Source organism: Croceicoccus hydrothermalis, from assembly GCF_022378335.1.
Classification (GTDB): Bacteria; Pseudomonadota; Alphaproteobacteria; order Sphingomonadales; family Sphingomonadaceae; genus Croceicoccus; species Croceicoccus hydrothermalis.
The window spans coordinates 1-55,774 of record NZ_JAIQCI010000004.1 but is presented as its reverse complement, the minus strand read 5'-3'; the positions used below and the strand labels follow the sequence as shown (position 1 = coordinate 55,774).

58 protein-coding genes (1 of these 58 cut by a window edge) are annotated in these 55,774 nt (G+C 65.1%); 36 read left to right on the top strand and 22 right to left on the bottom strand.

Going from position 1 to position 55,774, the window contains the following annotated elements; translation table 11 throughout:
• From K4G67_RS04285 to K4G67_RS04265, 5 genes are all read left to right on the top strand, one after another.
• Positions 1 to 225 carry the 3' end of a hypothetical protein gene (locus tag K4G67_RS04285; protein ID WP_239805149.1) on the top strand. Its footprint begins 420 nt before the window's first position, so the window shows 225 of its 645 coding nt (coding positions 421-645); its start codon lies beyond the left edge, outside the window; its stop codon occupies positions 223 to 225.
• 56 nt (positions 226 to 281) lie between these two features.
• Complete coding sequence (locus K4G67_RS04280; protein ID WP_239805148.1) at positions 282 to 1,298, top strand: SPFH domain-containing protein; 1,017 nt, start codon at positions 282 to 284, stop codon at positions 1,296 to 1,298.
• Entirely contained in the window at positions 1,298 to 1,780 is a 483-nt protein-coding gene (locus tag K4G67_RS04275; protein WP_239805147.1) for an NfeD family protein, read from the top strand. The genes K4G67_RS04280 and K4G67_RS04275 overlap by 1 nt, the downstream gene beginning before the upstream one ends.
• Positions 1,781 to 1,790: 10 nt before the next feature.
• Complete coding sequence (msrB, locus tag K4G67_RS04270) at positions 1,791 to 2,192, top strand: peptide-methionine (R)-S-oxide reductase MsrB (protein ID WP_239805146.1); 402 nt, start codon at positions 1,791 to 1,793, stop codon at positions 2,190 to 2,192.
• Between the two features lie 134 nt (positions 2,193 to 2,326).
• On the top strand, positions 2,327 to 4,609 hold the full coding sequence (locus K4G67_RS04265; RefSeq protein WP_239805145.1) for a transglycosylase domain-containing protein: 2,283 nt from the start codon (positions 2,327 to 2,329) through the stop codon (positions 4,607 to 4,609).
• Between the two features lie 103 nt (positions 4,610 to 4,712).
• Here K4G67_RS04265 and K4G67_RS04260 read toward each other — a convergent pair whose 3' ends face one another.
• From K4G67_RS04260 to hflK, 3 genes are all read right to left on the bottom strand, one after another.
• Positions 4,713 to 6,251: a Do family serine endopeptidase gene (locus K4G67_RS04260; protein ID WP_239805144.1), complete on the bottom strand. Its 1,539-nt coding sequence runs from the start codon at positions 6,249 to 6,251 to the stop codon at positions 4,713 to 4,715.
• Between the two features lie 121 nt (positions 6,252 to 6,372).
• Positions 6,373 to 7,218: a protease modulator HflC gene (gene hflC / locus K4G67_RS04255; RefSeq protein ID WP_239805143.1), complete on the bottom strand. Its 846-nt coding sequence runs from the start codon at positions 7,216 to 7,218 to the stop codon at positions 6,373 to 6,375.
• Positions 7,218 to 8,393: a protease modulator HflK gene (gene hflK, locus K4G67_RS04250; RefSeq protein WP_239805142.1), complete on the bottom strand. Its 1,176-nt coding sequence runs from the start codon at positions 8,391 to 8,393 to the stop codon at positions 7,218 to 7,220. Before hflK ends, hflC begins: the two co-directional genes overlap by 1 nt.
• Positions 8,394 to 8,535: 142 nt before the next feature.
• Between hflK and K4G67_RS04245 the strand changes: the two genes are divergently transcribed.
• Genes K4G67_RS04245 through hemH form a run of 3 tightly spaced genes read left to right on the top strand, consistent with a single transcriptional unit; the run spans position 8,536 to position 13,044 of the window.
• Positions 8,536 to 9,561, top strand: coding sequence for an Mrp/NBP35 family ATP-binding protein (locus K4G67_RS04245; RefSeq protein WP_275588742.1), 1,026 nt, complete (start codon positions 8,536 to 8,538; stop codon positions 9,559 to 9,561).
• Entirely contained in the window at positions 9,539 to 11,998 is a 2,460-nt protein-coding gene (locus K4G67_RS04240; RefSeq protein WP_239805141.1) for a molybdopterin cofactor-binding domain-containing protein, read from the top strand. Before K4G67_RS04245 ends, K4G67_RS04240 begins: the two co-directional genes overlap by 23 nt.
• A gap of 32 nt (positions 11,999 to 12,030) precedes the next feature.
• The gene (hemH, locus tag K4G67_RS04235; RefSeq protein ID WP_239805370.1) at positions 12,031 to 13,044 is read left to right on the top strand and encodes a ferrochelatase; all 1,014 of its coding nucleotides are present in this window, start codon (positions 12,031 to 12,033) and stop codon (positions 13,042 to 13,044) included.
• Here the strand turns inward: hemH and K4G67_RS04230 are convergent.
• Positions 13,041 to 13,649 carry an HNH endonuclease gene (locus K4G67_RS04230; RefSeq protein WP_239805140.1) on the bottom strand — a complete coding sequence of 203 codons (609 nt, stop codon included), beginning with the start codon at positions 13,647 to 13,649 and terminating at the stop codon, positions 13,041 to 13,043. The two genes, hemH and K4G67_RS04230, sit on opposite strands and share 4 nt — an antisense overlap.
• A gap of 214 nt (positions 13,650 to 13,863) precedes the next feature.
• On the opposite strand from K4G67_RS04230, the gene gluQRS reads away from it, so the two are divergent.
• The 4 genes from gluQRS to K4G67_RS04210 all read left to right on the top strand — a co-directional run bounded on the left by gluQRS (position 13,864) and on the right by K4G67_RS04210 (position 15,944).
• Positions 13,864 to 14,712: a tRNA glutamyl-Q(34) synthetase GluQRS gene (gene gluQRS / locus K4G67_RS04225; RefSeq protein ID WP_239805369.1), complete on the top strand. Its 849-nt coding sequence runs from the start codon at positions 13,864 to 13,866 to the stop codon at positions 14,710 to 14,712.
• A 41-nt stretch (positions 14,713 to 14,753) separates the two neighbouring features.
• Positions 14,754 to 14,981 (top strand): hypothetical protein, encoded by a 228-nt coding sequence (locus K4G67_RS04220; RefSeq protein WP_239805139.1) that lies wholly within the window; start codon positions 14,754 to 14,756, stop codon positions 14,979 to 14,981.
• A gap of 6 nt (positions 14,982 to 14,987) precedes the next feature.
• Positions 14,988 to 15,560 carry a cob(I)yrinic acid a,c-diamide adenosyltransferase gene (locus K4G67_RS04215; protein WP_239805138.1) on the top strand — a complete coding sequence of 191 codons (573 nt, stop codon included), beginning with the start codon at positions 14,988 to 14,990 and terminating at the stop codon, positions 15,558 to 15,560.
• Between the two features lie 63 nt (positions 15,561 to 15,623).
• Positions 15,624 to 15,944, top strand: coding sequence for a hypothetical protein (locus K4G67_RS04210; RefSeq protein ID WP_239805137.1), 321 nt, complete (start codon positions 15,624 to 15,626; stop codon positions 15,942 to 15,944).
• Positions 15,945 to 15,950: 6 nt separating this feature from the next.
• On the opposite strand, the gene K4G67_RS04205 is transcribed toward K4G67_RS04210, so the two are convergent.
• Positions 15,951 to 16,343 (bottom strand): YidH family protein, encoded by a 393-nt coding sequence (locus K4G67_RS04205; RefSeq protein ID WP_239805136.1) that lies wholly within the window; start codon positions 16,341 to 16,343, stop codon positions 15,951 to 15,953.
• A gap of 31 nt (positions 16,344 to 16,374) precedes the next feature.
• Complete coding sequence (gene mutS, locus K4G67_RS04200; RefSeq protein ID WP_239805135.1) at positions 16,375 to 18,987, bottom strand: DNA mismatch repair protein MutS; 2,613 nt, start codon at positions 18,985 to 18,987, stop codon at positions 16,375 to 16,377.
• A 156-nt stretch (positions 18,988 to 19,143) separates the two neighbouring features.
• On the opposite strand from mutS, the gene K4G67_RS04195 reads away from it, so the two are divergent.
• Entirely contained in the window at positions 19,144 to 21,414 is a 2,271-nt protein-coding gene (locus K4G67_RS04195) for an NADP-dependent malic enzyme (protein ID WP_239805134.1), read from the top strand.
• A gap of 47 nt (positions 21,415 to 21,461) precedes the next feature.
• On the opposite strand, the gene K4G67_RS04190 is transcribed toward K4G67_RS04195, so the two are convergent.
• The 3 genes from K4G67_RS04190 to dapB form a co-directional block, all read right to left on the bottom strand.
• Positions 21,462 to 21,911 (bottom strand): pyridoxamine 5'-phosphate oxidase family protein, encoded by a 450-nt coding sequence (locus tag K4G67_RS04190; RefSeq protein WP_239805133.1) that lies wholly within the window; start codon positions 21,909 to 21,911, stop codon positions 21,462 to 21,464.
• A 64-nt stretch (positions 21,912 to 21,975) separates the two neighbouring features.
• A complete protein-coding gene (gene nth, locus K4G67_RS04185) occupies positions 21,976 to 22,626 on the bottom strand; it encodes an endonuclease III (protein WP_239805132.1) in 651 nt (216 codons plus the stop codon).
• 4 nt (positions 22,627 to 22,630) lie between these two features.
• Positions 22,631 to 23,362, bottom strand: coding sequence for a 4-hydroxy-tetrahydrodipicolinate reductase (dapB, locus tag K4G67_RS04180; RefSeq protein WP_239805131.1), 732 nt, complete (start codon positions 23,360 to 23,362; stop codon positions 22,631 to 22,633).
• A 75-nt stretch (positions 23,363 to 23,437) separates the two neighbouring features.
• Between dapB and K4G67_RS04175 the strand changes: the two genes are divergently transcribed.
• Positions 23,438 to 24,145 (top strand): NAD-dependent deacylase, encoded by a 708-nt coding sequence (locus K4G67_RS04175; RefSeq protein ID WP_239805368.1) that lies wholly within the window; start codon positions 23,438 to 23,440, stop codon positions 24,143 to 24,145.
• 40 nt (positions 24,146 to 24,185) lie between these two features.
• Positions 24,186 to 24,488, top strand: a complete 303-nt coding sequence (locus K4G67_RS04170) for a hypothetical protein (RefSeq protein WP_239805130.1) — start codon at positions 24,186 to 24,188, stop codon at positions 24,486 to 24,488.
• An 11-nt stretch (positions 24,489 to 24,499) separates the two neighbouring features.
• Here the strand turns inward: K4G67_RS04170 and K4G67_RS04165 are convergent, their stop codons facing one another.
• The 5 genes from K4G67_RS04165 to K4G67_RS04145 form a co-directional block, all read right to left on the bottom strand.
• The gene (locus K4G67_RS04165; protein ID WP_239805129.1) at positions 24,500 to 25,738 is read right to left on the bottom strand and encodes a dicarboxylate/amino acid:cation symporter; all 1,239 of its coding nucleotides are present in this window, start codon (positions 25,736 to 25,738) and stop codon (positions 24,500 to 24,502) included.
• An 80-nt stretch (positions 25,739 to 25,818) separates the two neighbouring features.
• Positions 25,819 to 26,952 carry a succinyl-diaminopimelate desuccinylase gene (gene dapE / locus K4G67_RS04160; protein ID WP_239805128.1) on the bottom strand — a complete coding sequence of 378 codons (1,134 nt, stop codon included), beginning with the start codon at positions 26,950 to 26,952 and terminating at the stop codon, positions 25,819 to 25,821.
• Positions 26,953 to 27,013: 61 nt separating this feature from the next.
• Positions 27,014 to 27,151 (bottom strand): hypothetical protein, encoded by a 138-nt coding sequence (locus tag K4G67_RS04155; RefSeq protein WP_202082607.1) that lies wholly within the window; start codon positions 27,149 to 27,151, stop codon positions 27,014 to 27,016.
• A 42-nt stretch (positions 27,152 to 27,193) separates the two neighbouring features.
• Positions 27,194 to 28,351 carry a M14 family metallopeptidase gene (locus tag K4G67_RS04150; protein WP_239805127.1) on the bottom strand — a complete coding sequence of 386 codons (1,158 nt, stop codon included), beginning with the start codon at positions 28,349 to 28,351 and terminating at the stop codon, positions 27,194 to 27,196.
• A 9-nt stretch (positions 28,352 to 28,360) separates the two neighbouring features.
• Positions 28,361 to 28,978, bottom strand: coding sequence for a DUF4136 domain-containing protein (locus K4G67_RS04145; RefSeq protein ID WP_239805126.1), 618 nt, complete (start codon positions 28,976 to 28,978; stop codon positions 28,361 to 28,363).
• Positions 28,979 to 29,111: 133 nt separating this feature from the next.
• On the opposite strand from K4G67_RS04145, the gene galE reads away from it, so the two are divergent.
• From galE to K4G67_RS04115, 6 genes are all read left to right on the top strand, one after another.
• Entirely contained in the window at positions 29,112 to 30,140 is a 1,029-nt protein-coding gene (gene galE / locus K4G67_RS04140) for a UDP-glucose 4-epimerase GalE (RefSeq protein ID WP_239805125.1), read from the top strand.
• A gap of 177 nt (positions 30,141 to 30,317) precedes the next feature.
• On the top strand, positions 30,318 to 30,443 hold the full coding sequence (ykgO, locus tag K4G67_RS04135; RefSeq protein WP_202082613.1) for a type B 50S ribosomal protein L36: 126 nt from the start codon (positions 30,318 to 30,320) through the stop codon (positions 30,441 to 30,443).
• A 150-nt stretch (positions 30,444 to 30,593) separates the two neighbouring features.
• Positions 30,594 to 31,172 (top strand): HAD family hydrolase, encoded by a 579-nt coding sequence (locus K4G67_RS04130; protein ID WP_239805367.1) that lies wholly within the window; start codon positions 30,594 to 30,596, stop codon positions 31,170 to 31,172.
• Between the two features lie 55 nt (positions 31,173 to 31,227).
• Positions 31,228 to 31,797: a (2Fe-2S)-binding protein gene (locus tag K4G67_RS04125; protein WP_239805124.1), complete on the top strand. Its 570-nt coding sequence runs from the start codon at positions 31,228 to 31,230 to the stop codon at positions 31,795 to 31,797.
• Complete coding sequence (gene arsC / locus K4G67_RS04120) at positions 31,794 to 32,138, top strand: arsenate reductase (glutaredoxin) (protein ID WP_239805123.1); 345 nt, start codon at positions 31,794 to 31,796, stop codon at positions 32,136 to 32,138. The genes K4G67_RS04125 and arsC overlap by 4 nt, the downstream gene beginning before the upstream one ends.
• Positions 32,139 to 32,240: 102 nt before the next feature.
• Entirely contained in the window at positions 32,241 to 32,873 is a 633-nt protein-coding gene (locus K4G67_RS04115; RefSeq protein ID WP_239805122.1) for a class I SAM-dependent methyltransferase, read from the top strand.
• A gap of 3 nt (positions 32,874 to 32,876) precedes the next feature.
• On the opposite strand, the gene K4G67_RS04110 is transcribed toward K4G67_RS04115, so the two are convergent.
• Entirely contained in the window at positions 32,877 to 33,725 is an 849-nt protein-coding gene (locus K4G67_RS04110; protein ID WP_239805121.1) for a glycerophosphoryl diester phosphodiesterase membrane domain-containing protein, read from the bottom strand.
• A gap of 41 nt (positions 33,726 to 33,766) precedes the next feature.
• On the opposite strand from K4G67_RS04110, the gene lipB reads away from it, so the two are divergent.
• Together lipB and K4G67_RS04100 are read left to right on the top strand one after the other, a co-directional pair.
• A complete protein-coding gene (gene lipB / locus K4G67_RS04105) occupies positions 33,767 to 34,453 on the top strand; it encodes a lipoyl(octanoyl) transferase LipB (RefSeq protein ID WP_420829986.1) in 687 nt (228 codons plus the stop codon).
• Between the two features lie 11 nt (positions 34,454 to 34,464).
• Positions 34,465 to 34,728 (top strand): hypothetical protein, encoded by a 264-nt coding sequence (locus K4G67_RS04100; protein WP_239805120.1) that lies wholly within the window; start codon positions 34,465 to 34,467, stop codon positions 34,726 to 34,728.
• Here K4G67_RS04100 and K4G67_RS04095 read toward each other — a convergent pair.
• From K4G67_RS04095 to K4G67_RS04080, 4 genes are all read right to left on the bottom strand, one after another.
• Positions 34,725 to 36,071: a DUF2254 domain-containing protein gene (locus tag K4G67_RS04095; RefSeq protein WP_239805119.1), complete on the bottom strand. Its 1,347-nt coding sequence runs from the start codon at positions 36,069 to 36,071 to the stop codon at positions 34,725 to 34,727. The genes K4G67_RS04100 and K4G67_RS04095 overlap by 4 nt on opposite strands.
• A gap of 185 nt (positions 36,072 to 36,256) precedes the next feature.
• Positions 36,257 to 37,246, bottom strand: a complete 990-nt coding sequence (nadA, locus tag K4G67_RS04090; protein WP_239805118.1) for a quinolinate synthase NadA — start codon at positions 37,244 to 37,246, stop codon at positions 36,257 to 36,259.
• A gap of 84 nt (positions 37,247 to 37,330) precedes the next feature.
• Complete coding sequence (locus K4G67_RS04085; protein WP_239805117.1) at positions 37,331 to 38,206, bottom strand: MBL fold metallo-hydrolase; 876 nt, start codon at positions 38,204 to 38,206, stop codon at positions 37,331 to 37,333.
• A 58-nt stretch (positions 38,207 to 38,264) separates the two neighbouring features.
• Positions 38,265 to 39,035 (bottom strand): HesA/MoeB/ThiF family protein, encoded by a 771-nt coding sequence (locus tag K4G67_RS04080; protein WP_239805365.1) that lies wholly within the window; start codon positions 39,033 to 39,035, stop codon positions 38,265 to 38,267.
• A gap of 347 nt (positions 39,036 to 39,382) precedes the next feature.
• On the opposite strand from K4G67_RS04080, the gene rpsT reads away from it, so the two are divergent.
• The 8 genes from rpsT to dut all read left to right on the top strand — a co-directional run bounded on the left by rpsT (position 39,383) and on the right by dut (position 47,101).
• Positions 39,383 to 39,643, top strand: coding sequence for a 30S ribosomal protein S20 (gene rpsT / locus K4G67_RS04075; RefSeq protein WP_202082632.1), 261 nt, complete (start codon positions 39,383 to 39,385; stop codon positions 39,641 to 39,643).
• A 461-nt stretch (positions 39,644 to 40,104) separates the two neighbouring features.
• Positions 40,105 to 41,751 carry a chromosomal replication initiator protein DnaA gene (dnaA, locus tag K4G67_RS04070; protein ID WP_239805116.1) on the top strand — a complete coding sequence of 549 codons (1,647 nt, stop codon included), beginning with the start codon at positions 40,105 to 40,107 and terminating at the stop codon, positions 41,749 to 41,751.
• A gap of 5 nt (positions 41,752 to 41,756) precedes the next feature.
• A complete protein-coding gene (locus K4G67_RS04065) occupies positions 41,757 to 42,206 on the top strand; it encodes a hypothetical protein (protein WP_239805115.1) in 450 nt (149 codons plus the stop codon).
• Positions 42,207 to 42,226: 20 nt separating this feature from the next.
• Positions 42,227 to 43,039, top strand: coding sequence for a bifunctional DNA-formamidopyrimidine glycosylase/DNA-(apurinic or apyrimidinic site) lyase (gene mutM / locus K4G67_RS04060; protein WP_239805114.1), 813 nt, complete (start codon positions 42,227 to 42,229; stop codon positions 43,037 to 43,039).
• 62 nt (positions 43,040 to 43,101) lie between these two features.
• A complete protein-coding gene (locus K4G67_RS04055) occupies positions 43,102 to 43,839 on the top strand; it encodes a class I SAM-dependent methyltransferase (protein WP_239805113.1) in 738 nt (245 codons plus the stop codon).
• Positions 43,840 to 43,843: 4 nt separating this feature from the next.
• Complete coding sequence (ubiB, locus tag K4G67_RS04050) at positions 43,844 to 45,397, top strand: 2-polyprenylphenol 6-hydroxylase (RefSeq protein ID WP_239805112.1); 1,554 nt, start codon at positions 43,844 to 43,846, stop codon at positions 45,395 to 45,397.
• Positions 45,398 to 45,419: 22 nt separating this feature from the next.
• Complete coding sequence (gene coaBC / locus K4G67_RS04045; RefSeq protein ID WP_239805111.1) at positions 45,420 to 46,658, top strand: bifunctional phosphopantothenoylcysteine decarboxylase/phosphopantothenate--cysteine ligase CoaBC; 1,239 nt, start codon at positions 45,420 to 45,422, stop codon at positions 46,656 to 46,658.
• Entirely contained in the window at positions 46,655 to 47,101 is a 447-nt protein-coding gene (dut, locus tag K4G67_RS04040) for a dUTP diphosphatase (RefSeq protein ID WP_239805110.1), read from the top strand. Before coaBC ends, dut begins: the two co-directional genes overlap by 4 nt.
• A 63-nt stretch (positions 47,102 to 47,164) precedes the next feature.
• Here dut and phbB read toward each other — a convergent pair whose 3' ends face one another.
• Together phbB and K4G67_RS04030 are read right to left on the bottom strand one after the other, a co-directional pair.
• Positions 47,165 to 47,887: an acetoacetyl-CoA reductase gene (gene phbB / locus K4G67_RS04035; protein WP_239805109.1), complete on the bottom strand. Its 723-nt coding sequence runs from the start codon at positions 47,885 to 47,887 to the stop codon at positions 47,165 to 47,167.
• 126 nt (positions 47,888 to 48,013) lie between these two features.
• A complete protein-coding gene (locus K4G67_RS04030; RefSeq protein WP_239805108.1) occupies positions 48,014 to 48,868 on the bottom strand; it encodes a hypothetical protein in 855 nt (284 codons plus the stop codon).
• A 375-nt stretch (positions 48,869 to 49,243) separates the two neighbouring features.
• Between K4G67_RS04030 and K4G67_RS04025 the strand changes: the two genes are divergently transcribed.
• The 5 genes from K4G67_RS04025 (at position 49,244) to K4G67_RS04005 (ending at position 55,370) form a co-directional block, all read left to right on the top strand.
• A complete protein-coding gene (locus tag K4G67_RS04025) occupies positions 49,244 to 49,696 on the top strand; it encodes a DUF3576 domain-containing protein (protein ID WP_239805107.1) in 453 nt (150 codons plus the stop codon).
• A gap of 19 nt (positions 49,697 to 49,715) precedes the next feature.
• Entirely contained in the window at positions 49,716 to 52,241 is a 2,526-nt protein-coding gene (gene leuS / locus K4G67_RS04020) for a leucine--tRNA ligase (RefSeq protein WP_239805106.1), read from the top strand.
• Positions 52,241 to 52,750 (top strand): LPS assembly lipoprotein LptE, encoded by a 510-nt coding sequence (gene lptE / locus K4G67_RS04015; RefSeq protein WP_239805105.1) that lies wholly within the window; start codon positions 52,241 to 52,243, stop codon positions 52,748 to 52,750. The genes leuS and lptE overlap by 1 nt, the downstream gene beginning before the upstream one ends.
• Positions 52,747 to 53,781 carry a DNA polymerase III subunit delta gene (holA, locus tag K4G67_RS04010; protein WP_239805104.1) on the top strand — a complete coding sequence of 345 codons (1,035 nt, stop codon included), beginning with the start codon at positions 52,747 to 52,749 and terminating at the stop codon, positions 53,779 to 53,781. The genes lptE and holA overlap by 4 nt, the downstream gene beginning before the upstream one ends.
• Before the next feature lie 119 nt (positions 53,782 to 53,900).
• Positions 53,901 to 55,370 (top strand): exopolysaccharide biosynthesis polyprenyl glycosylphosphotransferase, encoded by a 1,470-nt coding sequence (locus K4G67_RS04005; protein WP_239805103.1) that lies wholly within the window; start codon positions 53,901 to 53,903, stop codon positions 55,368 to 55,370.
• Positions 55,371 to 55,607: 237 nt separating this feature from the next.
• Here K4G67_RS04005 and K4G67_RS17740 read toward each other — a convergent pair whose 3' ends face one another.
• On the bottom strand, positions 55,608 to 55,748 hold the full coding sequence (locus K4G67_RS17740; protein WP_420829994.1) for a transposase domain-containing protein: 141 nt from the start codon (positions 55,746 to 55,748) through the stop codon (positions 55,608 to 55,610).
• Between the last annotated feature and the right edge of the window lie 26 nt (positions 55,749 to 55,774).

The window sequence follows — 55,774 nt, the reverse complement described above, 5'->3', positions numbered from 1 at the left end:
GCATCGCTTCAGATTGCCGCCGCCACCGCGCGCGGCGCGGAGGCGGACACCTTGCGCGGGCGCGCGGCCCGGCTGGCCGAAACGCTGCGCCGGGACGAAGGGGCCGAAACCGCCGACCGCACCATCGCCGCCGCGCGGGAGGCCATGTTGAACGGCCGCGCCGCGTCGGTGCCCGCCGATTGCGACGGCGCGGTGCCCGGTTTGCAACTGGTCAAACCGGATTGAAGCGCGCATGATGGCCCCCGCGTATCGATGGGGATGCGTGGGCATCGGGGAACACCATGTATATCGCTCTCATCCTGATCGTCGTGCTGGCGATCGTCATCCTGTTTTCCAGCGTGCGCGTGGTGCGCCAGGGCTATGTCTACACGATCGAGCGGCTGGGCCGGTTCACCAAACCCGCCAATCCGGGCCTCCATGTCATCGTGCCCTTCGTCGACCGCGTGGGTCAGAAGATCAACATGATGGAGCAGGTGCTCGACATTCCGGGGCAGGAGATCATCACCAAGGACAACGCCATGGTCGGCGTCGATGCGGTGGTGTTCTTTCAGGTGCTCGACGCGGGCAAGGCGGCCTATGAGATTTCCGGCCTGCACAACGCGATACAAGCGCTCACCACCACCAATCTGCGGACCGTCATGGGGTCGATGGATCTCGACGAAACCCTGTCGAAGCGGGACGAGATCAATGCCCGGCTGCTGTCGGTCGTGGATCATGCGACCTCGCCCTGGGGGTTGAAGGTGACGCGGGTCGAGATCATGGACATCCGCCCGCCCAAGGATATTTCCGACGCCATGGCCCGGCAGATGAAGGCCGAACGGCTGAAACGCGCGCAGATCCTCGATGCCGAGGGCAGCCGCGCGGCGGAGATTCTTCGTGCCGAAGGCGAGAAACAGGCCCGCATTCTCGATGCCGAAGGGCGCCGCGAATCCGCCTTCCGCGATGCTGAGGCGCGCGAACGCGAGGCGGAGGCCGAGGCCCGCGCGACACAGGTCGTGTCCGATGCCATCGCGTCGTCGGGGACGCAGGCGCTGAACTATTTCGTGGCGCAGAAATATGTCGAAGCGGTGGAGGAATTCGCCCGTTCGCCCAATGCGAAGACGATCCTGTTCCCGGTCGAGGCGACGCAGCTCATCGGCTCGCTCGGCGGAATTGGCGAACTGGTGCGCGATGCGGTGACGCCGCCCGCCGGCGCGGCCAAGGCGGATGCGCCACGCTCCGACCGTGCGTCTTCCGATAATGGCACGCCGTTCCCGCCGCGGCCCACCGTGCCCGCCACGCGGGACGATCGCGCATAATGGACTGGCTCGGCGATCTTGATGGGGAATGGGCATGGGTCGTGATCGGCATCGTGCTGGCCACGGCCGAACTGATCGTGCCGGGCTATTTCCTGATCTGGATGGCGGCGGCCGCCCTTGCGACCGCATTGGTCGCGGCGGTGACCGCGGTGGGGATCGAGATACAGCTGCTCAGCTTTGCCGTGTTCTCCGTCTTTTCGGTGGCGGCGGCAAAGAACTGGCTCAATTCCTATCCCATCGAATCGTCCGATCCGTTGATGAACGATCGCGGCGGGCGCCTGGTCGGTCAGGGCGTCGTCGTCACGCAGCCGATCGAAGGCGGCGAGGGTCGCGTGCGCCACGGGGACAGCGAATGGCCCGCACGCGGTCCCGATGCGCCGGTCGGCACCCGGCTCACCGTCATCGGCCACGATGGCACCACGCTTGTTGTCGGACCGCCGAGGGCTCCCCATATCGGCAGCAACAGCGAAATCATGCCCTAAGGAATTGACGATGGCCGATAAAATGAACCTCTCCGAAGCGGAATGGCGCGACCGCCTCACGCCGGAGGAATATCATGTCCTGCGCGAAGGCGGGACCGAGCGGGCGTTTACCGGCGAATATAATGCCAAGAAGGAGCCCGGCATCTACAAATGCGCCGGGTGCGGCACGCCCTTGTTTCCCTCCGACACCAAATATGATAGCGGTTCGGGCTGGCCCAGCTTCTACGCTCCGCTCGACGAGAATGCGGTCGAGGAAAAGACCGACACCTCCCACGGCATGGTCCGGACCGAGGCGCGCTGCGCCACATGCGAAGGGCATCTGGGCCATGTGTTTCCCGACGGGCCGAACCCCACCGGCTTGCGCTACTGCATGAACAGCGCCAGCCTGGACTTCGAACCGAAGGACCATTGACCGCTGCGCATCCTGTTCCGTCCGCCGCCTGCTCCCTCGCGCGAACGTTCATCGAAGGTTCTGGCTCCTTCGCCCATCTGTCGCTAGACACAGGCGCGAAGCGGGGCTTTCCCGTGGCAGATTGACGGACCAGAATGGCGAACGACAGCAGGCGGCGATCCACTCCGCGCCGGCCGCGCAAACCCGAAAAACGGAAAAGGCGCTGGCTCGGCCGGGTGCTGGGCTGGGGCGTTGCGCTTGTGGTTCTGGCCGCGGTGGGGCTGTTTCTCGCCGTGGCGTTCACCGCGCGTTCGCTGCCGAGCTACGCCGCCCTGCGTGCGAGCGAACATGCGCAGATGATCGTCGTGCGGGCGCGCGACGGGACGGAGATCGTCCAGCTCGGCCCAAGCTATGGCGAATGGCTCAACTCCCGCGAAATACCGCAGGTGATGAAGGGTGCGATGATCGCGGTGGAGGACCGGCGGTTCTACTCGCACTACGGGGTCGATCCGGTCGGCGTGCTGCGCTCGCTCTGGGTCCGCGCGCGCGAAGGGCGCTGGCGGCAGGGCGGCTCGACCATCACGCAGCAACTTGCCCGCAATATCTTCCTCAACAACAATCGCACGTTCGAGCGCAAGGCGCGCGAGGCGATCCTCGCCCTCGCGCTGGAGCGGAAATTCACCAAGGAGGAGATCCTCGAACTTTACCTCAACAAGGTGTATTTCGGCGGCGGCGCCTATGGCATCGATTCGGCGAGCCGGTTGTTCTTCAGCCATCCGGCGACCGAGCTGTCGACGCCGGAGGCCGCGATCATCGCCGGGCTGGTGAAGGCGCCGTCGCAATATTCGCCCACCGCCGATGCCGAGGCCGCCGTTTCGCGGGCGAGCATCGTGCTCCGCCTGATGGCGCAGGAGGGCGTCATCAGCCCGTATGAGGCGCGCAATGTCGATCCCGAAACGGTCCGGCTGAAAAAGGACCACGGGCAGAATTCGGTCCGCTATTTCACCGATTGGGCGCTGCCGCAGCTCGACATGCTGCTCCCCAATACGTTCGAGCCGATCGAGGTTTGGACCACGCTCGACCCCGGATTGCAGGATGCGGCCACCGCCGCGATCCGCAACAACGCCCCATCGGGCGCGCAGGGCGCCTTGGTCAGCATGGACCGCGACGGGGCCGTGCTCGCGCTTGTCGGCGGGGCGGATTACGTCAAATCGAACTACAACCGCGCGACGCAAGCGGTCCGGCAGCCCGGTTCCGCGTGGAAGCTTTTCGTCTATCTCGCCGCGCTGGAGGCTGGGTACACCCCCGATTCCGCCGTGATCGACAAGCCCGTCACGATCGAGGGGTGGACCCCGCGCAATTCCGGCGGCCGCTATGCGGGACAGATCGACCTTCGCAGCGCCTTTGCCTATTCAAAGAACACCGTCGCGGCGCAGCTGGGCGAGGAGGTCGGGTTCGGCACGGTCGCCAGCATGGCGCGGCGGTTCGGCATCACCACGCCGGTTTCCACATTTCCGTCGATGGTGCTGGGTGCGTCGGAAACGCGGCTCATTGACATGACGCGCGCCTTTGCCGCCGTGTCGGCACAGGGCCGTTCGGTTACACCCTATGGCATTACGAAGGTGACGGGGGCCGACGGCTCGCTCCTCTATCGCCGTCAGCCGGAACGCGAGCAGATGCTCGTCGCGCCCTATGTCGCGGCGGCGATGACCGACCTGTTGCAGACCGCGGTCAGCACGGGCACCGGCCGCGCGGCACAGATCGGCCGCCCCGTCGCAGGCAAGACCGGCACGACCAGTTCGAACAAGGATGGCTGGTTCCTGGGCTTTTCGAGCGGGATCACCACCGGCGTATGGATGGGCCGCGACGATGCAAAGGCGGTGAGAGGGTTACAGGGCGGCGCCGCACCCGCCCGCGCCTTTGCCGATTTTATGCGGCGCGCCGTTGCGAAACGCCCGGTCGAACAGTTTCAGACGGAATTACAGCTACCCGAATGGCAGCTCGAACCCGATGACGAGACATGGTTCGGCAACCCTGACGATTATTATTTCATGGATGAGGACGGCAACCCCGTCGATCCGGTGCGCGGCGATGGCTGGGGCCGGTATGAACAGGGTTACGGGCCGGGTTCCGGCGACGATTATGACGAGGATTACCGATATCGCGGCAACGAGCCGGAGGAGCCTCGCGTCGTGCGCCCGCGCGACGATTATCGCGGTCGGAACCGGGCCGAGCCGGATCGCGCCCCGTCCGCCCCGCCGCCGCCCGCCGCGAATGAGGATTTCCTGAACCGGGCGATCGGGCGCGGCGATGGCGGGGCGCCCGGGACGCAGGGCGCCCCACCCTCCGGCACCGCCGCTGCGCCGCCAAGGTCGCGGCCGATGCCGGCGCCGACGCCGGTCCCGACCCGAATCCCGGTTTCGCCGCAATCGCCCTGATTACCGGCCCTGATTATCGGCCCTGATTATCGGAAAGGCCAAAGGATGAAAAAAAGGGCCGCCTCCCATGGGGAAGCGGCCCTTTTCATGGCGGAACGGTGGCTCAGCGAATGCGGAGCGGGATATAGACCGCCTGCTGCCCCCGGCGCTGCACCCGCACCAGAACGGCCTCCCGGCCTTCGTCCTGTGCCATGCGAATCACAGCCTCCAGATCTGAGTTGCTGTTGACCGCACGGTAATTGGCGCTGAGGATAATGTCACCGCGGCGCAGTCCCTTGGCCGCGGCATCGGACGACCGCGCGACGCCTGCGACGACCAGCCCGCCGGTATCGTCGGACACGCCAAGCTGCCGCGCGATCTGCGGCGTGAGCGGCGTGGTCGACAGGCCGAGCGCCTCGCCGATGGAGGAATCCTCGCCGCTCGGCTCGCTCTGCTCCAGGCTGTCGCCGCTTTCCTCCGGCGCCATGAACTGGTTCTGCTGCGCCAGCTCCTCGGCCGAGGGGCGCTGCGCGATGCGGGCCGTCAGGCGGACACGCTCGCCATTGCGGATCGCGATGATCGGCACGCGGGAACCCGGCTCAATATTAGACACCACGAAGGACAGCGTCTGTTCCGGCGTGATTTCCTTGCCGTCGATTTCGACCACGACGTCGCCGGCGCGCAGGCCCGCTTCGGCCGCGGCGCCGCCGGGCACCACCGATTGCACGAATTCGCCCCGGTTCCGGCGAATGCCGAGCGAGGAGGCAAGATCGTCGTCGACGGCCTGAATCTGGATGCCGAGATAGCCGCGCTCGATCTCCTCGCCGCTGATGAGCTGGCGCACAATGGGCGCGGCGGTTTCGGCGGGAATCGCGAAACCGATGCCGACGCTGCCCCCGGTGGGGGAGAAGATCGCGTTGTTGATGCCGATCACATTGCCCTGCATATCGAACATCGGCCCGCCGGAATTGCCCCGGTTGATGGCCGCGTCGGTCTGCAGATAACGGTCATAGGCGCCGCCGCCGCCCGTCGCGCGATACACGGACGAGATGATGCCCGACGTCACCGTACCGCCCAGGCCAAACGGATTGCCGATGGCAATGACCCAGTCGCCGACGCGTGCCTGACGCGAATCGCCGAAATTGACGAAGGGGAACGGATCGTCACGATTGACCTTGAGCACGGCGAGATCGGATTCGGGATCCGCCCCGACCAGCTCCGCCTCATATTCCCGCCCGTCGGGCAGGGTGACGGTGATTTCCTCGATCGTGGCGCGGCCCTGTGCGGTGACGACGTGATTGTTCGTCACGACATAGCCGTCTTCGGAAATGATGAAGCCCGAACCCAGCGATTGCGCCTCGCGCGTTTGCGGCTGTCCGCCGCCGCCACCGCGCCGGCCGAACATCCCTTCGAACGGGGTGCCGGCAAACGGGTTCTGTTCCTGCACCTCGATCCGCTGACGCGTGGAGATGTTCACGACGGCAGGGGCGAGCTGTTCGGTGAGATCGGCAAAGCTTGCGGGCGCACCGCTGCGCGGGACGACGCGGCTCATCGTGGCGTCGTCGTTCTGCGCGATCTGCGCCCCGGCGGGATAGCCGGTGGCGAGAGAAACCGCGGCGCCGCCAAGAAGCAGCGCGGTGGTGAGCGAATAGGCGTAGCGCAAAGGTTCTATCCTCGTTCGTTTCTGTTGCACCGGACATGTTCTGTCCGGCCGTCCCATCCCCGGTCGGGCGTCAATTCACACCGCATCCCATGAATGGCCATTGAATAGCCGGATTTCAACGTCAGCGGCCGCCGCGAAACTGCCGCAGATATTCGTTGTCGGGCGACAGGATGATCGAACTGTTTTCATTGTCGCCGGCAAACACCGCATCGTAACTCTGCATCGCGCGGTAGAAATCGTAGAATTCCGGATCCTGGTTGAAGCTGTCGGCATAGGTGCTGGCCGCTTCGGCCTCTGCGCCGGCGCGGATGATCTGTGCCGCTTTCTGTCCCTGGGCGCGGATCGTGTCCGATTCCTGCTTTCGCGCGGATTCCATCCGGGTGAACGCGGTTTCGAGCGGACGGCCGGGCGGCAGATCGGCGCGCTTGATCTGCACATCGATCACCTGCGCGCCATATTCGCGGGCCTGCCGGTCGAGACCGCGTTGTATTTCCTCCATCGCCTCGCCGCGTTCCGCGGTGAGCAAGGCCTGGAAACTGCGCGTGCCGAGCCGCTGGCGCAGCACCGAGTTCAGGATCGGCTGCAATTGTTCGGCGACGCGTTCGGTGCTGCCGGCGGTTTCGACCATCAGCGTGGGGTCGATGATACGGAACCGGGCATAGGCATCGACCTCGAGCCTGCGCTGATCCCGGCTCAACACTTCCTGCCGCTGCATATCGACGTCGAGCACGCGCTTGTCGACCATCTCCACCCGTTCGATAAGCGGGATGCGGAACACGATGCCAGCGCCAGTCTGACCATAGTCGAGATTGGGACGGAAACGGTTCGCGACCCGTTCGGGCTTACCATTGCGGATGATTACGGCCTGCTGCGTTTCGGGGACCACCACGATCGACGCGGCGGCAATCAGCGCGAGCACGATGGCCGCAATGATGAGCGCCTTGTACCGGTTCCAGATATGTTCCATCACTGGCCTCCCGCGGCGTTGTTGCCATTGGCGGCCGGTCCCCGCGACGGCGTGGATGCGCCCGACGTGGCGGCGCTGGGCGCGGTATCGCCGCCGCCGCTGCGCCTGCGGCTCGCCTCCGGCAGGGGCAGGTAGGGCACGACGCCGTCGGCCTCCACGATGGTTTTCGGCGTCTGGCTCAACACGCGTTCCATGGTTTCGTAATACATGCGGCGGCGCGTGACCTCGGGCGCCAGGCGATATTCGCTATACACCTGATTGAACGCCTCGGCTTCGCCTTCTGCGCGGGCGGTGACCTGCTCGGCCCAGGCGCGCGCGCGATTGATGTCGGATTGCGCGTCCTGCTGCGCGGCAAGCACTTCCTTGAACGCGTCGATCACGCGGGTCGGCGGGTCCGCCTTCTTGATTTCGACACCCTGCACCGCGACACCCGAACGATACGCGTCGAGCAATTGCTGCATCCGTGCGCGCACGGCCTGCTCGATCTGCGCGCGGCCGGCACCCGACAGCGCATCGTCGAGCTTCACCTCGGCGACGCTGGCGCGCATGGCGGCCTCGGCCACTTCGCGCACGGTTTCATCGGGTTCGGCAAGCTGAAAGCTGTAAAGCTTCAGATCCTTGATGTTCCAGCGCACGAGATAGGAAAGGTCGACCAGATTCTGATCGCCGGTCAGCATCAGCTTCTCCTCCGTCCCGTCGGGGATATTGTCCCGCCGGATCGAGGTAACGTCCATGTCCGACACGCTTTGGATCGGCCAGGGCAGGGTGAGATGCAGGCCGGGGTTCAACGTGCGGGTATATTTGCCCGCCGTGGTGACGATGCCCTGTTCCTTGGCGTTGATCTGATGGACCGAACTCAGGAAGAGCCACAGCAGGACCACCGCCGCAATGATATACGGGGTCCAGCTTCTGCCGCCGGGCGCGCGGGGGAACTGCGTCGGTCCGCCGCCGCCGCCGCGCCGTTGGCGGGCGCGGAAAATGTCCTCTATGTTCGATGCCCTGCGACCCGGCGTGCGCCCGTCCGGGCTGCCTTGTCCGGCAGGCTCGCTGCCCGGCAGCCACGGGTTTTTCGGCTTGCCGCCGTCGCCCGCCGGCACGGTGTCCGGTTCGCCGCCCGGGCCGCGATCCGAATCGTCGTCGCCCGACGATCCCCCCCAGGGGTTGCGCCCGGCCATTGCCAAAATCCTGTCCTTCAGGGACCCGCCCGTTTTATCCATGATGTCCTTATAGCTATTGAGAGGCGCAAAAACAGGGGCTGTCGGTGGCTTTTTGCGCTGTTAAATGCGAACCGGTGCGAATGATCGTAAAGGAAACACCATGAATGACGCCCAACAAGGCGCCGCCCAGGGCCGCGAAACCGCCATCCGCACCGCGCTCGCCCCGGTGGCGGGCGACCGTGTCGAAGGGGTGCGCCTGACCGAAACCGCCGTGACGCTGGTCGTCGAGGTGGGCGGGCTGAACGATGGCGCGCGTGCCTCGCTGGAGCAACGCATCCGCGCCGCGCTGGCGGACATGGAATTGCCGCCGCTGCGCATCGCCATGACGGCGGAGCGTGGACCCGAAAAGCCGAAACCACGCCTCATCGCGGTCGGTTCGGGCAAGGGCGGCGTGGGCAAGTCCACCGTGTCGGCCAATCTGGCCGTCGCGATGAAGCGTGCCGGGCGCCGCGTCGGCCTCGTCGATGCGGACATCTACGGCCCGTCGCAACCGCGCTTGATGCAGAGCGAGGACAAGAAGCCGCAGGCGAAGGACAAGCAGCTCATCCCCGTGACCGGCGTGCTCGACATTCCGATGCTGTCGATGGGTCATCTCGCCACGCCGGATCAGGCGATCGCATGGCGCGGGCCGATGGCGGGCAATGCGCTGGCGCAACTGATCGAGGCGGACTGGGGCGATGTCACCGATCTCGTCATCGACCTGCCCCCCGGCACCGGCGACGTGCAGCTTACCATGATACAGAAGTTCAAGCCCATAGGCGCGGTGATCGTGTCCACGCCGCAGGATCTCGCCTTGATGGACGCGCGCCGCGCCATCGCCTTTTTCGACAAGGCGGCGGTGCCGACCATCGGCATTGTCGAGAACATGGCCGGTTTCGCCTGCCCCCATTGCGGCGAAGTCAGCGACCCGTTCGGCGCCGGCGGAGCCGAGGCGGCGGCCCGGGAACTGGGCCGCCGGTTCCTGGGGTGCATACCGCTCACCATGACGCTGCGCGAGGAAAGCGACGCGGGAACGCCGCCCGCCGCCGGATCGGGCGAGATTTCGGACATGTTTGCCGACCTTGCCGGGCAGGTCATGGCCTTTGCCGACAGCGTGGACGCCGATGCCGAAGCTGCGAAAGCCTGAAACCGCGCCGCGCTCCGCCGGGCGCGGTGTGCGTGTGACGCGGCGCGGCCTGCTCATCGGGGCGGCGGCGGGCGGCGGGCTGATCGCGGCATGGACGTTCATCCCGCGCGAATATCCGGTGCCGATCCCGCCGGGTGAGGGGCAGCGCGCCTTCGGCAGCTGGATCAAGCTGTCGCGCGATGGGGTGGTGTCGATCGCGGTGCCCGTGCTCGAAATGGGGCAGGGGGCGACGACGCTGCTGCCGCGCATCGCGGCGCAGGAGCTGGGCGCGGACTGGCGGCAGATCGCGGTGGAACCTGCGGCGATCAGTGCGACCTACGCCGATCCGGTGCTCGCCGCGTATTGGGCGCAGCTCTGGGCGGGGTGGTTCGCGCCCATCGCCGATACGCCCGGCGATACGCTGGCGAAACTTCACGCACAGCGAGAAACGCTGATGGCGACGGCGGACGGCACCGCGCTTGCCGCGTATGAAACGCCGCTGCGCGAGGCGGCGGCGGGTCTGCGCGCGGTGCTGTCGATGGCCGCAGCGGAGCGGTGGGACGTCGCGTTCGAGGAATGCCGCGCCGAGGGCGGCTTCATCATCCACGGCGACAAGCGCGTGCGTTTCGCCGATCTGGTCGATGACGCCGCCCGTTTCGACGCGCCCGATCCCCCGCTGCTCAACCCCGCCCCGGCGAGCGAGACGGCCGCGCCGATCTTTACAGGGCCGCACCAAAGCTACCCCCGGCTCGACGCGCCGTCCAAGGTCGACGGCAGCTTTCCCTTTGCCGCGGACATACGCCTGCCCGGCATGCTGTTCGCCGCCATTGCGCACGGGTCGTTGCCGGGTGCGCGGCTGACGGGTTTCGATCATGGGGCGGCGCGGCGCATCACCGGATATGAAGGGCGGGTGGTCCATGACGAATGGATCGCCGCACTGGGCCGCAGCACATGGGCCGCGGAAAAGGCTGTGAAGGCGCTTGCCCCCCGTTTTGCCCCGACCGGCGAACTGGCCGAGGATATTCGTATCGAGGCCGCGTTGCAGACCGCGCTGACCAAAGGTGAGGCGGTCGCTGTGCATGAAACCGGCGATCCGGTGCCTTTGCTCGACCGGCCCGATGCGATCGCGGCGCGCTATGACATTGCGCCGGCCTGGCATGGCACCCTCGAAACCGCGAGCGCGACCGCGCGGCTCGCCGATGGCAGGCTGGAGCTGTGGATCGCGTCGCAGGCGCCGGAGCAGGCGCGGCGCGCGGCGGCGGGCGCGCTTGGCATGGGGGTGCGCGACGTCGTCGTCTATCCGGTGGGCGCGGGCGGGAGCTTCGATGCGCGGCTCGACATTCGCATCGTGCGGGAGGCGGCACTGATCGCACGGGCGGCGGGGCGCTCGATACAGCTGAGCTATTCGCGCTGGCAGGAGATGCTGACCGAAATGCCGCGTGCGCCCATCGCGGCGCAGGTCCGCGCCGTGCCGGGGCGCAACGGGTTGATCGCCGCGTGGCAGTCGCGCATCGCCACCCCGGCACCTGCGCGGCAGATGCACGACAGGCTGTTCGCGCGCATGGCGCCCGCCGAGGCGATGGCGGCGAACGATGACGCGGTCGATCCGCCGGCGCTGTTCGGGGCGGCCCCGCCCTATCGCATTCCCGCCATGCGGGTGGAGGCGGTGCCCGCCGCGATCGGCCTGCCGGTCGGGCGGATACGCGGCAATGGCGATGCGGCGTGTTGCTTCATCACCGAAAGCTTCATGGACGAGATGGCGGGCGCCGCGGGGGCGGAGCCGCTGTCCTATCGCGTGGCGATGCTGGGTGGGGACGTGCGGCTGGCCGAATGCCTTCAGGGCGCAGCCCAGATCGGCGAATGGGATGGCGGCATCGCCGGATCGGGGCAGGGGATTGCCTGCTGGCACATGCGCGACCCTGCGGGCCGGGCCGACGGCGGCGGGCGGATCGCGGCCATCGTTCGCGCCCGGCGCGGCCCGATGGGGGTCGAGGTCGTCAGCATCGCGGCCTTTTGCGACATCGGGCGCGTCGTCGACCTCGAACTCGCGCTTCAGCAGATCGAGGGCGGATTGCTTTATGGCATGGGCCTCGCGCTCGGCTCGCGTGCAAGCTATGGCCGCGGATTGCCGCGGGAGGAAACGATCGGGGCGTTGAATCTGCCGGCATTGTCGCGCGCGCCGGACATAACCGTGGGTTTCGCCCGCAACGATTTCCCGCCATTCGACCCCGGCGAACTGGGGACCGTGGTCATCGCGCCCGCCATTGCCAATGCGCTGCATGCCGCAACCGGCGAACGGTTCCGCGCCCTTCCGATGGTTGCCGAACCCCTGATCCCGCCGCCGGTGGCAGCCCCCACCGATGCCGGGGCGGCAGAGCCGGGCGATGGCCCCCCGCCGGTTGACCCACCCGAAGACTCTGGCGCCGATCCCGCCCTTTCGAATGAAAGCATCACATGACCGATATCCACGACGCAACGCCCGCAACCCCCATGCCGCGCCCCGCCGATCACCCGGCGGCCCCGACGGCACGCATTGCGGTGCTGCTGACCAATCTCGGCACGCCCGATGCGGCGGAAAAGGGGGCGGTGAAGCGTTACCTTAAACAATTCCTGTCCGACCGCCGCGTCGTCGAAATTCCCGCCATCGCGTGGCAGCCGATCCTGCGCGGGATCATCCTCAACACGCGGCCGGCGAAATCCGCCCATGCCTATGCGCAGGTATGGGGCGAGGACGGATCGCCGCTCGCCGCGATTACGAAGCATCAGGCCGAGCGGTTGCAGGACAGGCTGGGCGATCAGGTCACGGTCGACTGGGCGATGCGATACGGCAATCCGTCGATCCCCGCGCGGGTGCAGGCGTTGAAGGATACAGGTCACGACCGCATTCTCTTCGCGCCGCTCTACCCCCAATATTCGGGCGCGACGACGGCGACGGCGGTGGACGAGCTTGGCCGCGCGCTTGCCGACATGCGGTGGCAACCGGCGATCCGCACCCTGCCGCCCTATCACGACGATGCGGCCTATATCGCGGCGCTGTCGGAGGATCTTTCGCGGCAGATCAAGGCGCTCGCCCAAATGCCGGAGGTGCTGCTGCTCAGCTTTCACGGCATGCCCGAACGCACGCTGCATCTGGGGGATCCCTATCACTGTCATTGCCGGAAGACCGCGCGGCTTCTGGCCGCGGCGCTGGCGCCGGAATTTCCGGACCTGCGCATCGATACCACGTTTCAATCGCGCTTTGGCCGGGCCAAATGGCTTGAGCCGGCGACCGACACGGTGCTGGAGCAGGAGGCGAGGCGGGGGACGAAGCGGCTGGCCATCGCGGCGCCGGGCTTTTCGGCCGATTGCCTCGAAACGCTGGAAGAGCTGGCGATCCGGGGGCGGGAAAGCTTTGTCGAGCATGGCGGCGCGCAGTTCGATGCGCTGTCCTGCCTCAACGATGGGGCGCCGGGCATGGCAATGCTCGAAACGCTGATCCGGCGGGAATTGTCCGGCTGGATCTAGGCTTCCAGCTCGATGTCCCAATAGAGCCAGTCCCGCCAGGTTTCATGCAGGTAATGCGGCGGAAAGCCACGGCCGCGCTGCTGCAATTGCCAGTTGGTCGGGCGGATCGGCGCGAGTTTCAGCTGCATGCCTGCCTGTTTCGGCGTGCGTCCGCCCTTCTTCATGTTGCAGGGCGCACAGGCCGCGACGATGTTTTCCCAGCTCGTCTGCCCACCCAGCCTTCGGGGCACGACATGGTCGAAGGTGAGCTGTTTCGGGCTTCCGCAGAACTGACACTCGAACCGGTCGCGCAGGAATACGTTGAAGCGGGTGAAGGCGGGAAACTCCGACGGCTTCACATATTCGCGAAGCGCAATCACCGACGGGATCTGCATGTCGAGCGAGGGCGAATGCACCTGCCGTTCATAGCTTGCCACGATATCGACCCGGTCGAGGAACACGGCCTTGATCGCGGTCTGCCACGGCCAGAGCGACAGCGGATAATAGGACAGCGGAGAATAATCCGCGTTGAGGACAAGGGCAGGACATTGGCCGAGCGCGCGGGTCGGATCCTCCCTTGCGCTGGCGAGCGTGACGCGTTGTTCGATCAGCGCGTTGCTGAACATGCCGTTATCCGGCCTCCTCCACTGGGTGCCGGGACGCTATCGCATTGAGGCGTGACAGGTTGATGACGCATCGTAAGTGCCATTGCTGCCCCTAAGCTGCGCGCGCGTCAAGACTATATGCATAACTGACGCAGGATCGCCTCTTTCGCGCGCGCCTTTCAGGTAAGGCTTTTCGGGCCTTTCACGAGGGCGCATCGCCGCTATGCTGCGCGCGATGATCGTCACCCGCTTCGCGCCCAGCCCGAATGGCCCGCTGCATGCAGGGCACGCCCATGCCGCGATCGTCGCCCACGACCGGGCGCGGGCGGGCGGCGGGCGGTTCCTGCTCCGGATAGAGGATATCGACGGCGCGCGCAGCCGGGAGGAATTTGCCGCAGGGGCGCTCGCCGATCTGCGCTGGCTCGGGCTCGACTGGGACGGGCCGGTCATCCGCCAATCGGCGCGCATCGGTGCACATGCCGACGCGCTCGACCGGTTGCGCGCGATGGGTTTGGCCTATGCCTGCCGATGCACCCGCGCGGAGATTGCGGCGGCGGCATCGGCGCACGGTCCCGACGGCCCGCTCTATCCCGGCACGTGCAGGGGGCGCGGCGTCGATGCCCGCGATGGCGCGGTGGCATGGCGGCTCGACATGAACGCCGCCGCGGCGCGGGCAGGGCCGCTCACCTGGCATGACGAGCGGCGGGGCGAGATACGCGCGACGCCCGAAATCTTCGGCGACATCGTGCTCGCGCGCAAGGATGCGCCGGGAAGCTATCACCTCGCCGTGACCTGGGACGATGCGGCGGACGGGATTACCTGCGTCACCCGCGGGATGGATCTGTTTGCCGCGACCCATGTGCACCGCCTGCTGCAACAACTGCTGCGCCTGCCGGTGCCGGTGTGGCACCACCATGCGCTGATCGTGGAAGGGGATGGGCGCAAGCTGGCGAAACGCCGCGGTTCGCCCTCCCTTGCCGACATGCGTGGCGCCGGGGTGGACGGGCGTGCATTTGCGGCGGATCTGCGCGGGGGGCGTCTGGGCAAAGGATTGTATTGGGGTGATGGGGGGAGTGAGGGATAGGGGGCTGGAAATGCGTGGGCGGCGTCCCTATCTTGACGCCCATGAACACCATCCTTGCCATTGTCATCGCCATTCTGGCCATCATGGTCGTCGTCTCGCTCGTGAAGGGGATCGTCGCGTTCCTCCAAACGACGAAACTCGATCTCGAAGGTGGCGACGAACGGATCGAGATGATGCAGATTCGCCAGAACAAGGCGATGTTCGCCCGCATCAAATATCAGGCGGCCGCGATCATCGTCGTCGCGCTGCTGCTCGTCATCAATAGCTGATCCGGCGTGGTCCGGCTCAACAGGATCTACACGCGCACCGGCGACGACGGCACCACCGGCCTTGTCGACGGTTCGCGCATCGCGAAAAATGCCGCGCGCATGGCCGCCATCGGCACGGTGGACGAGGCGAACTGCGCCATTGGCGTTGCGGTTTGCGCCGCGCCCGATGGCGACATTGCCGCCGATCTGCGCCGGATACAGAATGACCTCTTCGATCTTGGGGCCGACCTCGCCACGCCGGGCGACGATTTCACGTGCGGAGAGATGCAGCTTCGCATGACCGATGCGCAAGGTCAGTGGCTGGAATCACGAATCGATGCGCTGAACGAAAGGCTGGAGCCGTTGAAGAGCTTCATCCTGCCCGGCGGGAGCGAGATTGCGGCGCGGGTGCATGTCGCGCGGGCGTCGGTACGGTCGGCGGAACGGGCATGTGTCGCACTCGCCCAACAGCATGCCGTCAATCCCGCCGCGCTGGCTTACGTCAATCGGCTGTCGGATTACCTGTTCGTGGCGGCGCGCGCGTTCAATGACCATGGCCGGGCCGATGTTTTGTGGGTGCCGGGGGCCCATCGCGGCTGATCCCGTCGGAACCGGGGAGGGTCGCCGCCCGTTCCTTCATGCAAACGTAAACAGGAATTGAACATGGCAGACCCCACCAACGACAACGCCCACGAAAACCTCAACACCGAACAGCGCGACAAGGACACGCAGGCGCAGACCGTTTCGCGCCAGGCGCAGGGCCGCCGCGTATCGAGCTATTCGCTCGACGAGGATAGCGACAAGCCCGAAAAAGGCCCGCTCGATGAAAGCACGCAGGGCGATCTGGTCGACAAGATGAAGCAGATGGACACCGGCGGCATCGACATGAGCGCCTATCGCGGTGAGCCGAACCACGACGATAACGAGAAGAAATACGGCAAGTCCAACATCATGAAGGACGAGCCGGGCCATTCCGACAGCTGAACCGGCTTATCCGCCGGTGCCGATGTCCCGCGCCAGCCATATCGCGATGGCGAGGATGATCGCACCGGCGGCAACCGCATAGGCGATCCATTTCAGGCGCGGCATGTCGGGCGAATCCACCTCGTGCGGGTTCATCCGCGTCAGCGCCCGGCACGCCCGCCGTTCGGCCCCGATGGCAAACACCGCGGCCAGCAGCATGAACATGGTCGCGATCACGCGGGCGAGCCATGGCGGGTCCAGCTCCCCGAACAAGGCGCGGAAAGCGATGCCGATGCCGATCGCGGCAAAGGCGGTGCGCATCCACCCGGCAAAGGTCCGCTCCACCGCCATGATCGTGCGATCTTCGGCGAGGTGCGTCCGGCTGGAGGCGTCCTGCGACTTGATCTCGTCTTCTGTCATAAGAAAAGAATGACCGCCGCCGCCGCCCCGGTCAATCGGCGGCGTCGCGTTTGAGCCTGTAAAGCATGTCGAGCGCATCGCGCGGCGAGAGCGCATCGACATCGAGCGCGGCGAGCGTATCGCGCAGCGTGTCGCACTGCTCCTCCTCCGCTTCGGCCACGGCGGCGAACAGCGGCAATTCGCCGAGCCCCGCCGCCAGCCCGCCGGTTTCCGCGCGCCCCTTTTCCAGCCTGTCGAGCACCTTCTTCGCCCGCGCGATCACGGGGGCGGGCACACCGGCCAGCCGCGCGACCGCAAGCCCGTAGCTGCGATCCGCCGGTCCGTCCGCCAGCTCGTGCAGGAGAACCAGATCGCCCTTCCACTCCCGCGCGCGAACGTGGTGGAGCGACAAGGCCTCGCATGTTTCGGCAAGGCGGGACAATTCATGGTAATGCGTCGCGAACAGGCAACGGCATTGCAATGTGCCATGCACGCTTTCCGCCACCGCCCAGGCCAGCGCCAGCCCGTCATAGGTGGAGGTACCGCGCCCGACCTCGTCGAGGATGACGAAGCTGCGATCGGTGGCCTGGGACAGGATCGCGGCGGTCTCCACCATTTCGACCATGAAGGTGGAGCGGCCCTTCGCCAGATTGTCCGATGCGCCGACCCGGCTGAACAACCGGTCGACGAGGCCGATCGTCGCGCTGTCCGCGGGGACGAAACCCCCCGCCTGGGCGAGCAGGACGATCAGCGCATTCTGACGCAGGAATGTCGATTTGCCGCCCATGTTCGGCCCGCCGATGAGCCAGAGCCGGTCCGTGTCCGAAAGCGCGCAATCATTGGCAACGAAGCGGTCGCGCCCCTTTGCCAGCGCGGCCTCCACCACCGGGTGCCGCCCGCCGCGAATGTCGAGGCAGGGGGCATCGGCGATGTCGGGCCGCACCCAGCCGCCCTCGGCGGCGCGCTCCGCCTGCCCTGCGCATACGTCGATCCGGGCGAGCGCATGGGCGGTGGCGGCGATGCCCTCGGCATGGGCGGCGGTCATCGCGACCAGCTCCTCGAAATGTGCATCCTCGGCGGCGAGTGCACGTCCGCCCGCCTCGGCAATGCGGCTGGCCTGTTCGTGCAAGGCCAGCGCGTTGAAGCGGACCGCGCTCTGCATTGTCTGCCGATGGGTAAAGCCGCTGTCCGCCGCCATCAGCGCATCGGCATGGCGCGCGGGCACCTCGATGAAATAGCCGAGCACGCCATTGTGCTTGATCTTGAGCGCGGCAATGCCGGTCGCATCGCGGTAATCCTGTTCGAGCGCGGCAATCGCCTGCCGCCCGTTCTTTGCAATGTCGCGCAATTCGTCGAGCGCGGCATCGTATCCCTTTGCGATATAGCCGCCCTGCGCCCGCTCCGTCGGCGGAGTTTCGACCAGTGCGCGGATAAGCGCCTGCACCAGAGCGCCATGCCCGGTCAGGGCAGGGCGGAGCCGTTCGAACAGCGCGGGCCGGTCCGCCATCTCGCCAATCATCTGGTGCAGTTCATAGGCAAGGCCGAGCCCGTCGCGAATCTGTCCAAGATCGCGCGGGCTGCCCCGCCCGGCGACCACCCGGCCAAGCGCGCGTGCAATATCGGGCAGGCCGCGCATCAATCCGCGCAGATCCTCGCGCAGCAAGGCATCGCCGTAAAGCCGGTCCACCGCCGCGAGCCGTTCGCGAATCGCCTCCGCCTCGGCAAGCGGCGCGGACAGATCCTCGGCCAGCAGGCGCGCCCCCGCCCCGGTGAGGCACCGGTCGATGCAATCGATCAGGCTGCCCGAACGCGTGCCCGATGCCGATTGCAGGATTTCAAGGCTGGCGCGCGTGGCCTCGTCCATGGCGAGGTGGCCGTGTGCCGCCCGCGCCCGTGGCGGCAGCAGCAAGGGCAATTGCCCGCGCCCGACATGGTCGAGATAGGCGATCAGCCCGCCCGCCGCCGCCAGCGCCGCCCGGTCGAACGCCCCGAACCCGTCCAGCGTCGAAACCTGGTGCAGCGATTTCAGCCGCGCCTCGCCCCTGTCCGATGCGAAATCCGCGGCCGGGCGCGTGATGGCGTCCTCGGGCGCATGCTCCCACGCCTCCGGCACGACGACCTCGCTCGCCCCGATCCGCGACAGGGCCGCCGCCAGGTTGCCCGCCTCATGACTTTCGAGGATCATCGCGCCGGTCGAAATATCCACCGCCGCGATACCGACCCGGTCGTGCAACGGCGCCAGCGCGACCAGCGTGTTGGCCCTGCGCGATTCAAGCAGGTTATCCTCGGTCAGCGTGCCGGCGGTCACGAAGCGCACGATGTCGCGCCTCACCAATACCTTGGACCCGCCACCCTCGCGCTTCGTGCGCTCCTTCGCCTCGGCCGGGGTTTCGACCTGTTCGGCGATGGCGACCCGGCACCCTGCACGGATCAGCCGGGCAAGATAGCTTTCCGCCGAATGCACCGGCACGCCGCACATCGGCACCGGCGCGCCATCGTGTTCGCCCCGGCTCGTCAATGCGATGTCGAGCACGGCGGCGGCCCGGCGCGCATCGTCGAAGAACAGTTCGAAAAAGTCGCCCATGCGGTAGAACAGCAGGCAATCGTCCGCCTGGCTCTTGAGCGCGAGATATTGCGCCATCATCGGGGTGGGTCCGGATGCCATACCGCATCGCCTAGCCGACGAGGCGCGATTCGCCAAAGTCGGGCAATCTGCTATCCCCATCGAAAACTTGGCGCGAAAACTTGGCCGCGCGCCCTATCCCGATCGCGATTTGCGCGATAGGGCGGATTTGTAGGTGTATTCCAACGGGAGGCCATTTTGGCGAATGACGGCGACAATCGGAACAGCAGCTTTACCGAGCGTGAGGCGCTGTTCTACCATTCCACGATCCGACCCGGAAAGATCGAGATCGTCGCGTCGAAACCCATGGCGACGCAGCGCGATCTCAGCCTCGCCTACTCCCCCGGCGTCGCAGCGCCGGTGCAGGCCATCGCCGACGATCCGTCGACCGCGGCGATCTATACCGCGCGGTCCAACCTCGTCGCGGTGATTTCCAACGGCACGGCCATCCTGGGCATGGGCAATCTGGGCGCGCTCGCGTCCAAGCCGGTGATGGAGGGCAAGGCCGTGCTCTTCAAGCGTTTCGCCGACGTCGATTCCATCGATATCGAGCTCGCGACCGAGGATCCCGACGCCTTCATCAATGCCGTCGCGCTGATGGAGCCGAGCTTTGGCGGCATCAACCTCGAAGATATCAAGGCGCCCGAATGCTTCATCATCGAGCAGGCGCTTCGCGAACGCATGAACATTCCCGTCATGCACGACGATCAGCACGGCACCGCGATCATCGCGGCGGCCGGGCTCATCAATGCGCTGCACCTCACCGGGCGCCGGATGGAGGATGTGAAGATGGTCGTGAACGGCGCGGGCGCGTCGGCCATCGCGTGTACCGCTCTCATCAAGGCGATGGGCGTGCGGCATGAAAACGTCATCATGTGCGACCGTTCCGGCCCGATCTATCCCGGCCGCGACGATGTGGATCAATGGAAATCGGCGCACGCCGTCGATACGGACAAGCGCACCCTCGAAGAGGCGCTGGTCGGTGCCGATATCTTCCTCGGCCTGTCGGCGGCGGGCGCGCTGAAACCCGAATGGGTGGCGAAGATGAACGACCGCCCGATCATCTTTGCCATGGCCAATCCCGAACCCGAAATCCGCCCCGAACTGGCGCGTGAGGTAAAGCCCAATGCGATCATCGCCACCGGCCGTTCGGATTATCCGAACCAGGTGAACAACGTGCTCGGCTTCCCCTTCATCTTCCGCGGCGCGCTCGACGTGCGGGCGACCGCCATCAACGAGGAGATGAAGATCGCCGCTGCCGAGGCCATCGCGGAACTTGCCCGCGAACGCGTGCCGGAGGAAGTCGCCGCGGCCTATGGCGTCGATCATCAGTTCGGCGAGGATTACATCATCCCCGCCCCCTTCGACCCGCGTTTGATGGAGCGGGTGTCCGCCGCCGTCGCGAAGGCGGCGATGGATTCGGGCGTCGCGCAGACGGCGATCGAGGATTTCGACGCCTACAAGATGTCGCTGAAGGCGCGGCTCAACCCCACCACCTCGGTCCTGACCAAGGTGTACGAAAACCTGCAGCAGAACCCCAAACGCGTCGTCTTTGCAGAGGCGGAGGAAGATGTCGTCATCCGCGCCGCGATACAGTTCCGCGATTTCGGCTATGGCGAACCCGTGCTCGTCGGACGCACGGGCGCGGTGTGCGACAAGCTGCGCGAGCTTGGCGTCGACGATCCCGAAAGCTACGAGATCCAGAATTCCGCCGATAGCGAGCACGTGCCCGCCATGGTCGATTTCCTGTACGAACGGTTGCAACGGCGCGGCTATACCGAACGCGACGTGCGCCGCATGGTGAATCAGGACCGCAATGTTTTCGCCTCGCTGCTGCTCGCGCTGGACAAGGGCGATGCGATGATCACCGGCCTCACCCGCCCCTTTGCACAGACCGCGCGCGAGGTCGGGTTGGTGCTCGACGCAAAACCGGGGGAGGTGCCGTTCGGCGTCCACATGATGCTGGGCAAGAACTACACGGTATTCCTGGCCGATACGACGATCAACGAACGTCCCGATGCCAAGACGCTGGCCCATATCGCGAAGGAAACGGCAAAGGTCGCGCGCCGGCTGGGTCACGAACCGCGCGTGGCGTTCCTGTCCTATTCCACCTTCGGCAATCCGTCGGGCAAATGGCTCGAAAACATCCGCGAGGCGGTGCACATCCTCGATGAGGAAGAGCCCGGTTTCGAGTATGAGGGCGAAATGGCGCCCGATGCTGCGCTCAACCCCGACGTGATGAAGCTTTACCCGTTCAGCCGGCTGTCCTCGCCTGCCAACGTACTCATCATGCCGGGGCTGCAATCGGCGAACCTGTCGGCGAAACTGCTGCGCGAGCTTGCCGGCGCATCGACCATCGGCCCGATGCTGATCGGCATGGAAAAGCCGGTGCAGATCGCGCCGATGACCAGCATCGCACCCGAAGTGCTGACGCTTGCCGTGCTCGCCGCGGCGGAGGTCGTGGGCTGATCGCGGGCGGCGGCGGGGCGATGCGTCCGCCCCGCCGCCGCGCATGTTCATGTGATTTCGAAGTCGCCTTCGTCCTCGCCATCCCAATAGGCCGCGCGGCTGGCCGCCACGTGCAGCATGACCATGCCGCCGGTGTCGATCCCGTCCTCGAACCAGCGGTCGAGCTCGTCGACCCAATGTTCGGCAAAGGCGCCCTTGTCGCGCACGATCTTCGCCTCGCCCTCGATCGCGATGAAGATGCCGGGCGCGCCGTCGGGCGATCCCGCGCCCTGTAGCGACAGGCCGACTTTCGGGTCGGCCTCGATATCCTCCACCATGCGCGATGTGTCCCAGGTGAAATAATAGCTGTCGCCGTCGTAATCGACCTGGCGGTTGTTGCTCATCGGACGGGCGCCGATCCGGCCCCCCGTCGTATGGGTGTTGAGCATGACGAAGTCGATGTCCTTCATCGCCTTTGCAATATGGTCGAGATGCTTTGCAGTGCCTGTTTCCGCCATGGCCGTTCCTTTGCTGGATAGACCAGGGAAACCGTCGGGGCGGGCGCCCCGTTCCGCACCGCGCCTACCGCTTCGCCGGTTTTTCCATCACCTTGCCGCGAAAGCTGCACAGATCCGCCACGGTGCAGCGCCAGCATTCGGGCGCGCGCGCCTTGCAGACATAGCGGCCATGCAGGATGAGCCAGTGATGCGCGCCCATGCGGAACGGGCCGGGCACGCGCTTTTCGAGCTTGGCCTCCACCGCTTCGGGGGTTTTCCCCTTGGCGAGGCCGGTGCGGTTGCCGACGCGGAGGATATGCGTGTCGACGGCGAAGGTTTCCTGCCCGAACCAGCAATTGAGCACCACATTCGCCGTCTTGCGCCCGACGCCGGGCAGGCGGACGAGATCCTCCCGCGTGTCGGGCACCGTGCCGCCATAATCCTCGATCAGCAGGTGAGAGAGGGCGATGACGTTCTTCGCCTTGGAATTGAAGAGGCCGATGGTCTTGATATGCTCTTTCAACCCGTCCTCGCCGAGGTCGAGCATCTGCTGCGGCGTTTCCACCTTTGCGAAAAGCGCGCGGGTCGCCTTGTTCACCCCGACATCGGTCGCCTGCGCCGACAGGGCGACCGCGACGACGAGTTGAAAGGCATTGCCGTATTCCAGCTCGGTTTCGGGATCGGGATTGTCTTCGGCGAGGCGGCGGAAGAATTCGAAGATCTGGTCCTTGGTCATCCGTTTACAGGCCCAGCACCTCCGGCATGGTATAGCGGCCCGCCGCCCGCCCGATCAGCCATTCGGCCCCGTGCACCGCCCCGCGCGCGAAGATCATGCGATTTTCCGCGCCATGCGACAATGTGATGCGTTCCTCCTCGCCGGCGAAGATCACGCTGTGCTCGCCCGCGACCGTCCCGCCGCGAAGCGCGGCAAAGCCGATGGCGCCCTCGGCCCGGCGGCCGGTATGGCCATCGCGCGCGCGCGCGCTGTGCGTCGCGAGGTCGATCCCGCGCCCGCGCGCCGCCGCCTCGCCCAGCAGGAGAGCGGTGCCCGACGGGGCGTCGACCTTGTTGCGGTGGTGCATCTCCACGATCTCGACATCGAAATCCGGGCCGAGCCGGGCGGCCGCCTCCTCCACCAGATGCGCGAGCATCGTCACGCCGAGCGAGGTATTCCCGGTTTGCAGCACGGCGATATCGCGCGCCGCCGCGTCGATGGCACCGTGGTGCGCATCGCCAAGCCCGGTCGTCCCGATCAACACGGCGGCCCCGCCCGCCACGGCCGCGTCCAATGTCGCGGCAAGCGCATCGGGCGAGGAAAAATCGACGAGCGCGTCGCTGTCGCGCGCGAGGGCGGCAATGTCGCCGGTGTCGCGGTCAACCCCGCCGGTGCATTCATGGCCCGATGCGGCGATCGCGCTGGCCAGCGCCTGCCCCATGCGGCCATTGATTCCGACGATGCCGATACGTGCCATATGTCTAGCCTTTTGTCCTGTGCGGTGTTGTCGTGTCCGGTGTTGTCGTGCTTCATGCGGGACATGAAAGACAACATCAACGCATTGCGGAACATCGTCATCCTCACCGGCGCGGGCGTATCCGCCGAAAGCGGCATCGACACATTTCGCAGCGCCGGCGGATTGTGGGAGCAGCACCGGGTCGAGGATGTCGCCACGCCCGAAGGGTTCGCCCGCGACCCCGATCTCGTGCTCCGCTTCTACGACATGCGGCGCGAGGCGATCCAGACGAAGGAACCGAATCCGGCGCACAATGCGCTCGCCCGGCTGGACCGGGAATTCGGCGGTGAACTGCTGATCGTGACGCAGAACGTCGACGATCTGCACGAACGGGCGGGCGCGACACGCGTGCTGCACATGCATGGCGAACATTTGAACGCATGGTGCACCGCCTGCGATGTGCGGAGCCGGTGGACCGGCACGTTGATCGACCGGCCCGCATGCCCCAATTGCGGGGAGGCGGCATTGCGGCCCGATGTCGTATGGTTCGGGGAAATGCCGTATGAAATGGAGCGGATCTATGCCGCATTGCGCGAGGCCGATCTGTTCGTGTCGATCGGCACGTCGGGGGCGGTCTATCCCGCCGCCGGTTTCGTGCGGGAGGCAAAGGCGATGGGCGCCGCCACGCTGGAACTGAATCTCGAACGCAGCCAGGGATCGGGCTGGTTCGACGAAACGCGGCTTGGCCCTGCGGGGATCATCGTGCCCGAATGGGTGGATTCGGTGCTGGCGCATTGGGAATAGACGCCTTACCGTCCGGTTTCCTCGCAAAAGGATGACACGCTTGCGCCTGCTTCTGCTTCTTTCGTTCGTCGCGCTTTCCGGCTGTGTAAAGCAGCAGGCGGTGCAATCCGGGCTCACCGATGCGGGTGTGCGTACGCCGGTCGCGCGGTGCATGGCGGCGGAAATGGCCGATCGCCTCTCGGTCGCGCAATTGCGGAAACTGTCACGGGCGAAGGCGCGCGATGGCGAACGGACCGAAAAGCTCACGATTGCCGATTATGTCGAACGCGCCCGCCGCGTCGGCGACCCGGAGGTCATCGCCGTAACGGGCGCCGCCGCGGCCTATTGCTCCGCCACGCGGTAAACGGCGAAGCGTTATACGTCGTCGGCGGAAATCATCTCACGCCGGTCGATCTCGCCCGTCATCACCGCCACGGTCGTCGCCACCGCCGCATCGCCCGACACGTTGGTGGTGGTGCGCATCATGTCCATGATCCGGTCGACCCCCGCGACGAAGGCAATCGTTTCGAGCGGCACGCCCACCGCCCCGAACACCAGCGCCATCATGATCAGCCCCGCACCCGGAATGCCCGCCGCGCCCACCGCGCCCAGCGTGGCGAGGATGGAGATCAGGAAATAATCGGCCCAGGTCAAATCCACGCCGAAGATCTGCGCCCCGAACAATGTCGCAAGGCCGAGATACATCGCCGTGCCGTTCATGTTGATCGTCGCGCCCAGTGACACGACGAAGCTCGCCACCGAATTCGACACGCCCAGATTGCGCTCGGCACAGCGCATGGTGACGGGCAGCGTCGCATTGGACGATGCGGTCGAATAGCTGACCGCCATGGCGTCGATGATTCCGCGAAAGAAATCGCGCACCGGTAACCGGGCCAAAAACCTGATCATCGCCGAATACAGGACGAAGATAATCAGCAGACAGCCAAGGTAATTGAGCGCGACCAGCTTCGACAAGGCGATCAGCGCGTCGAGCCCCAGCGTGCCCGCCACCCATGCCATCAACGCGAACACGCCGAACGGGGTGAGTTCCATCACCACCATGGTGACCTTCTGCATGATGACGGCGCCGCTATCGAATACTTTCTGCACCGGCACGCCATCGTCGGCGGCCATCAGAATGCCGATCCCGATAAGCAGGGAAAACACGATCAGCGGCAGGACAGATACATCGGCCATCACCTGCACCGGGCTTTCGGGCACGATGGACAGGATCATGTCCACCGCCGTCGTCGGCACCGGTTCGGGCACCGCGCCCATTTCGATGGCGGTGGTATCGACCCCCGCGCCCGGCGCCAGCACCGTGCCCAGCAAAAGGCCCAGCCAAACCGCGATCTGCCCCGTCACCACGAAGATCAGCATCGCGCGCCCGCCAACCGCGCCCAGCTTGCGAAGATCGCCAATGGCCGCGACGCCCGACACCAGGCTGAAGAAGATGAGCGGCACGACCAGCATCTTGATCGACTTGATGAAGAAATCGCCGATCCACTTGATGCTTTCGGCATCCGGCCCCCACCACATGCCGACCGCCACGCCGAGGATCAGCGCCGCGATCACCCGTTGCCACAAGGGTATGTTAAACCAGATACGGAACATGGGTTCGACCCTCTTTCGCGCGCAGATGCAGTCGGCCCTTGTGGCCTCAGTCGACCCCGCCCGCAAGTGGGCGGCGGCGGTTATGCGGACAAGGCGGCGCGCACCGTGCGCGCATAGATCCGGGTCAGCATGTCGAGATCGGCAATGGCGACCGCCTCGTCCCGCTTGTGCATGGTTGCGTTGCACAGGCCGAATTCGATGACGGGGCACAGCGCGCGTAAAAAGCGCGCGTCCGATGTCCCGCCGCTCGTCGACAATTTGGGGTCGATGCCGGTTTCGGCCCGGATCGCGTCGGCCAGCAGCGTCGAAAATTCGCCCGGCGGGGTCAGGAACGGCTCGCCGGAGATGACAGGAACCGCCGTGCCCCCATGGCTTTCGGCGATCGCCTTCACCCGCGCGCCCAGTTCGGCGCCGGTGTGCGTGTCGTTGAAGCGGATGGAGATGCGCGCCTTCGCCTGTGCCGGGATGACGTTATGGGCCGGGTTGCCAACCTCCAGCTCGGTGATTTCGAGGTTCGACGGCTGAAACCAGTCGGTCCCCTCGTCGAGCGTCAGCGCATCGAGTTCGGCCAGCATCGCGACGAGCCTGGGAATCGGATTGTCGGCAAGATGCGGATAGGCGACGTGCCCCTGCGTGCCCGTGACCGACAGGAAGATATTGACCGAACCGCGCCGCCCGATCTTCATCATGTCGCCCAGCCGGTTGACCGAGGTCGGCTCCCCGACGAGGCACAGGTCGGGCGCGATATTCGCGGCGGCCATGTGTTCCATGATCGCGCGCGTGCCGTGGACGGCGGGGCCTTCCTCGTCGCCGGTGATGATGAAGCTGATCGTGCCGGCATCGGCGGGAATGGCGGCCACGGCGGCGATCATGCAGGCGATCGACCCTTTCATGTCCACCGCCCCGCGGCCATAGAGCAGTTCGCCCCGTATTTCGGGCGCGAAGGCATCGGAGTGCCACCCCTCGCCCGGCGGCACCACGTCGAGATGGCCAGCAAAGGCGAAATGGCGGCTCCCCACCGGCCCTTCGCGTATGGCGAGGAGGTTTTCGACCGGTCCGTCGGGCGCCGCCCCGTCGACGGTGCGCGTCACGGCAAAGCCGAGCGGTTCCAGCATCGCGGCCATCGTGTCGAATACCGCGCCGCGCGCCGGTGTCATGCTTTCGCATGCCATGAGGCGCCGGGCGAGGTCGAGCGGTGAGGAAATGTCGGTCATGGTGCGCAGCGTTAGCGCAGCCGCCTATGGAAAAGCCAGTGCCGTCAGATGCAACGGCGGATCAGAACGGAAGAAACGGCCCCGCCGCCGCCAGCGCCATCGCACAGCCCGCGATGACGCAGCTTCGCGCGAGGGCGCCGGGCGTGGCGGCCAGGCGGGACCGGACAATGTGATCGGCGCGGGATACGAAAGCGTTCATGGCTTCCGAAAATAGCGCCGAAATCCTAACGCTTCGTTAAAATCAGCCCCGCCGCACCAGCCATTGATAGAGCGCCGCCATGCACGACCGGCCGAGCTCGATACAGCGGTCCGGGCTCCACCCGTTGGTCGCATCGGCCATCGGGGCGTGGTCCTTGAACGGCATTTCCAACGTCATCGACACCGCGCCGAAACGCTGCGCGAGCTGATTGGTGGAAATCGCCAGGTTCGCCTTGCCCTTTGCGGTGACGGGGTAGCCCTTTTCGGTCTGGAAATCGGGCGTCTGCGCGACAAGAAGCTCGGAATAGAGCGCATACCCCTTTGCCTGCTCCTCGCTCGCATCGGCGATGCCTTCGAACCCTGCGAGGAAAACGGCGGCGATCGCCTCGTCCCCGTGCACGTCCATCGCGAAATCGACGCCGGTTTCGTCCATCGCGTTGCGGATGGCATAGATTTCCGGAGATGTTTCGGGCGAGGGATCCTGCCATTCGCGGTTGAGATTGGTGCCGATGCCATTGGTGCGCAAATGGCCGCGGCGGCTGCCGTCCGGGTTGCAATTGGGCACGATGTGGAATGTCGCCTTCTGGCGCAGGGCGCGGCCCACCGGGTCGGACGGATCGGTAAGCAGGGCGATCGCCCCCTCCATCCACCATTCCGCCATCGATTCGCCGGGATGCTGCCGCGCGTAGAGCCAGACCTGCGTCTCGCCCTCACCCATTTCGAGGCAGTCGATCGCCTGCCCGTCGAGCGTTTCGCCCAATGTGCGATGGGTGACCCCTTCGGTCAGCGCGGCCTGCGCGACCAGATCGTGGTGCCGGTCCATCGAATAGGGCGCGAAATAGGCGAACCAGGCAAGGTCGCCCATCGGCGTGTAGCGGATGGTGAGCGTTCCGCCATCCTCGCCCGGCGCCCATTCGGTATCCGCGCGCAGCCATTCGGCGCGATCCTCCGACACGCACGCCTTGTAATCGGCCCAGCCGTCCGGATAGGCCGATTGCGCAAGACCGGTGATCCGCAGCGTCAGTTCGCGCCCCGCCGCCCCGGCGACACGGAAATGGAACCACTGGAAAAAATCGCTCTGCTCATCCTTGCGGATGGTCAGCCATGCCTCCGCCCCCGAAACGCGCGTTACCGCGATATTGCCGGCATCGAAGGCGGCATTGATGGCAATATCGGCATTTTCGTAGGGCGTATCGGTCATGGGGTCGGATCAGTCCTTTACGGTGTAGGTTTCGCTGGGTTCGCCCGGAAAATCGGCGAACAGGGCGGCGGCCAGCCTTTGCGCGGCGGTGGCCGCGTCGGCAAGCCCGGATTTGGCTTTCACATATTGGTCGGCGCGGCCTTCCCACACCGATTCGCCGCTGGCCCTGTCGCGGATCACGACCGAAAGCTCGTTCGACACCTGCTCCGGCGGCGGGCCGCTGAGGTCGATGCCGACGCCCACGCCGACGCCCGAGCCATATCCGCCGGTCGATCCGCCAACCCCGACGCTGACGGGGCTGCGGCGGCGTTCGGCGCGCATCGTGTCGCGGCGCACGAAGATTTCGGCGACCTGCGCGCTGTCGGCACGGCTTGTCGGGGTATAGCCTGCTTGCGAAAGCTCGGCCGCGACGGCGGCGCGCCACGGCTCCAGCATCAGCGAGCCGCCCGGCGCATCGGGGGTCACGATCTGAACCGTGCCGCGGTCGGCCAGGTTCAATCGTTCGAGCGCGCTGAACCGTGTGACATCGACGGGCGGCGTCGTCGCGCACGCCCCCAGCATCGCCGGCGCGACGAGTGCGAGCGCCAGCATGGGCAGGGTTGCTGGCGTAAATGGGCGAATGGTCATGGTCGTCTCCCGAACCGGCGAAATAATGTGAAGCGTCCGATTAGGGGATGCATCGTGTATTCGCGCTTAACTTGCAGGCCGGGTTCGAATAGGTCACCGATCGCGTATTGACCAAAATGCCGAGGAGCCCGCGATGGTGAAATCCGACGACAGTGCAAAAGTTCCGGTGCTGGTCACCGGCGGGGCCGGATATATCGGGAGCCATGCCGTGCTCGCCCTGCTCGACAAGGGGTGGGATGTCGCGGTGATCGACGATCTTTCCACCGGCTTTCGCTGGGCGATCCCGGACGAGGTGGCGTTTTATCGCGGTGACATCGCAGATGCCGAATTGCTGGCCCGCATCTTCGCCGAGCAGGGCAGCCAAGCGATCATGCATTTCGCAGGGTCGATCATCGTGCCGGAATCGGTGTCGGACCCGCTGAAATATTACGACAACAACACGGTGAAGGGTCGCGCGCTTATCGCCGCGGCGGTCGAACATGGCGTGCCGCACATGATCTTCTCCTCCACCGCGACGGTATATGGGGAGCCGGACCTGAAACCGCTTCAGGAGGATCTGCCGCTGTCGCCGGTCAATCCCTATGGCATGTCGAAGCTCATGACCGAGCGGATCCTTGCCGATTGCTCGCGCGCCTACGATCTCAACCATTGCGTGTTGCGCTATTTCAACGTGGCGGGCGCCGATCCCGACGCGCGTAGCGGGCAGTCCAGCATCGGGGCGACCCATCTCATCAAGGTGGCGGTCGAATCGGCCCTTGGCAAACGGGGGCCGGTCGGCGTGTTCGGCACCGATTATCCGACCCCCGACGGCACCGGCGTGCGCGATTATATCCATGTGTCGGACCTTGCCGATGCCCATGTTCTCGCGCTGGAGGCGTTGATCGCGCAGCCGGAACGCAGCCTGACCATGAATGTGGGATACGGGCGCGGTTTCTCCGTGCTCGAAGTGCTCGACGCGGTGGACCGGGTGGTGGGGCAGCCGGTGCCGCGCGTGATGGAGGGGCGCCGCGCGGGCGATGTGCCCTCGCTCGTGTCGGACAACAGCCGGATCATGGAAACCGTCCCGTGGAAGCCGCGCCACGACGATCTGGAAACGATCATCGGTCATGCGCTGCAATGGGAAAAGCGGCTCACCGGCCTGCGTGACGGGCAGGGCGGGTAACCCGCGCGCCAAACGTGCCTTGACTCAAGGCCGGGCTGCACCTATCCGCCCCACCTTGATTTCGGCGGGTTGGCGTCCATATGGATCGCACCCCCGCCAGAGACGGATGTCCACCCGGGCAGCTGTCGGAATGCGCCCGGTGGGGTCGATCTCTCACCGGCAATTGGGAACGAGACAATGAAGATTCGCAACAGCCTCAAATCGCTGAAGAACCGTCACCGCGACAACCGCGTGATCCGCCGTCGCGGCCGGGTCTATGTCATCAACAAGACCAATCGCCGGTTCAAGGCCCGCCAGGGCTGAATCCTTGCGCCTCGGGCCGTTCGCCGGTCCAGTGGTCTTGCGTGACGATGCGCCGCCGGGGCGACCGGGCGGCGCTTTCGCGTATGCGTGCGCGATGGGAGCGGGCTTGTGACGGATCGTAGAATCGAACATGTCGTGTTCGATGTCGGCATGGTGCTGTTCCAATGGGACCTGCGCCATCTTTATCGCCGGCTGATCGATGATCCGGAACGGCTCGAATGGTTCGTGACCCATGTGGTTACGCCCGAATGGCATCATGGCCACGACGAAGGGCGCGACCTTGCGGAAATGGTCGCCGAGCGGAAAGCCGCGTTCCCGGACGAGGACGCGCTCATCGACGCCTATGCGACGCGGTTTACAGAATCGATCCCCGGCCCGGTTCCAGGCGCGCTCGAACTGGTGGAGGAGCTGGACGCCGCCGGGGTGCCGCTTTTCGCGATCACCAATTTCGCCGACAGCTTCTGGAAAGAGTTCCGCGCGACGCAGCCGGTTTTCGACCGGTTCCGCGACATCGTCGTGTCCGGCACGGAAAAACTCGCCAAGCCGGAGCCGGAAATCTTCGACCTTGCCGCGCGTCGTTTCGGCATCGCGCCTGCGACCGCATTGTTCATCGACGACCGCCGCGACAACGTCGATGCCGCCGCTCGGCTCGGGTGGCAGGTGCATCATTTCAGCGATGCGCCCACGCTGCGCGCCGATTTCGAGCGGCGGGGCCTGCTCCCTTCGTGATGGCGCGGGGCGGCTGCTTTTGCAAACGGGCGCTTCGCTATAGGGCTGGGGCACGATGACTCGCCTGACCGTCAACGATCGCCCGGTGCAATTCCTGATGGACGGGGATACGCCGCTGGTCTGGGCGCTGCGCGATGCGGCGAACCTGACCGGCACGAAGCACGGCTGCGGCAATGGCGATTGCGGGGCGTGCATGGTCATCATCGACGGGCAGGCGATCCGGTCCTGCCTCGTGTCGCTCGCCGAGGTGGAGGGGCGATACGTCACCACGATCGAGGCGCTGTCGCCGGACCGTTCGCACCCGCTGCAACAGGCGATGGTGGCCGAAGGGGCCATTCAATGCGGGTTCTGCACGCCGGGCATCGTGATGGCGGGGGCGGCCTTATTGTCCCGCGATCCGGCGCCGGACCGCGCCGCGATCGATGATGCGATCCGCAATCTATGCCCGTGCGGTGCGCATCCGCGGATCGTGCGGGCGTTCGAACGGGCGAGCCGGTCGCTCCGCCGCCGCGAGCCGGCCGGCGACGTTCCCGCCCCCGGTATCGACCCGGCCGAGGCCGCGCGGGACGTGCCCGCCATCGCGCCCGGCGGTCCAGCAATGCCCAGTGAGGAGAACGACGAATGAAAGCTACCATCTGGCACAATCCGAAATGCGGCACCTCGCGCAAGACGCTCGCCATTCTGGAAGAAACGCCCGGCGTCGAGGTCGAGGTGATCGAATATCTGAAAAACCCGCCGAACGCGGCGCGCCTGCGCGGCCTTTATGAAAAGGCGGGCATTTCGCCGCAGCAGGGCCTTCGCATGCGGGGCACGGATGCGGCCGAACGCGGCCTTCCCGATGCCGACGACGACACCGTTCTGAATGCAATGGCGGCCGAGCCGATGCTGATCGAGCGTCCGCTGGTCGAGACGGAGAAGGGTGCCCGCCTGTGCCGGCCGCAGGATACCGTTCACGAAATCCTTTAGCTTACCGATGTTTGCACCGATGTTTGCCCCGGCGCTTGCAATGCGGCCTGTGATTTGCCACGCCCGCGTCACGATCGGTCAAGAGGCGGAGACGATTATTTCATGGCGGGTACCGAATTGACGCGCGACACCATCACGGGCCGGGCAAAGCGCCGCCTGTCCAGGGCGCTCGGCCCCTGGGGCGTGTTTTTCAAGGGGTTCGTGCAGCATCCGGTGATGGTCGGTTCGATCATTCCGTCCTCACGCTTCACCATCGACCGTATGCTGTCGCGAACGGACTGGAGCCGGTGCGATCTGTTTGTCGAATACGGGCCCGGCGTCGGCACGTTCTGCCAACCGGTGCTGGACCGGATGAAGCGGGATGCGTCGCTCATCGTGATCGATACCAACCCGCTCTATATCGACTACCTCAACCGCACGATCGCCGATAGCCGGTTCACCGCCGTGCTCGGCTCCGCCGCGGAAGTGGAGACGATCATCGCCGCGCACGGCCATGACGGCGCGGATTACATCCTTTCGGGTCTGCCGTTCTCCACGCTTCCGGACGGCGTCGGCCCCGCCATCGTCGATGCCACCCACCGGGTATTGCGCCCCGGCGGCGCGTTCCTCGTCTATCAGTTTTCGGCCAAGGCGCGCGATTTCATGGCCCGCCGGTTCCGCCGCATCGACAGCGATTTCGAACCGCTCAACGTGCTGCCGTGCAAGATGTTCTGGGGCTGGAAGGACGCGGGCTAGGCGTCACTTGGCAGGCGTCGCAGCAAGCTGCGCCCAGATCGCGGTCAGCACCGCCGTCGTGATCAACGAATAGAGCGCGCCGACAAGCGCGCCGATGAATCCTGTGACGACCGCCGCGCCGCCCGCCCCGACGAGCGGCAACAGGATCAGCCCCGGAATCAATGTCGCCACCGTATAGATGATCAGCGCCGACAGCGTCAGCAGCGCGAGAAAGAACAGCAGCCGCGTCGCATTGCCCCGCGTCAGCCGCCACGCACGCAGCAGGGCATCGAACGGGTTGCGCACCCGCTGCGCCACCATGACCGGCGCGGTCAGCACCGCCCGGACGAAGAGATAGAGCGCGATGGCCAGCGCGATCAGCGTGCCGAATGCCCCGGCGGACGATGCCGACCCCGCGGCCGCGCCCGCCGTCGCAACCGGCACCAGCACGAGCAGCATGATCACCCCGATACCCGAAAAAAGCACGAGCTGCGCCGCGATATAGCTCGGCAGATAGCGCAGCGCCTGCTTCATCGCATCGCCCACCGTGGGCCGCGCCGGATCGGCGAGCAGCGCGATCACGGCAAGGACGCCCATGCTCTGTATCAGGAGCGAGGCGAGCAGGACCGGCCACCAGCCGGCGAAAAGATCGAGCATGGCCTGCGTCGCGGCATCGCCCTCAAGCCCTTCCTGAGGCGAGGGCAGGACGAAATTCACGATGAGCTGCGGCAGGAGGAAGAACACGCCGGCCACGATGAGCAGCAATTGCCGGTTCGCCGCGATCATCGCCGCGGCGCGCGACCATGCTCGTCCGATGTCGAGCTTTGCAGGCGGCGGCCCCTTGGGCGCCGGTTTCAGGGAAGGGTATGCCATGGGTCTTGATTGGCACGGCATTTGCCGCCACGCAACGCGCGATGACCGATGATACGAGGGATATGCCCGTCTCTGCACAGGGCGGGATCGAATGGCGCCATAGCTACGAGCAGGTTGCCTATCGCGATGCGCTCGCCGAGATGGAGGTGCGCAATACAGCGATTCGCGACGGCGCGCGCGAATTGATCTGGATGCTTGAACATCCGCCTGTCTATACGGCCGGGACCAGTGCGAAGGATGCCGATCTGCTCGATCCACGATTCGACGTGGTGAAGGCCGGGCGCGGCGGGCAATTCACCTATCATGGACCGGGGCAGCGGATCGGCTATGTCATGCTGGATCTTACCCGGCGGGCGCGCGACGTGCGCGGTTTCGTTCATGCGCTCGAGGGGTGGGTGATCGACACGCTGGCCGACTTCGGCGTCGAAAGCTGGCGGGCGGGGGGGCGCATCGGCATCTGGACCCGCGATGTCGACGGACGCGAGGCGAAGATCGGCGCGATCGGCGTGCGCGTGCGCAAATGGGTGACGATGCACGGGTTCAGCGTGAATCTTTCGCCCGACCTTTCCCATTTTGCCGGGATCGTGCCTTGCGGCATCAGCGAATTCGGCGTGACGAGCCTCGAACGGCTCGGCCATGCGGTGTCGGCGCGCGAATGGGACGAGGCGATGGCGCGGCACAGCACGACGTTTCTCTCCGCGCTGGACCGCAAATGCCCGACGGAGTAATCAGCGGCGCCATGGCGAAAACGATCCTTACCCTCACGATGGCGGCTTTGCTGCCGCTCCTGTCCGGCTGTAACGACGCGGCGGATGCTCCGGCCGAGGCCGAGGGCGCAGCGCCGCAGGGCGAGGTTCTGCCCGGCACGATCGACGATGCGATGATCCCGCTCGATCAGCTCCAGTCGCAGGGCATGCCGGTCAGCGAAGCGGAGAGCGAGGACGCGGATGATACCGAGGCCGAAACCGCCGCGACAACGCAGGCCGAGGAACCCGAGGATTAGTCCGCAGCATCCCCGTTATTGCTGAGTTTTGCGCGGAAGGCCGAGTGCCGGTCGTGCACCTCGGCAAGGTCCGGCCCGCTCAACGCATCGGCGGCCTGGCTCATCAACAGATCGCCTTCCCTGAGCAGAACCTGCACCCGGTCGCGATTGTTGAGCGCGCTGGCGCAATTCTGCATCGCGTCGAACATCGCGAAGGTCGCCTTCCGGCTGGTCGCGACGGCGGAACGCGCCGCGCCGAACCCCGCCGCGACATAGCCCTCGAACCCGGTCATGATCGGGATGACGCGCCGGTCGGTGGATTGTGCGCGGTCGTCATTGGGCGAATCGGCGAGCACCCGGCCCCCAAGCTCCGCCGTGGCCGCCCCGATCCAGTGCAGCGCCGTCATCGCCGTGAACGGATCGTTGATCCCCGGCGACAGCGCGCGCAGGGCAATCTCCACCAGCTCGTCGAGCAGGAAGCCCAGATCCTGCGTCGGCGTGCGCAATCCCGACAGCACGAAACAATCGAGAATCTCCTCGATCAGCGCATCGTCCGGATCGTCGGCGGCAATCTGAACCAATGCCATCGGCGGATGCACGAAATCGCCGGCCTCGGCCTTGAGCACGATGACCGAATCGGTACGCTTCGCAATGTCCTCCAGCCCGGCAAAGTCGATGATCTCGATATATCCGGCAGCGTTTGCCGACACGATCTTGCCATCGGGCGGTTCGGGTTGTTCGATGTCCGATCCGTTATGGGGAAAGCGATGCTTGATCTGCCGGATGAGCCGTTCGCCGATCTGTTTCAGCACGGTGTTGATGCGGATCGAATCGGGAATATGGTTGAGGAAGAAGACCAGCACCGCGATCGACGCCAGCATCATCCCCGTCGCGACCAGCAATGACAATTGCGGCACGAAACCGGGCAGACCGTCCACCGCGGCTGCCTCGGCGGAGGCGGCGGCCTCGTCCTCCGCCCGCACCACGCGCAGCACCATCACCGAATAGACGAAGGTGCCGATGAAGGTGGCGAGCGAAAGCTGATTGCCCTTGTCCTCCATGAAATTGGTGAGCAGGCGCGGGCCGTAGGTGCCGCTGGCATAGGCGACGGCGGCGATGGTGATCGAAAACACCGTCGCGGCGACGCCGATGGTGGTGCTGGCGATGACCTGCAACATGGTGCTGGCGCCGTCGGGGCGGGCGGGCACGAGATATTTGGTGTTCGAGATCATCTCGGCCGCGAAGCTGCGGTCGAGCATGATCGTCACCAGCGCCAGGACGAAGGCGAGGATCGAGAACAGCGCAGGATAGAACCAGTAACTGGCATTGATGCCCGCCAGGAACGAGCGAAGATGCGCGGTCACGGCTTAGCCGCAGCTATGGCGGGCGGGGTTATGGCGAGCGGCGGCGCGACAGGCGGCCCGGTGCGGCGATGTGGCGATGTGAATGGCGTGCTCTCCTGTCGTGCGACCGGAAAAGACAACGCCGCAAACGCCGTTTCGTTGCGCGTTTGCAATACGGCGCGGATCGCGCGCGAGGCTCGATGCCCTCACACCCGGCCCAAATCGCCCTTGCCGATGGTGCCGGCGGCCATTTCCATCATCTTGTCGAGGCTCTGCTTCGCCTTCAGCCGCAAGCCCTCCTCGATCTCGATCCTGGGTTCGAGGTCGCGCAGCGCGATATAGAGCTTCTCCATCGTGTTGAGCGCCATGTACGGACAGATGTTGCAGTTGCAATTGCCGTCCGCCCCCGGCGCGCCAATGAAATTCTTTTCCGGCAGCGCGACTTCCATCTGATGGATGATGTGCGGTTCGGTCGCGACGATGAGCGTGTCGCTCTCGGTCGTTTTCGCGAATTGCAGGATGCCGCTGGTCGAGCCGACGTAATCGGCGTGGTCGACGATCTGCGGCGGGCATTCCGGGTGTGCGGCGATGGGCGCATCGGGATGCTGATGCTGCAATTTCATCAGCTCGGTTTCGCTGAACGCCTCGTGCACGATGCACACGCCGGGCCACAGCAGCATGTCGCGTGCGAACTTGCGGTTGAGATAGCCGCCCAGATGCCGGTCGGGACCGAAGATGATCTTCTGATCCTCCGGGATCTGCTGAAGGATGGTTTCCGCGCTGGACGAGGTGACGATGACGTCGGACAGCGCCTTCACCTCGGTCGAGCAATTGATGTAGGTCAGCGCGATATGGTCGGGATGCGCCTCGCGGAACGCGCGGAACTTGTCAGGCGGGCAACTGTCCTCAAGACTGCACCCGGCGTCGAGATCGGGCAGCACGACGATCTTTTCGGGGCTGAGGATCTTGGCCGTGTCGGCCATGAATTTGACGCCGCAGAACGCGATCACCTCCGCATCGGTGGCCGCTGCCTTCTTCGACAGTTCGAGACTGTCGCCCACGAAATCGGCGATGTCCTGGATTTCCGGCTTCTGATAATAATGGGCGAGGATGACGGCATTGCGCTCCTTGCGCAATTTCTCGATCTCCTCGCGAAGGTCCATGCCGGTCAGATTCTCTCGCGGTTGGGCGGTCATGCGTCGTGTCCCCGTATTGTCGTGGCCCGTGGCGGGCGTGCTTGCCCTTCATCTAGGGACAGACCCCCGGTTTTTACAGGGCATTCATCCCGCAATCGCCCATTCTTCGCCATCGCGCCCCACCATGCCCCGCCGTTCCAGGTCGATCAGATGCGCGAGCACGGATTGCCCCGCCGCGCCGATGAGCCGGGAATCGAGCCCGACATACATCGTCTCGACCAGCGCCGGGATGGCCCGTTCGCCTTTCTCCAGCGTCCTGAGGATCTGCCGCTCGCGCTGTCGGCGATGGCCGATCATGCCGCGCACGAGCTGCCGCGTATTTTCGATAGGGGCGCCATGGGCCGGGTAGTAAATCCGGTCCTCACGGCCGTGCAGCAATTCCATGCTGGCCATGTAATCCGCCATGTCGCCATCGGGCGGGATGACCACGGTGGTGGACCATCCCATGACGTGATCGCCGGTGAACAGCGCGCCGCTTTCCTCCAATGCAAAGCACAGGTGATTCGACGTATGCCCCGGCGTCGCCACCGCCGTCAGCGTCCAGCCATCGCCCGAAATGCTTTCCCCGTCGTTGAGCGCGCGGTCGGGCGCATAGCCTGTATCGAACGGCGCATCGCCGCGCGGCCCGATGGATTCGAGCGCGAGCGCAGCGCAGCCCATGATTCTAGCCCCCGTCCGGGCCGCCAATGGCGCGGCGGCGGGCGAATGATCGCGGTGCGTATGGGTGCAGCAGATCGCCGTGACCTTCCGCGCGCCGACCGCCGCCAGGACCGCGTCGATATGGCCCGCATCGTCCGGGCCGGGGTCGATCACCGCGACATCGGCGCCCGCGCCCACGATATAGGTCTGTGTGCCATGCAGGGTGAACGCGCTGGGATTGCCGGCCAGCACACGCTGCACCAGCGGTTCGAGCTGTTGCGGCGTGCCGACGGGCGGGGCGGGCTGTGTCTTTGCGGGCATGGCCCTCAATATGGGCAGGCCGGGCGTGGCTGTCGAGCATTGCCGGTTCCGCGCGCCGTCACCCCCCTGCGCAGGCGCGGCATTCGGGGTCGCGCGCGATGCGGATCGTCCGCAATGCAGGGCCCAATCCGTCGAGCAGATGCAGCCGCCCCCATTGCGGATCCCCGAGGGACGACACCCCGGCCAGCAGCACGCGCAGGCCCTGCATCGCTCCGAAGCATCCCGCCATACCGGCAAACGCGCCCAGAACGCCCTGTTCGGCGCAGGTGTCGCAATCGTCCGCATCGAACGCATCGCCGACATAGCAGCGATAGCACGGCTGATTCGGCAGATGCCCGGCGAAATTGGCGATCTGCCCCTGAAACCGGCCGATCGCCGCACTGCTCAACGGTACATGTGCCGCGACGCAGGCGTCGGACACCGCCAGCCGGGTGGCGAAATTGTCGCACCCGTCGAGCACGAGATCGGCGCCGGCGACGATCCTTGCCGCATTGTCGGGACCGATGCGGATATCCGATGCCGTAACGGCGATGGCCGGATCGAAGCCGCGAACCCATCGTGCCGCGGCGTCCGCCTTCGAATGCCCGATATCGGCGGCGGCGAAGATCGTCTGGCGTTGCAGATTGCTGGCATCGACGCGGTCGTTGTCCACGATGGTCATCCGGCCGACGCCCGCGCCGGCGAGATATTGGATGGCCGGCGATCCGATGCCGCCTGCGCCGATGACGACGACATGGCTCGCGGCGAGCCGGGCCTGTCCGGCGCCCCCGATTTCGGGCAGCACGATATGCCGGGCATAGCGGTCGAGCCGATCCTCACCGTCGAGCATCGCGCCATTGGCAGGCGCATCGGTGCGCGGGGGCGGGGCGGGGCGGGCGTTTCGGCTGTTGTCGGGCATGACGGCTCCCATGCCCCGGCGGGGGCGATGCGGGCAAGCACTGGATGCGGCGCGCAGGGTCGAGCGGGGATCGCAACCCCGCGGCAGACCGGCGCAAAGCTTGACGATTCGCGCCGATGGCGATATGCGGCGCGCTTTGTCGCGAGGGGCATGCCCTTTCGCGCAAGTTTTCATATCGGTTCGAGCATCCGCACCCCTGCGGCCGGGCCGGGCAGCAATTTCGGTTAGTACCCCGTTTCAACAGGGCCGTGCAGCTTGCGGCCGCATAAAGGATCGACATGGCCAATACCCCCCAGGCGCGTAAGCGCATCCGTCGCAACGAACGCCGCGCCGAAGTGAACGGCAACCGCATGGCGCGCATCCGCACCTTCCTGAAAAAGGTCGAGACCGCCATCGAATCGGGCGACAGCAACGCGGCCAAGACCGCCCTTCACGATGCGCAGCCCGAACTGGCCCGCGGCGTGGCGCGCGGTGCGATCCACAAGAACACCGCCTCGCGCAAGATGTCGCGCCTGTCGAAGCGCGTCGCCGCGCTCTGACGCCGACGTTACAGGACGATTCGCCGCACGCGTCGGCGGATCGGGCCATCAAAGGGCCGCCGGGTGTGATCCGGCGGCCTTTTTCGTGCCAGCCTCGTGGGGGTTCACGCGCGAACGCGATTGCCCTCGAATCGGCGGAAACCCGTTGATTCGGATGGCGAGGGATCGAATAAAACGTTCCAAACCAATGGGTTGAAACCGCACTCTTGGAGTTGTGCGGGCTTGATTGAGTCAAGGCGCATTATTTCAGTTTTTTTACGCCGCAACCCTTGCCGGTGGACCATCCACAGCCCTACAAAATGAGGGCCAGGCGGTGACCCGCAACCGGCATTATTGAACATCGCAAAGAACGCTCCCCCGCCGGATTGTTTCGGCGGACGGTGCCGCATTTTCATGCGGCGCCGACGGGCGGATATTGCCGGTGACAGGACGAGTGGACGAAGGTTTTGGGGCAGGATTTGATGACGGCTATGATGCGCGAATCGGACAATACGAATGATGCAGGACATGGCACCGCCGCACCCCTTTCGTCCTCGCGCATGGCGGGCGGCGCCGTGGACCGCCACGGTGCCGCCCCCCGCGGCAATGCACGTGGCGCCGATGCATGCGGCGGCGGGGCGGTGACGTCCGGAAATTCTGCGGCGCGCGATTCGGGGTCGGGCGATTCGGGGCCGGCTGCTTCAGGACGGGGCGATTCGGGGCAGGCCGATTTGGCGCAGGGCGACGAGGCGCGCCGCCGCGCCGAGGATCTTCAGGCCGACTGGGCCGATATCTGCATCGGGCTGAAAAAGGATCTGGGGCAGCAGCTGTATAATCAGTGGATCCGGCCGGTCGAACTCGGGCCGTTCTGCCGCGAAACGGGAACGCTCGACCTTTACCTGCCGACCGAATTTTCCGCCAATTGGGTCACGGACCGGTTTGCCGACCGGCTCTCGCTGGCGTGGAAGATCGCGAGCAGCGATGTGCGCAATGTCCGCATCTGCGTGCATCCGAACCGGCGCAAGCTGCCCGAATTGCGTGTGGGGTCCGCCGCCGCGGAACCCGCCGCGATGGCCGATCCCGCAGGCGCGCTGACCGATCTTGGTTCCGCCGGGCTGGACCCGTCGCTCACCTTTGCAAGCTTCGTCACGGGCGAGGGCAATGTTCTTGCCTATAACGCGGCGCAGCGCATGGCCGCGATCGAGACGCCGCAATTCTCGCCGCTCTATCTCAAGGCCGCGACCGGGCAGGGCAAGACGCATCTGTTGCATGCGCTGGGCCATCAATTCGCCGCGGCGCGTCCCGGCGCGTGCATCTTCTACTGCTCGGCCGAACGTTTCATGGTCGAATTCGTGCAGGCGCTGCGCCATAATCAGATGATGGAGTTCAAGTCGCGGCTGCGCGGTTTCGACATGCTGCTGGTCGATGATATTCAGTTCATCATCGGCAAGGCATCGGCGCAGGAGGAATTGCTCTACACCATCGATGCGCTGCTGGCGGAGGGCAAGCGCCTCGCCTTTGCCGCCGATCGTGCGCCGCAAGCGCTCGACGGGGTGGAGCCGCGCCTGCTGTCGCGCCTGTCGATGGGGCTGGTCGCGGATATTCAGCCCGCCGATATCGACCTGCGCCGCAAGATCCTCAATCACCGCCTCGCCCGCTTTACCGCGAGCGATGTGCCCGAAGACGTGATCGAATTCCTCGCCCGCACGATCAGCCGCAACGTGCGCGAGCTCGTCGGCGGTCTCAACAAGCTCATTGCCTATGCGCAATTGACCGGACAACCCGTCAGCCTGCAACTGGCCGAGGAACAGCTGACCGATATCCTGTCGGCCAATCGCCGCCGCATTACCATCGACGAGATTCAGCGCACGGTGTGCCAGTTCTACCGCCTCGACCGCGCCGAAATGGCGTCGAAGCGCCGGACCCGCACGGTCGTGCGCCCGCGGCAGGTGGCGATGTATCTTGCCAAGGTGCTCACCCCGCGCAGCTATCCCGAAATCGGGCGCAAGTTCGGCGGGCGCGACCATTCCACCGTGATCCACGCCGTCCGCCTGATCGAGGATCTGCGCACGCGCGATGCCGACATGGACGGCGACGTGCGCAGCCTGCTGCGACAATTGGAGAGCTGATCGCCTTGCGGGCGGTGCGGTTCCTGCCGGTGGGCATGGCGGTTCTGCTCACCGGATGCGGCGCACCGGCGGCGGAGGCGGGCGCGGAACAAACCGACGCTGACAATTCGGCGATGCCGGCGGCGCAAACGCGCGCGGTTTACGTTGCGCGCTACGCCGAACCGGTCGCGAGGCCCGGAACCCCGCCCGTGGCGAGGCCGCTCGCGCTGTTCGACGGGACGTATGCCGTGCGGGACGATTGGCTTGTCTTCGTCATGACAGGCGGCGATCCGGCGTTGCCTGTGTTCTCCACCCGAACGCCGGTCATCGTGCATGCCGACCGTGTCATCATCGCGGGCACCGTTCACGCGTTCGGCGAAACCGTGGCGCGCGGCGGAGCCATGCGCAGGCAGGATGGATACGCCGCGCTCGTCGAACCGCCGCCGCCGGAATGCCGCTATTCCCTCATAGGGTGATCGTTCCTATCTGTGGACGCATGCCAGAGCTTCCCGAAGTCGAAACCACCGTGCGCGGCCTGTCCGCCTTTCTCGATGGGGAAACCATCGCAAGCGTGCGCGTGAACCGGCCCGATCTGCGCCGCCCCTTTCCCGACGGGCTGGTGCAGGCGATGACCGGGGCGCAGGTCACCGGGCTGTCGCGGCGGGCGAAATACGGGCTTATCCATCTGTCCCGCACGCAGGTGATGGTGTTTCACCTGGGCATGAGCGGGCGGTGGCGCATCGACCCGGATGAAATGGGAAAGCACGATCATCTCGTGCTCGAAACGGGCAGCGGCCATGTGCTGGCATTGAACGATGCGCGGCGTTTCGGATCGGTCGATCTGGTCGATGCCGATGCGATTGATGCGTTCGGCCCGTTTGCGGCGATGGGGCCGGAACCTCTAGGGCCGGAGCTGACTGCGCCCTATCTTCGCGATGCGCTGTCGGGGCGAAGCTCGCCGATCAAGATCATGCTGCTCGATCAGCGGATCGTGGCGGGCCTTGGCAATATCTATGTGTGCGAGGCGCTTCACCGCGCGCGCATCCGTCCGGACAAGGCTGCGGGCGCGGTGTCGCTTGCAAAGCTGAAACTGCTGGTCCCCGCCATTCGCGACGTGCTGAACGAATCGATTGCGGCGGGCGGTTCCTCGATGCGGGATTACGCGCGGCCCGATGGCGAGCTGGGCTATTTCGCGACATCATGGCAGGTTTACGGGCGCGAGGGCAAGCCGTGCCATTGCGGCGGAACGGTACGGCGTTTCGTGCAAGGCGGGCGGAGCACGTTCTGGTGCCCCAGCTGTCAGCGCTGAGCCGGTCAAAACGTGACACAATTGCTTTGCGCGGGGCGCATAACGGCCTAAACGCTTGTGCCATGACAGACAGCGAGACAGTTTCCTTCGGCTACGAACAAGTCGCCGCGAGTGAGAAGGCGGACCGTGTTGGCGCGGTGTTCACCAATGTGGCGCGCAAATACGACATCATGAACGATGCGATGTCGGGCGGCATGCACCGTTTGTGGAAGGACCGCTTCGTCCGCCGGGTCAAGCCGCAGCCGCACGAGCGCATTCTCGACATGGCAGGCGGGACGGGCGACATCGCCTTTCGCATGGAGGCACGCGGGGCCGATGTCACCGTGTCCGACATCAATCAGGATATGCTGGACGTGGGGCTCGACCGTGCGGTCAAGCGCGGCATCGACAGCCTCGTCTGGTCGCGGCAGGACGCGGAGGATCTGAGCTTCGAGGATGCGAGCTTCGATGCCTATACCATCGCGTTCGGGATCCGGAACGTGACCCATATCGACCGCGCCCTGGCCGAAGCGCACCGCGTATTGAAGCCTGGCGGACGGTTCTTCTGCCTCGAATTCTCGACCACCGAATGGGCGGGGTTCAAGGAAATCTACGATGCCTATTCCCACCGGCTCGTCCCCGAAATCGGAAAGCGGATCGCGGGCGACGCGGACAGCTATCGCTATCTGATCGAATCCATCCGCCGCTTTCCCACAATGCCCGAATTCGAAGGCATGATCCGCGATGCAGGGTTCGCCATGACGAAGGTGGAGCCGATCATGGGCGGGTTGGTCGCGATTCATTCGGGCTGGAAAATCTGAATTCATGACCCGCCCTGCGATCCATGTGATGCGGCTTTTGCGCTGGGGCCGCACGCTCGCCCGGCATGGTGCGCTGCGCATCGTGGAGGAAAACCCCGCGACGCCCGCGCCGGTGCGCCGGCTTTGCCGCATTGCCCGGTTCGGCACGCGCCAGCCGCACGTGCCCGATTACGCCGCCGCGTTTCAGGAGATCGGCCCCGCCGCGATCAAGCTGGGTCAGACGCTCGCCACGCGGCCCGACCTCGTCGGAGAGGAAGCGGCGCGCAACCTGCTGTCGTTGCAGGATTCGCTCCCGCCCGTGCCGTTCGAACGCATCTGCCGCGTGATCGAGGAAAGCTTCGAACGCCCAACCGACGCGCTTTTTTCCAGTATCGAGGAAACGCCGATCGGCGCGGCCTCCATCGCGCAGGTGCACAAGGCGGTCACGACCGGGGGCCGCACCGTCGCGGTCAAGGTGCAGCGGCCCGACGTGCGTGCGCAGTTCGCCCGCGACATCGACACGTTCGAATGGGCCGCCGCCCATCTCGAAGCGTTCGGCGGGGAGGCGACGCGGCTGCGCCCGCGGCTCACCATCGCCAATTTCAAACGATGGACCCTGCGCGAACTCGATCTGCGGCGGGAGGCGGCCTCGGCCTCCGAACTGGCGCAGGGGATGAGCGCGGTGCCCGGGTTCCGCGTGCCCGACATCGATTGGGACCGGACGAACGGCCGCGTCCTGACAATGGAATGGATCGACGGGGTGAAGATCGCCGATCGCGCGCGGCTGATCGAGGCGGGGCACGATCTGCCCGATATCGCCAACCGGCTGGTTCTCGGCTTCCTGCGTCAGGCGATCAGCGCGGGGTTCTTCCACGCCGATATGCATCAGGGGAACCTGTTCGTGACGGCGGACGGCACCATCGTCGCCATCGATTTCGGCATCATGGGCCGCATCGACCGGCAGGCGCGCAGCTGGCTTGCCGAGATCCTCTATGGCCTGACCACCGGCGATTACCGCCGTGTCGCCGAAATCCATTTCGAAGCGCAATATGTGCCGAGCTATCACTCGGTCGAGGAATTCGCGACCGCCCTGCGTGCCGTCGGCGAACCGATGCGCGGCAAGCCGGTCAGCGAATTGTCCGTGGGACAGATGCTGGACGGGTTGTTCGCCATCACCCGCGATTTCGACATGATGACGCAGCCGCACCTCCTTCTCCTGCAAAAGACGATGGTCATGGTGGAGGGGATCGCGACCTCGCTCGACCCCGGCATCAACCTGTGGGACACGGCGGCGCCCTATGTCCGCGAATGGATCCGCGACGAGCTGGGGCCGGAGGCGGCGATCGCCGACCGCATTCGCGAGGATACGGACACGCTGCTGCGCCTGCCGGGCCTTATCCGCCGGATCGAGGACATGTTCCCGGCCAAGGGCGGCGCGCCGGAGGCACCGCCGTTGCCGCATATCGAGCTGATCTGGGAACGGCGCGATCGCAAGGGCGGCGGGTTCTGGCCCTATGTGCTATCGGCGGGCGTCGGCGCGGCGGCGGCCTATGGCGCGCTCGTGGCCGGGTTGTTCTGATACGGGCGATGGACGGGGCGGCATGAAGATATTGCTGATCATCGGTGGCGGGATCGCGGCCTATAAATCGTGCGAGCTCGTCCGGCTGATCCGCAAGGGCGGGGGCGAGGTGACCTGCGTTCTGACCGAGGGAGCGACGCATTTCGTCACCGCGATGACGCTCGCGGCCTTGAGCGAAAATGTGGTGCACACCACGCTCTGGGATCTCAAGAACGAGACCGAGATGGGGCATATTCAGCTTTCTCGGCAGGCCGACTTGGTCGTCGTATGCCCCGCGACCGCCGATCTCATGGCCAAAATGGCGGCGGGTATTGCCGACGATCTGGCGACGACGCTGCTGCTCGCGACGGACACGCCGGTGCTGATCGCGCCGGCCATGAACGTGCGCATGTGGCAGCATCCCGCGACACAGCGCAATGTCGCCCGGCTGCGCGCCGATGGCATCACGGTGATGGAGCCGGACGCGGGTGCGATGGCCTGCGGCGAATACGGGCCGGGGCGCCTTCCCGAACCCAACGCGATATTCGCGAGGATTCGCGGCACGCTCGACAACCCGGCCGATCCGCTTGCCGGGCAGCCTGATTTTTCGGCAACCGCGCACCGGCGGCTGTTCGGGCGCCATGTGCTCGTCACCGCCGGACCGACGCATGAAGCGATCGATCCGGTCCGTTACATCGCCAACCGGTCGAGCGGAAAGCAGGGCTTTGCCATTGCCGCCGCGGCCGCGGCGATGGGGGCCCGCGTCACGTTAATTGCCGGGCCGGTCACGCTGGCGACCCCGCCGGGCGTGGACCGCATCGATGTCGAAAGCGCGCGGGAGATGCAGGCGGCGGTGGATGACGCATTGCCCGCCGATGTCGCGGTGATGGTGGCCGCAGTGGCCGATTGGCGCGCCGCCGACGTTCGCGATCAGAAGATCAAGAAAGACGGTTCGGGGCAGATCCCTCCACTCGCACTCGCCCAGAATCCCGATATCCTGCGTACGCTCGCCCAATCGGATCGCCGGCCGGCGCTGCTCATCGGCTTCGCCGCCGAGACGCATGACGTGATTTCCCATGCCGAGGCAAAGCGCCGGGCAAAGCGGGTGGACTGGATCGTGGCGAATGACGTGTCGGGCGACGTGATGGGCGGCGATGCGAATGCGGTGCATGTCATCGACGCCGACGGTACCGAAAGCTGGAATGCCATGCCGAAGGATGCGGTTGCCCGTGCGCTGGTGACGCGCATGGCCGATACGCTCGACAAGAAGAACGAGGCATGACCGCCGTGCGTTTCAGCCGGGTGGAGGGCAATGATCTCCCGCTCCCCCATTATGCAAGCGCGGGGGCGGCGGGCATGGATCTGCGTGCGTTTCTCCCCGATGGGGCGGTGACGCTGGCGCCCGGCGAACTGGCACTGGTGTCGACCGGGTTTCGCGTCGAGCTGCCGCGCGGGACGGAAATGCAGATCCGCCCGCGTTCGGGCATGGCGCTGAAACATCGGATCATCGTGCCCAACAGCCCGGGCACGGTCGACGAGGATTATCGCGGTGTCGTCATGGTGGGTCTGCACAATCTCGGCGAGGCGGCATTCACCATCGCGCATGGCGACCGGATCGCCCAGGCGGTCATCGCCGATGTGCGCCGCGTCGGAATCGAGGAAGCCGACGCATTGTCTGACACCCTTCGCGGTGCGGCCGGTTTCGGATCGACCGGGCGGGATTGATGGAAAAAGGGCGGCCCGTTCGGAAGAGAACGGACCGCCCCATGCGAATCGCACGCGATTCGATCAATACATGTGTTGCCCGCCATTGATGCTGAGCGTGGAGCCCGTCACGAAGGTCGCATCCTCGGAACAGCAAAACGCGACGCCGCGCGCGATTTCGTCGGCATGGCCCAGCCGTCCGACCGGGATTTTCGCGATGATCTTTTCCAGAACCGGTTCCGGCACCGCCGCCACCATGTCCGTGTCGATATAGCCTGGGGCGATGGCATTGACCGTCACGCCATATTTCGCGCCTTCCTGCGCCAGCGCCTTGGTAAAGCCGTGGATGCCCGATTTCGCCGCGGCATAGTTGACCTGCCCGTATTGACCGGCCTGGCCGTTGACCGACCCGATATTGACGATGCGGCCCCATTTGCGTTCGCGCATGCCGGGGAACGTGGCCTTCGCCATGTTGAAGCAACCGCCGAGATTGATCCGCATCACCTCGTTCCAGTCGTCCCACGTCATCTTGTGCAAGACCCCGTCGCGGGTAATGCCGGCGTTGTTGACGACAATGTCGATGGGGCCGACATCCCCGGCGATCTGGCTGCAACCCTGCGTCACCGCGTCGTGATCGCCGACGTCGAACTTGGCCGTCTTGATTCCGGTGCGCTCGCTGAACGCTTTCGCCTTTTCGTCATTGCCGGCGTAGTTGGCGACAACTGTGCATCCCATCTCGCGCAGGGCGAGGCTGATCCCTTCGCCAATGCCGCGTGTTCCGCCCGTAACCACTGCAATTTTTGACATGAACATCCTTTCCGCCTGCTCTCCTCCTCAAAAGGTTAGGGATAGCGGCGGACGGTCACAACCTCTTATTCGGTCGGATCGAAACTATGGCAATGCAGCAATTTGGCTACGCATCTGCGGCAGGAATCAGAAACGGAACTGCGTCCCGACATAGACGGCCTGTGCGTCCTGCTCCTCATCCGTGAGCGGGGCGATCCGGTTGCGGTCGGCGGAGTAACGAAGGCCGGCGGTAACCTTCAGGTTGCGGGCCACGCGATAGGCGCCGCCGACATCGACCGACACGTCGGACCCGGTTTCGCCGCTCCGGACCGTATCGACCGGGAACTGTCTCTCGTCGAGATTGACCGTGGCGCTGAACCGGCTGGGCTTCGCCTTCGACGGGGTAAAGCTGGACAGGTCGGGCATGTCGAGCTTGCGAACCTCGCCCGGCAGGGTCAACGTGCGGTTCGCGCTTCCCGCAATGCCCGCGCCCGATCCGGCACGGCCGATCGTGTTCGATTCGCCGCGCTCGACGCCAAAACCCTGATAGCCGCGCGCCATGCCCAGGTTGAAGGCGACGGGCGAAATGCTGGGTATCGAAGCGCCGCGACCGGCGTCCAATCCGCCGACCGCGCCCGCGCGCATGGAAATGGCGCGGACGGTATCGGTGTTGACTCGTACGGCGACCGTCACGGCGCGCTTGCCCGTCTTTTTCGCGCCGGCGGGGGTGAAACGGAAAATGCCGCTGTTGTCCTGCGCGTCGCCCTGCGCGCCGCTCAACCGGGCGAGCAGGCGGGGGTCGGCGGAGGACGGGGTGAAAGCGGTAAGCCCGTCGGAGCTTACCGAAAGAATGCGCCCGGCCATCGAATCGGCGTCGGCCTTATCGATCAGGCCATTGCTGGCGGCGGCGACCGCACTGGGCAGGGCCGCGACGAACGCAGCACCCGTCAGCAGGGCAATGCCCCACCGTTTCGTGCCGAATTTCGTACCTTGCGACGCCACAGTCCTGATCCCCTGAATCTCACTCGCCTTCCTTATACACCGGAAAGCTTTCGCCGTCATGACCCGATTGCAGGGCACGGAGATAAACATGCATAACCTGTCGTAGGGCGCACTGCCAAATGAATGCGTCGGTTCGATGACAGTTCCCTGACCGACTGTTGCATTGAATCGACAGCCGGGTCGTTACGGCGCGCGCGGTTCGGCCCTCGTTCACGCCGGACCGGGCATCGGCGGCGCGCGTGCAAAAACTTGCCGCCGAGGCGCGCACGGTGATAGAGCGCGCGAAACATGTGGCCCGCCCATCGCGGCGCGGGCCGATCCCTTGTGCCAGATACGTTCGCCCCGGCGGGCGAATCGACGAACGAAAGTCCCGCAATGACCGGTCAACGCCCTCGCTTTTCCACCGTTTCTGTCGCTATCGCAGGGCTGGCCGCCCTGTCCGCATTGTCCGGATGCGGCGGGCCCGAACGCGTGCAGACCGAAGCCGCCGCGGCGCAGGTCGCGACCATCGGCGTCAACAGCTATCTGTGGCGCGCCAGCCTCGACACGCTGTCCTTCATGCCGTTGGTGCAGGCCGACAGCGCGGGCGGGGTCATCGTGACCGACTGGTACAGCAACCCCGAAAATCCGGCCGAACGCATGAAGATGACAGTCAGCATCCTCGACACCGACCTGCGCGCCGATGCGCTGCGCGTCGCGGCCAGCCGCCAGGTCGCGCATGGCGGCGGATGGGTCGATGCCCCGGTGCAGGCCGCCACGGTGCAGAAGCTGGAAGACATCATCCTCACCCGCGCGCGCGAATTGCGCCGGAACGCGGTGATCGGCTGATCCGGGGGATACGCGAGGCATGAGCGAAGAGCGTTTCGATCCGTCGCAGGCCGACGGGCGCTGGCAGCGCGCGTGGGACGATGCGGAAACCTTCCGTGCCGATTCGGCGAGCGCGAAGCCTAAAAGCTACGTGCTGGAGATGTTTCCCTACCCGTCCGGGCGCATCCATATCGGCCATGTCCGCAACTACACGATGGGCGACGTGCTCGCGCGGTACAAGAAGGCAACGGGGCACGAGGTGCTGCACCCCATGGGCTGGGACGCGTTCGGCATGCCGGCCGAAAACGCCGCCATGGAAAAGGGCGTGCACCCCGGCGGCTGGACCCGCGAGAATATCGCCAACATGAAGGCACAGTTGAAGCGGCTGGGCTTCGCGCTCGACTGGACGCGCGAATTCGCGACCTGCGACCCCGAATATTACGGGCATGAGCAGGCGCTGTTCCTCGCGCTTTACGAAGCCGGGCTGGTCTATCGCAAGGAAAGCGCCGTCAACTGGGACCCGGTCGACATGACCGTGCTCGCGAATGAGCAGGTGATCGACGGGCGTGGCTGGCGTTCGGGCGCGCTGGTAGAAAAGCGCAAGCTGTCGCAGTGGTTCTTGAAGATCACGCAATTTGCCGACGAATTGCTCGACGGCCTGGGCAATCTCGACATGTGGCCGGACAAGGTGCGGCTGATGCAGGAGAACTGGATCGGCAAGTCGCAAGGTTTGCAATTCCATTTCAAGGGCAGCAATTTCGACGATGAGATCGAGGTCTATTCGACCCGGCCCGACACGATCTTCGGCGCCAGTTTCATCGCCATAGCGGCTGAGCACCCGATTGCCCGCGCACTGGCCGACACGTCGGGCGAGGCGGCGGCCTTTATCGAGACGTGCCGCGCCGGCGGCACGACCGCGGTGGAGCTGGAGACCGCGGAAAAGCTCGGATACGACACCGGGCTGCGGTCAGACCACCCGTTCACGGGCGAGGAATTGCCGGTCTATATCGCCAATTTCGTGCTCATGGATTACGGCACCGGCGCGGTGATGGGCGTGCCCGGCCATGACAGCCGCGACTTCGAATTCGCCACGAAATACGGCCTGCCGATCCGGCGTGTGGTTGCCGCCAGTGCGGAGGAGGCGGACACGCCCTTCGCCGGGGCGGCCGAGGCGGGCGAGGGCGTCATCGTCAATTCCGACTTTCTCGACGGCATGAGCGTCGCCGATGCCAAGGCCGAGGTGATCGCCCGTGCGCAAAAGGGCACGTGGGGCGAGGGCAAGACCGTGTGGCGCCTGCGCGACTGGGGCGTGAGCCGTCAGCGTTACTGGGGGACGCCGATCCCGTTCATCCATTGCGCGGATTGCGGCGTCGTGCCTGCGCCGATGGACAGCCTGCCGATCACGCTCCCCGAGGATGTCGATTTTCAGACGCCGGGCAATCCGCTCGAACGGCATGCGACGTGGAAGCATGTCGATTGTCCGAAATGCGGCGGCAAGGCGGAGCGGGAGACTGACACGCTCGACACGTTCGTGGATTCCAGCTGGTATTTCCTGCGTTTCGCGAGCCAGCCCGCCGACCGCCCGTTCGATCCTGCGGAAATTTCCGCATGGTTGCCGGTCGATCAGTATATCGGCGGGATCGAGCATGCGATCCTGCACCTGCTCTATGCGCGATTCTGGACGCGGGCGCTGAAACACATCGGCATGATCGATGTCGCCGAACCGTTCCGGCAATTGTTTACGCAAGGCATGGTGACGCACGAAACCTATTCGCGCACCGGTCCCAACGGGCAGCCGGTCTATTACGCGCCATCGGAAATCAGCCGGGCGGCAGAGGGCGCGACATTGAAGGATGATGGTGGCGCAGTGGACATCGGCCGCGTCATCAAGATGTCGAAGTCGAAGAAGAACGTCGTCGACCCCGACGAGATCATCGCGCAATATGGCGCCGATGCGGTGCGCTGGTTCATGCTCTCCGACAGTCCGCCGGAACGCGACCTGCCGTGGAGCGAGGCGGGGATCGAGGGCTGCGGCCGTTTCGTGCAGCGTCTGTGGCGCCTGTTCGGACAGGTCGACGATGCTGCGACGGGCGAGGACAAGCCGCTCGCCCGCAAGACGCATCAGGCGATCGCCGCCGTCGGTGAGGATATCGAGGCCCTGTCCTTCAACAAGGCGGTCGCGCGGATCTACGAGCTGACCAACGCGACGGAAAAGGCGCCGCCATCGGTCAGCCGCAACGACGCGATCACCGCGCTGATGCATCTCGCCAGCCCGATGATGCCGCATCTTTGTGAGGAAACCTGGTCGCGCAGCGGCGGCGAAGGGCTTATCGCAGACGCGCCCTGGCCGTCCGTGGAAGAAAGCCTGCTTGTCGAGGACGAGGTGACGATCGCGGTGCAGATCAAGGGCAAGCTGCGCGACACGCTGACCGTGGCGAAGGGCTTGCCGAAGGACGAGCTGGAGCGGCTCGCGCTGTCGAGCGAGAAGGTGCAGCGCAATCTCGACGGGGCCGAAATCCGCAAGGTGATCGTCGTACCCGACCGGCTGGTCAATCTGGTGGTCTGATGCGGGCGGCGGTTCTTCTCCTCGCGCTCGCGACGATGCCGCTTTCGGCGTGCGCGTTGCAGCCGGTATATGCTGGTGGCGGCGATGGAGCGGTCGCGTCCGGGCTCTCCGGGATCGAGGTGTCGCCCATTGAGGGGCAGTCGGGCTGGCTCATGCGCGATGCGTTGATCGAGCGGCTGGGCGCGAGCGGGGCGGTGCCAACGCGGTACCGGCTCGACGTACGGCTAGACAATCGACTCGAAGGGCTGGGGCTGTTGAAGAACGATACGATCGGACGTGAAAGGCGCACGTTGCGTGCGCGTTATCGGCTCGTGGATGTGGCGACCGGGGCGGTCATGCTGGACACCACGTCTGGTTCCGATGCCGGGGTCGATGTGGTTTCGAGCGAATATGCTACGATCGCGGCGGAGCAGACCGCACTCGAAAACTTGACGCAGGTGGTTGCCGACCGGATCGTTGCCACGCTGGCGCTGAAACTGCGCGACCAATCGCGTGAAGCTGAACGGTGAAAGCAAAGAACAGCAATTTTGCACAGATTGCGCCGCAGGCTGTGCAGACGGCGAAAATCTTCTTCTTTTGCGGGCCGGACGAGGCGGGCGCCCATGCTGCCGCAATGCGCCTAATAACCCTGTTGGGCGAAAAAGCTGGCGAGCGGGTGGAGATTGGCGGCTCAGAATTGAAGCGTGATCCGGTCAGGCTGTCGGACGAAACCCGCTCTACTTCCTTGTTCGGGGACACGCGCCATATTTTCGTACGCGTTCAGGCGGAAGAAGCGCTCGAAGCGTTAAAGATCCTTATCGAGAGCGAGACGGTGGCCGATGGTTGGCCGGTGCTTATCTTGGCATCGGGTGCGACTGACAAATCGCGCACGGCCAAGTTGTTGGAAAAGCGGGACGATGCGCTGGTCGCGATGTTCTACCCGCCCGACATTCGTTCCGTGACATCGGAAGTGCGACATATGGCTGATGCGGCGGGACTGCGCATGGGCTCGGAATTGGCCCAACGGATCGCCGGATCGGTTGGGCTGGACACCCGCATGGCGAAATCGGAAATCGCGAAGCTGGCTCTTTATATCGACGCTGCGCCAGAAGCACCCCGTTCCGTCTCCGAAGCTGACGTGCATGCGATCGGTGCTGTGACCGAAGACGACGGAATGATGGCGCTGGTGGATGCGGTTCTGTCCGGAAACCTAGAGCGGCTTGGCGAGGAGCTTACGCGGTTTCAGCAACTGGATATGAATCCAGTTGGCACTTTGCTCGCGATGGAGCGTCGGGTAGCAAAACTGACCGAATTGTCATCTAAATTGGGGTCCCGAGCCGATGTCGCCGCGTTCGTCGCTCAGCAACCCGGTGTGTTCTTTATGGAAAAGGGTGCGATCGCAGACCAGCTTTCTCGCTGGCGGGGTCCACGTCTGGCTCGATTGTCTCAACGACTGGTAGCGATGCATCGGCAGCTTCTGGCCGATAGCCAGACGGCTTCGCTCAATTTTCGTATAGGTTGTACCAATATCGCACGAGCGGCATCGCAATCTGGCCATTAGGTATAAAAGCCTATTCATTGGTTGGTATTACTTTGCCATATGGCTTTGGCCGTGTATGCTGCGATGCAACATGGAATAGCCCTTAGCGTGCTTCGGGTAACGACCCTTAGTCGGTGAAAGTGGAACGGATCAAACCGATGCTACTAAATTCCAGAATTGCAACCGATGCGCGGCCTACGAAAAAAGGCAAGCGCCAAACCTCAATCTCGGCACGGCAGGATCGCAGGATACTAACACCTTCGCAGTTAGCGCGCATTCCGTCACTCGAGCAGGGGCGTCTCCAATGCTACCTCATGCTCGTTATCGGAGACTTGGCGGCGCTTGCCTTTGGGTTTTTCTTGGCGAGCTATATCTATCTTGGTGCGATGTTCGCACCGCAATCGATGATGCAGATACAGATGATCCTGCCGGTTTTTCTGACCATCGGACTTTATAACGGCAGCTATTCGATAAAAGCCTTGCGACAGCCGACCTTCTCGATTCTGCGGGCGATTGTGGCTTTGCTTGTCGCGGCCGCGATCATCACCTTCGTCGCATTTTTTGCCAAATCCAGCGCGGAATTTTCGCGCAGCACCATGGCGCTATCGCTTCTATTTTCGGTGATCACGATCATCTTCGTGCGTGATCAGATGCGTTCGGTCATCCGGCAAAGGTGCGGTACGACAGGTGAAAATTTCCTTATCGTGTCTGATGGGGGGCCGAAGATCGAAAGCGACAATGCGTATTATTTCGATGCGGAGCGCTTTGGTCTTCGTCCAGATATCGGGAATCCCGAAGCGATCGAACGGCTGGGCAAGATGTTACGTCACATGGACCGCGTTCTGGTTTCTTGTGCGCCGGAACGCCGAGGTGAATGGGCGCACGCTCTTAAATGCCTTTCGGTTGATGGCGAAATTCTCGATGATTCCGTTAGGGAGCTTGGTGCTTTGGGCGCGCACGTTCGCGATGGGATGGGAATTCTGCTGATTTCGCATCGACCGCTTGGTCTTCGCGCTCGTATCATGAAGCGTGCCTTTGACCTCGCCGTGGCTGGCCCGGCGGTCATACTTCTCTCTCCTTTGCTGGGGCTTATTGCCCTGGCGATCTGGCTTGAGGATCGCGGCCCTGTCTTCTTTCTTCAGAAACGAATGGGGCGGTCGAACCAGCTTTTTTCGATCTACAAGTTTCGTTCCATGCGCAGCGACCGACTGGACAGCGCGGGAAATCGTTCGGCGTCCAAGGATGACGATCGAATTACCAAGGTCGGTCGTTTCTTGCGCCGAACGTCGCTGGATGAGGTTCCACAGTTACTCAACGTTCTGGGAGGAAGCATGAGTATCGTGGGGCCGCGTCCGCATGCCCTCGGTTCGCAGGCTGGTGACAAACTTTTCTGGGAAATTGATTCGCGATATTGGCAGCGTCACACGCTAAAGCCCGGCCTTACCGGCCTTGCGCAGGTACGGGGTTTTCGCGGCGCGACTGATACGGAAGGCGATCTCACCAATCGGCTGCAGTCGGACCTTCAATACATGGATGGCTGGTCGTTATGGAGGGACATATCGATTAGCTTCGCTACCGCACGTGTATTGGTTCACGATCGGGCTTTTTAGGTCGTGTTGACAAGATAATTAAGTCATAGCCGTATGCTGGCAATGTTGAGACGGCTGGCGAGGGTTTAATGGTCTTGCCGCAGTGAAATGTGATGCGACGTGATAGCTAGAGTTTTTTGAACATCCCTTCGATGCGGTTGCGGTCCTAGGTCGTGAACCCGTAAATCCCGAGCGCGTATAGGCTGTGGTGCAGGATCATTCGACCGGCTATATTTGTTTGATGCGTAAGCGGTGTTTTCAGCCCCTGTAGGCCCAAGGCATCAGTTGATCGATGTGCTTATCCAAGTGACGGTTGGCGAGACTGGTGAGCATGGCGTTCATCCATGCGTTCGAATCGATGCTTGGTAACTTGCCGCTCTCGATAAGAGTGGCGATCATTACCCAGCTGTCGGCGCCTTCGTTGG

Bases quoted from the DNA above. Each gene is read 5' to 3' on its own strand.
- K4G67_RS04280 (WP_239805148.1), top strand. From the start codon at position 282: ATGTATATCGCTCTCATCCTGATCGTCGTGCTGGCGATCGTCATCCTG.
- K4G67_RS04275 (WP_239805147.1), top strand. From the start codon at position 1,298: ATGGACTGGCTCGGCGATCTTGATGGGGAATGGGCATGGGTCGTGATC.
- msrB (WP_239805146.1), top strand. From the start codon at position 1,791: ATGGCCGATAAAATGAACCTCTCCGAAGCGGAATGGCGCGACCGCCTC.
- K4G67_RS04265 (WP_239805145.1), top strand. From the start codon at position 2,327: ATGGCGAACGACAGCAGGCGGCGATCCACTCCGCGCCGGCCGCGCAAA.
- hflC (WP_239805143.1), bottom strand. From the start codon at position 7,218: ATGGAACATATCTGGAACCGGTACAAGGCGCTCATCATTGCGGCCATC.
- hflK (WP_239805142.1), bottom strand. From the start codon at position 8,393: ATGGCCGGGCGCAACCCCTGGGGGGGATCGTCGGGCGACGACGATTCG.
- K4G67_RS04245 (WP_275588742.1), top strand. From the start codon at position 8,536: ATGAATGACGCCCAACAAGGCGCCGCCCAGGGCCGCGAAACCGCCATC.
- K4G67_RS04240 (WP_239805141.1), top strand. From the start codon at position 9,539: ATGCCGAAGCTGCGAAAGCCTGAAACCGCGCCGCGCTCCGCCGGGCGC.
- hemH (WP_239805370.1), top strand. From the start codon at position 12,031: ATGCCGCGCCCCGCCGATCACCCGGCGGCCCCGACGGCACGCATTGCG.
- K4G67_RS04230 (WP_239805140.1), bottom strand. From the start codon at position 13,649: ATGTTCAGCAACGCGCTGATCGAACAACGCGTCACGCTCGCCAGCGCA.
- gluQRS (WP_239805369.1), top strand. From the start codon at position 13,864: ATGATCGTCACCCGCTTCGCGCCCAGCCCGAATGGCCCGCTGCATGCA.
- K4G67_RS04220 (WP_239805139.1), top strand. From the start codon at position 14,754: ATGAACACCATCCTTGCCATTGTCATCGCCATTCTGGCCATCATGGTC.
- K4G67_RS04210 (WP_239805137.1), top strand. From the start codon at position 15,624: ATGGCAGACCCCACCAACGACAACGCCCACGAAAACCTCAACACCGAA.
- K4G67_RS04205 (WP_239805136.1), bottom strand. From the start codon at position 16,343: ATGACAGAAGACGAGATCAAGTCGCAGGACGCCTCCAGCCGGACGCAC.
- mutS (WP_239805135.1), bottom strand. From the start codon at position 18,987: ATGGCATCCGGACCCACCCCGATGATGGCGCAATATCTCGCGCTCAAG.
- K4G67_RS04190 (WP_239805133.1), bottom strand. From the start codon at position 21,911: ATGGCGGAAACAGGCACTGCAAAGCATCTCGACCATATTGCAAAGGCG.
- nth (WP_239805132.1), bottom strand. From the start codon at position 22,626: ATGACCAAGGACCAGATCTTCGAATTCTTCCGCCGCCTCGCCGAAGAC.
- dapB (WP_239805131.1), bottom strand. From the start codon at position 23,362: ATGGCACGTATCGGCATCGTCGGAATCAATGGCCGCATGGGGCAGGCG.
- K4G67_RS04165 (WP_239805129.1), bottom strand. From the start codon at position 25,738: ATGTTCCGTATCTGGTTTAACATACCCTTGTGGCAACGGGTGATCGCG.
- dapE (WP_239805128.1), bottom strand. From the start codon at position 26,952: ATGACCGACATTTCCTCACCGCTCGACCTCGCCCGGCGCCTCATGGCA.
- K4G67_RS04155 (WP_202082607.1), bottom strand. From the start codon at position 27,151: ATGAACGCTTTCGTATCCCGCGCCGATCACATTGTCCGGTCCCGCCTG.
- K4G67_RS04150 (WP_239805127.1), bottom strand. From the start codon at position 28,351: ATGACCGATACGCCCTACGAAAATGCCGATATTGCCATCAATGCCGCC.
- K4G67_RS04145 (WP_239805126.1), bottom strand. From the start codon at position 28,978: ATGACCATTCGCCCATTTACGCCAGCAACCCTGCCCATGCTGGCGCTC.
- galE (WP_239805125.1), top strand. From the start codon at position 29,112: ATGGTGAAATCCGACGACAGTGCAAAAGTTCCGGTGCTGGTCACCGGC.
- ykgO (WP_202082613.1), top strand. From the start codon at position 30,318: ATGAAGATTCGCAACAGCCTCAAATCGCTGAAGAACCGTCACCGCGAC.
- K4G67_RS04130 (WP_239805367.1), top strand. From the start codon at position 30,594: ATGGTGCTGTTCCAATGGGACCTGCGCCATCTTTATCGCCGGCTGATC.
- K4G67_RS04125 (WP_239805124.1), top strand. From the start codon at position 31,228: ATGACTCGCCTGACCGTCAACGATCGCCCGGTGCAATTCCTGATGGAC.
- arsC (WP_239805123.1), top strand. From the start codon at position 31,794: ATGAAAGCTACCATCTGGCACAATCCGAAATGCGGCACCTCGCGCAAG.
- K4G67_RS04115 (WP_239805122.1), top strand. From the start codon at position 32,241: ATGGCGGGTACCGAATTGACGCGCGACACCATCACGGGCCGGGCAAAG.
- K4G67_RS04110 (WP_239805121.1), bottom strand. From the start codon at position 33,725: ATGGCATACCCTTCCCTGAAACCGGCGCCCAAGGGGCCGCCGCCTGCA.
- lipB (WP_420829986.1), top strand. From the start codon at position 33,767: ATGACCGATGATACGAGGGATATGCCCGTCTCTGCACAGGGCGGGATC.
- K4G67_RS04100 (WP_239805120.1), top strand. From the start codon at position 34,465: ATGGCGAAAACGATCCTTACCCTCACGATGGCGGCTTTGCTGCCGCTC.
- nadA (WP_239805118.1), bottom strand. From the start codon at position 37,246: ATGACCGCCCAACCGCGAGAGAATCTGACCGGCATGGACCTTCGCGAG.
- K4G67_RS04085 (WP_239805117.1), bottom strand. From the start codon at position 38,206: ATGCCCGCAAAGACACAGCCCGCCCCGCCCGTCGGCACGCCGCAACAG.
- K4G67_RS04080 (WP_239805365.1), bottom strand. From the start codon at position 39,035: ATGCTCGACGGTGAGGATCGGCTCGACCGCTATGCCCGGCATATCGTG.
- rpsT (WP_202082632.1), top strand. From the start codon at position 39,383: ATGGCCAATACCCCCCAGGCGCGTAAGCGCATCCGTCGCAACGAACGC.
- dnaA (WP_239805116.1), top strand. From the start codon at position 40,105: ATGACGGCTATGATGCGCGAATCGGACAATACGAATGATGCAGGACAT.
- mutM (WP_239805114.1), top strand. From the start codon at position 42,227: ATGCCAGAGCTTCCCGAAGTCGAAACCACCGTGCGCGGCCTGTCCGCC.
- K4G67_RS04055 (WP_239805113.1), top strand. From the start codon at position 43,102: ATGACAGACAGCGAGACAGTTTCCTTCGGCTACGAACAAGTCGCCGCG.
- ubiB (WP_239805112.1), top strand. From the start codon at position 43,844: ATGACCCGCCCTGCGATCCATGTGATGCGGCTTTTGCGCTGGGGCCGC.
- coaBC (WP_239805111.1), top strand. From the start codon at position 45,420: ATGAAGATATTGCTGATCATCGGTGGCGGGATCGCGGCCTATAAATCG.
- dut (WP_239805110.1), top strand. From the start codon at position 46,655: ATGACCGCCGTGCGTTTCAGCCGGGTGGAGGGCAATGATCTCCCGCTC.
- phbB (WP_239805109.1), bottom strand. From the start codon at position 47,887: ATGTCAAAAATTGCAGTGGTTACGGGCGGAACACGCGGCATTGGCGAA.
- K4G67_RS04025 (WP_239805107.1), top strand. From the start codon at position 49,244: ATGACCGGTCAACGCCCTCGCTTTTCCACCGTTTCTGTCGCTATCGCA.
- leuS (WP_239805106.1), top strand. From the start codon at position 49,716: ATGAGCGAAGAGCGTTTCGATCCGTCGCAGGCCGACGGGCGCTGGCAG.
- lptE (WP_239805105.1), top strand. From the start codon at position 52,241: ATGCGGGCGGCGGTTCTTCTCCTCGCGCTCGCGACGATGCCGCTTTCG.
- K4G67_RS17740 (WP_420829994.1), bottom strand. From the start codon at position 55,748: ATGATCGCCACTCTTATCGAGAGCGGCAAGTTACCAAGCATCGATTCG.